The sequence below is a fragment of the Novipirellula rosea genome, assembly GCF_039541335.1.
Classification (GTDB): domain Bacteria; phylum Planctomycetota; class Planctomycetia; order Pirellulales; family Pirellulaceae; genus Novipirellula; species Novipirellula rosea.
Map to the genome: position 1 here is coordinate 59,827 of NZ_BAABGA010000005.1, position 57,671 is coordinate 117,497.

The following is a 57,671-nucleotide window of genomic DNA, read 5'->3' on the forward strand; positions in this document are numbered from 1 at the left end:
GGTATCCCCCCATCGAAAGAATCCAGGTTCTCGCATCTTTGCGATGCAGCACCGTTCCGGGAGGACCATCGAGCGAGTACACCGAATATCCATCGATTTCCTGCGGTTCGGTCGATCGGAACAATTCTGGATTCAGATCGCCAATGTCATAGTCTTTGGACAAATCGATCACCGCACCAATCTGCGGTCCGCCAGGTCCGGGAAACCCAACAACGACTTTCACATTGGTAATGTGCAGCGGATCAATGCCAACGTTTTCTTTCAATTGGGCCTGCACGATTTCGATCGGAAACATTTCCATTTCTGGATCGCTCAAGATCTCGTTGAGCGGCAACAAGACGACCGCGATCGCGTCGTCTGGGATATACTGGCTCGACCGTGTCGCCCCCTCCTCCGCTCGGCTGAAGCTGGAAACAACACCACTGCTCAGTAATATGATCAGGGGCAAGAAGATGTGACTACGAAACATGACAAACTCCGAACGCAAAGAAGATGGGGACCCCAGCAAATATGAATCGATTTGCGGCGATGATTATGACACATCCTTCCGGGGGGATGTTGCAACGTTCTGTAAATATGAATGAAGTCCCAACAGATTGCCCGAGTGTGTTTTCCCCGCACCGGGCGTCTTGGGCAAAAACCGCACGGGGCCCAATAAGATGGCTGACTTAAAAAATCCAAAAGTAATCTGGGCAAAAGGAATCTTGTTCCTTTTTCTCGGTATACTCGCGTCGGCAATGTTGATCGCAAATGCGCCGACCTTGCAGGTGGTCGTCTTACTCGGCATTTCCATCTGGGCATTTTGTCGATGCTACTATTTTGCCTTTTATGTGATCGAGCATTATGTGGATCCTGAATTCAAGTTTGCCGGGCTGATCGCGTTCGCACGGTATGTGCTGCAGCGCAGGCGTGACTAGCAAGATTCAGTGACTGTGATCATCCAGTAACCGTGATCATCCAGTGACCATAATCATTCAGTGGCCGCGAAACCCGCAATTTCGTTTTCTCGATCCCCTCCGCAATCCCTCGAAACGACAAGAACATCAGCAACATGCGATTTTGTTTCCCGCAGCGTCTCACGCAAACTCTATACACTTTTTCGATCGCGACATTGCTACTCGGACTCAGCAGTGCAATGGGAATCGAGCCGTCGCGTCCCAATATCATCTTCATCATGGCGGACGACCTGGGCTACGGCGATCTCGGTTGCTATGGCCAGCAGCTGATCGAAACGCCGAACATCGACCGTTTGGCAACCGAAGGCATCCGTTTTACGCAAGCGTATGCCGGAGGCCCTGTTTGCACGCCGTCGCGATCGGTGTTGATGACCGGGCTACACAACGGACACACCGTTGCTCGCGACAACGTGCCCCACTACCCAACGTATCTCGAAGACGGCGACACAACGCTTGCCGAGGTGCTTGCGAGTGCTGGTTATCGCTGTGGCGGCGTCGGCAAGTGGTCACTCGGCGACGCTAATAGCGTCGGTCGGGCAACGAACCAAGGTTTTGACACCTGGTTTGGTTATCTGAACCAGGATCACGCGCACTACTATTTCCCCGAATACCTTGATGACGACGAAGGTCGGTTGGAATTGCCGGGCAACATGAAATCACACCATACGTACAGTCACACTCAGTTGACCGAACGTGCACTGCGATTCATCCGCGAGTCGCACGATCGAAAGCAGCCGTTTTTTCTTTATGCCGCCTACACGCTGCCACATTTCTCGTCTCCCAAGGAAGACGTTGACGGTTTGACGGTGCCCACAACCGCTCCCTATTCCGATCGCGACTGGGAACCGAAAGCAAAGAAGTACGCGGCGATGATCCATATGCTCGATCAAGACGTCGGACGCATCACCCACTTGGTCGATCAACGGGAAATGGCGAACGAAACGCTGATAATTTTCACGAGTGATAACGGCGGGCATCGCTCGGTTGCCGAGCGGTTTGACACCAACGGCCCGCTGCGGGGCTATAAACGTGACCTGACCGAAGGAGGCATCCGTGTGCCGTTGATCGCTCGTTGGCCTGGCCAAATCCCCGCGAACCTGACCAGTGACGAAGTGATTGCGTTTCAAGACATGCTGCCGACATTCGCCGAATTGGCCGGAGCCACGGTGCCCGCAAACCTAGACGGCATCTCCGTTGTCACCGCACTGAACGGAGGCCCGCTGCAATCGGATCGCGAGTCGCTGTATTGGGACTTTGGTCACTGCCGAAGTCGCTATCACCAAGCGGTCCGCTGGAAAGATTGGAAGGGCATCCGGTCGGAGATCCGTTTGGGAGTCGCGGGGCCAATCGAGCTGTATGATTTGCGTCATGATCTTGGCGAGGAACATAACGTCGCGGCGGATCACCCCGAAGTGGTTCAGCACATCGAACAGATCATGAACACCGCAGTGACGCCGAGTAAGAAATACCCGATCGGTGAAGTCTACAAGGGCCACGCGATCTGGCAAGCTCAGACGAACAAGTAGTGTCGTGGATCGACCGGTGATTTATCGTTCGGATCGCGGAGTGATCAGCGGCGATCCGTCAGTTTTACGCCGACTTCATCACAGAGATTCGCTCGGGTGTATGTCCCAGCCGCAACTGGCTCGACACCGCCTCTTGGTTCATCGCTTCGATCTGGTCGACGCCGGCCGCGGTGATTGACAATTGACCGCTCTCTTCGCGACCAATCCAGCCTTTTTCGCGAAAATACCAAAGGTGGAACGCAACCGTTTGCGGTGGATAGGGCACCATCGTCTCCAGCGTCCCTAGACCGATCCCGGGCTTTTTAAAATCCCGTCGTCGCTGGGCATACAGGACCGACAGAAGCTTGTAACGTTCGATGCAATCGTCGGTTGCCGCGTTAGCACCTTGGACCAACTCGGTTCGCATCTGGTTCTCTTGCTGATAGGCAAGATCATAGGCGGCGCGTTGCTGAGGGTCTCGCAACGTCTCGAACGCCGTTACCAGTTTTCTGAAATACTTCTCATCGCTGCTGCCAGCGAGATCCGGATGATGTTTTTTGGCCAGGAAGCGAAAGACGCGTTCAATCGTGGCCAAGCTTGCCTTTGGACTGACTTCTAATATTTCGTAGTAGTCAACAAATTCTTTAACCGCCATTTCCCCATGCCTTGATGTATACGTGAAGGACAGTCGCCCCCCGAGCAGGATGCCGGTACTGTGTACAGAAACGTAGCTTTGAATTCGCGGTTCAAGTTCGAAATCTCTTCACATTCGCGCCCCCACCGATTAGCTATTCCTGACGTAGCGGTTGTAGCGATTGATCCCACGCCCAGTCGGGTCATCGCACTGGGAATTCGGCCACGAGACGTCCGGAATGCGGAAAAGTGATGACTCGCAGCGAAACGGCGCCGTTCCACAGCAGCTCAGGACAGCACCAGATCAGGGCAGCTGCAATTTGTCATTGGCCGGACACGATCGCCCATGAAAGGCGTTTACCAAGAGGCAATCTCGAATCGACAAACACGCTAATAGCGACGCACACGGGCGATCAATGCGGTACCGATTGCGGTTAAAACCACGTTACCGATCCAGACGCCATAGGGAGGGATCGACGCGTCTTTGGCTTGTTCGAGCCCAAAGATAAAGAGCGGATAATAGACCAACAGGATTGGCAGGAAACAAATTCCAAACGTGGTCCAATAATCGCTCGTGCGAGCAATCATCGCCAGCGGAGCTCCGACGAAGACGAAGAAGAAACAAGTAAACCCTTCGGCCCATCGACGCCATGGTTCGACATGCAACCGGGTCAAGCGTTTGCGACTGTGTTCAACTTGCGCTTCGATATGCCTGCCCATCCCGCCTGCGATCTCTTCGGGGCGTGAGGTCAAGATGGAAAAGCCGACGTGCGCGGCCAACTGACCTGCAGCCGCATGCGTCCTCGCGTCCTGTTGCAATCGTTCACTACGGATCACTGCTAATGACAACCAGCTGGGGGTTTGGTTCTCGGGAGCTTTGTCGACCATCGCCGCCGCTAACGGGATTTTGAATTCCGTCTGACCCGGCACGATGCCTTGTATCCCATTTCCCGATTCGACTTGGCTGTCAGTGACATGCAGGATCAAGTTGTAGGTTTCGCTATCAAGTTGAAGTCGCCCCTCGCGAGCGGACAACTTCATCGGCCCTTCGCTGCTGTGATTGTGAACCGTGACGGTGGGGTGGACCAACGTCTGGCCCTCGACATCACGCACATGGATCGAAAATCCGTGGTCCGAGGTATAGGAATGCTGGGCTCGCAAAACACGATAAGCAATGTCTTCGACCGACATCAGCACGACGCGATTGATCCCCGGTCGCCCCCAGGAGACCGCGAGGTCCGAGACACCGACCGCCACGGGGCTGAGCAGCGCGGCGAAGATCAACGCGGGCTGCAACAATCTCAGCGGCGAGATCCCGGAGGCCTTGACCGTGGAAACTTCGCCATCCGCCGCCATCCTGCCATAGACACAGCAAACCGAGAACAGTGCGGTCGCCGGAAAGGCGAACTGCAGCGAAATCGGCAAGATGTACGGCAACAATTGCACGATCGCCATGACGCCCAGTCCGCGGCGCAGCAGTTCCCGCCCGACACCGACCATCAAGATCATCAATGTCAATGCGATCAGCGACACTACGAAGATCTTTAAGATCTCGAACAGGATGTATCGCGTTAGTCGACTGGGAATGAGTGGAATCAAGCTTACCGGCAGCGAAATTTGCGTTGGATGACCATCGATCGGCCTTTTCGACTTGGACAATGCGTCGATTGCATGAAGACGATTGCAGTGTCGTTTAGCAAATCATCGGCGGTTGGCGGTAGACGGGATTTTTGAGAAAGCGGCACAGGAGGGGGGAAAACCACATCAGTCTTCGGGGGCGGCCTGAGTGAACCGCCCCAAATCTGTTAGCGAAGGGGCGATGGGGGGCCGCATTTGCTGGCATCCCGGTTGCCCACCGCTACCAAGTTTGGCTTGGGGGCGTCATGATGTGGCGAAGCGGCGAAGTGAATTCGTTTTGCCGTTTTGATAAACCAGTCCGCCAAACCGCATTTTATCCCAGAACAGATGGCTGCAACCTACAAAGACGCTGGCGTGGACCTCGATGTCTATGCCGAATCGATGCGGCGACTGCCCCGCTTGATGCATCGCACCTTTAGCCCTCGAGTGATCCCGAGTGACGGAGGCTTTGCCGGCCTCTTTCGTCTCGATTTTGCGGGCAAACTGTTTGCTCGCAATTACCAAGAACCAATTTTGGTCAGCGGCACGGACGGAGTCGGGACGAAGCTAAAAATTGCTCAGCAGACCGGTCGGCACAGCACGGTGGGGATCGATTTGGTCGCAATGTGCGTGAACGACCTCCTCTGCACGGGGGGGGAGCCGCTGTTTTTCCTCGATTATGTCGCGATGGGACGCGACGATCCGGCACGTTTAGAGCAAATCGTGCAAGGCATCAGCGACGGATGCGTCGAGGGCGATCTGGCGTTATTGGGGGGTGAAACCGCGATCATGCCCGATATGTACGCGACCGAGGACTACGATCTGGCCGGTTTCGCAGTCGGAGTCGTCGATCGCAAGAAATTGATCGACGGAAAACAGATCGCCGAGGGGGACGTCGTGCTCGGATTGGCGTCAACGGGACTACACAGCAACGGATTCAGCTTGGTTCGCAAAGTCATCAGCGATGCGGGACTCGATTGGGAAGCCACGCCCGACGAATTCGGCGGGCAATCGCTGGGCGATGTCTGCTTGAATCCCACTCGTATCTATACGCAAGCGATTCGCAGTATCCAATCGCATTACCGCGTGAAGCAGGTTCTGCACGGCTTGGCCCACATCACCGGCGGCGGAATTCAGGAGAATCTCGATCGAATTTTGCCCAAAAACGTCGATGCCGAGATCGATCCCACCAGCTGGCAGCCGCATCCGATTTTCCAGTGGCTGCAAAAAACGGGCAGCATTGAAACAGCGGAAATGCGGCGTATTTTCAATATGGGAATCGGCATGATCGCCGTGGTTAGCGATTTTTACGCCGGCAGCATCCAGTCGCAAATGGAAGAACTCGGGATCTCGTGCCAAACGATCGGCCAAATCGTAGGCGGCAGCGGCAAGGTCCAATATCGCGACGCATGATCGCGGTGCCTGGTGGTCGCGAGATTGAAGATCACCAGCACCCCAGCGGCTAATGCCCAACGCCAGCAACTTTGGCAATAGCCGGGCGGTTTTCGGAGCAGCGCGAGCGGCCTGGTAAAATTCGAACGCTTTACTCGCTGCAACCGGGCGGATTGCGCTGCACCGCTATCTGAAGTCGAAGACATTGCCCCACCGCCAGCACGCTGGCGGTTTCGAGCGGCAATCCGCGAGAAATCTGTTCTGTTGGCGCCCGCAATGCTTACCTGACCGGGTAAAATAGGCGAGGAAACCGACATTGCCCCAAATCGCGCGCTCTCCTAGGATCACATCACGACCCTAGCCAGACGTCTAAGGTGAAGACAGCGGTTCCCTATCGATCGCGTCTGCGCTGCGGTTTCTGCAGCGCAGCACCGTTTACGACGCTTTCGCAAGTCGAAACACGCCAAAGAAAACTTCCTCAGGAAACCACTATGGATTGCCGTTTTTCTACCGCCAACCGTACTCTGAGCGATCCCAACGCTTGGAGTGACCCTCCACTGAGCGACAACGCCTCGGACGCGTTTGCCCCGCAGAGCCCGAAACGCTCACGACCGTTATCCAAGTGGTCCCGGCCGTTACTTGCGATCCTTGTTGTCGCCTTAATTGCGGAAGTGTCTCCCGCACAAAACGAGCAAGCCACGATCGATCGACCGGCGGTAGAGCAGGCGATCGGCAATGCCACTAAGCCCAATTTGGGCCCCGCAAAACTGGCGACTCCCGGGCCGAAAGACCCGCTGGTGGCACGTTTGATCGCAACGCTAATGCCACGCAATCATGTTTCAAGCCAAAAATTAAACGACACAATTAGCCAACGCGCTTTGAATTTGTTCTTGAAGTCGTTGGACCCGATGAAGCTCTATTTCTTGCAGGGCGACATCGATCAATTCCAACGCAACGCGACCCGCATCGACGACATGGTGCAAGCGGGCGATTTGTCATTTGCCTATGAAGTCTTCGGCCGCTTCGTCCAACGTGTCGACGAACGCGTCTCGGTTGCATTGCAAATGCTGGATGGTGAATTCGACTTCACCATCGATGAACAAATCATCACCGACCCCGAGGCAACCGTTTACGCCAAAGATGCCAACGAAGCGAATGACCGTTGGCGACGTCAGATCAAATACGCACTGTTGGATTTGAAGGACGAAGGCAAAGAGGGTGCTGAAGCTCGCGATCTACTTCGCCGACGCTACCTTCGCTACGACCGACGTTGGCGAGATACCGACAGCGATGCGTTGCTGGAAATGTATCTAACCGCAGTCACGATGGCCTATGACCCGCACTCGACTTACATGTCGCCCGATTCGCTTGACGAATTTGACATGATCATGCGTCTGAGTCTTGATGGCATCGGAGCTCAATTGCGTGAAAAAGATGGCAACACAGTCGTTTCGCGTGTGATTCCCGGTGGAGCCGCTGCGAAGCATGGCAAGCTGAAAACGGATGACGTAATCGTGTCGGTCGGCCAAGACGAAGAGGGACCGATGGTCGATATCGTCGAGATGCCTTTGAATGACGTGGTGGGTTTGATCCGCGGTAAAGCAGGAACCATCGTCCGCTTGGGCGTCAAACCGGGCGGTGCGGGCGAAGTGGAAATTCACCGTATCGTTCGTGCTCGCATTGAACTGGACGAATCAGCCGCGCGTGGCAAGATCATCGAACACTCGATGCCCGATGCTCCCGGACAAACGAAAAAGATTGGCTACATCAACCTGCCTAGCTTCTACATGGACATGGAAGGCGCCAAGAATAACAAACGCGATTTCCGCAGCAGCACCCGCGACGTACTGCGAATTATCGAAGAATTCAAGTCACAGGGGATCGATGGCATCGTGCTGGACCTCAGCACCAACGGCGGCGGAAGTCTGACCGAAGCGATCAACTTGACCGGTTTGTTCATCGACCGCGGCCCTGTGGTGCAAGTCAAGAACGCCGATGGTTCGGTCCAGCAATACGACGACGATGATCGCGGCACCGCTTGGGATGGACCGCTGGTTGTTATGACCAGCAAGTTCAGTGCAAGTGCGAGCGAAATTTTTGCGGGTGCGATCAAAGATTACCGCCGCGGCATCGTGGTCGGTGACCCAACCAGCCATGGCAAGGGCACCGTGCAAACGCTGATGGATCTTGGCCAACAATTGTTCCGGAATAACCGAGCTAACTACGGCGCTTTGAAGGTCACGCTTCAACAGTTCTATCTGCCTGATGGCGAGAGCACTCAGTTGGCCGGAGTTGCTGCCGACATTGTCTTGCCCAGCATCACCGCGAAGATGGACGTGTCCGAAAGCGATTTGAAGTTCGCTCTGCCAAACGATCGCGTCAAACCCGCCAAGCACGAAAACTACAACATGGTGCCTGCGGATTTGATTGGCCAATTACGAAACGACTCGATGGGCCGGATCAGCCAAGAGAAAGAATTCACGGAACTACTGAAGCGAATCGAATTGTACGTGCAACAGAAAGAGCAAGCATCGATCTCGCTGAAAGAAGACGAGTTCATGGCTCGCCGAAAAGAACTGGATGCTCAGAAGGAAGAAGAAGAGAAAGAACTCGAGGCGGAAGTCGGAGCCCAAGAGGTCTATCGCGACTACTTCTATAACCGCGAGGTGCTGAACATCGCTCATCAATACATCGATGGGCTGAAGAAGCAAAACCTAGCGGTCGCTCGCTAATCGAGCCGCGACACGAATGAATAAGAAAGGCGGAGTGCAACACAAGCACTCCGCCTTTTTTTATGGTTCAGGGCAAAGACGAAAGTCTTGACGACTTCCGCTACGCTCATCCGGGTGTAGCGATACTCGTCAAGAGTTTCGGTTCCTCACCGCCGCTTCGCCCCGCAGACCGACGAAAGTCTTGACGACTTCCGCTACGGAAGCGGGGCACTCTCTCAAATCTTAACTGCGACACGGCATCAATCTGCCATCATCTCTTTTGCCACTTTGGTGATGGTTGTGATTTGCTCGGTGCTCAAATCACTTAGCATCGGCAACAACGGGCCCGTCTCGCAGATCCCTGCACCGGCAACGGCGTGATGTAGAACACGAATGGGGTTGATGTCGTTGCGAAGATCTTCGAGCGGTTCAAACCATTTGCGAATTGATTCGGCGGTTTCAAAATCGCCCTTGTGAATCGCGTGCATCATCTCCATCGACTTTGCGGGGGCGACGCAGACACAACCACTTGTGAATCCTGTCACACCAAAGTCGCGAAGATGGACGATCGCAGGCTGCTCACCAATGCCGCTGACGATCCGTTCGGCGGGGAACACGTCCATCACTTCTTTTAGATAGTCATCTTGAGACGGATCGTCGCGAACCACCGCGTACTTGATCCACGAGATCGCCCCGTCGCTCTCAAGCTTGCGAACCAAATCCGCATCGAGCCAACGATCAAATTTTAAATAGAGCACCAACGGCTTGCCGTAGTACTCAGCGAGCCGCCGCGTCGCGGTTGCAATCCCGTCGGGGTCCACGATATCGCGAGCCGGCAACAACATTGCGGTGGGGAAATCAAATTCGCGAAGTACCTCGATCTGATCCATCGCAAACCCGTATGCCGGGCCGATCGACGGAACGACCACGGTGTCGTCGGCGGTCTCGTCCGCCAGCATCTTCAGTAGCGATCCGTATTCCGCGAGCCGAACGTGATAGAAAACCGCGTTGCCGCCGTACAACAACGAGCGAACTCCACCCGCCTCGAGGTGCTTGATCAGCTTGGCGTTCTCGGCACGATCGATTTTCAGTGACGCATCGCGTGCCAATGGTGGAACGGCAATCACGCTTTCGCGAAGTTGAGCAGACGAAAAGGGAGCGGTATTCATGGCGGATTTAAACCCGTGGGGCGAGAGGATACGGTGGGAGGAGGGGACGGGACGGCAGGAGGCGCTGATCACACTGCAATCAAAATAGCAGCGATCCAAAAGTCAGCGAGGGAATCTTTATCTTGACTCGGTCCCTCGCTGACGCGTCGGGATGTGATTTGCCGGGGAAATTTACGCTTCGGGTTACGAACAACGCATCGCTTCAAACGACAAAACTGGAGACACTTCTTAATCGGGGATCACTTCGCCGCGAATCAGATCATCGAAAGTCTCACGACGCCGAATCAATTTCGCGGTGCCGTCTTCGATCATCACTTCTGCAGCCCGTGTCTTGCTGTTGTAGTTACTCGCCATCACGAAGCCATAAGCGCCTGCGTTTTCGAGCACCACGTAGTCGCCGACCATCGGCAGCGGCAATTTGCGACTTTCAACAAAGCCACCTTCACGCTGGGTGAAGATGTCACCGGATTCACACAGGGGACCACCGATGATCACGTCCAACTGTTCACGCGAGGCAACGTCGCCGCGAGCACCACAGACCGAGATCGGATGATAGGCGCCGTACATCACTGGACGTGCCAAGTCGTTGAAGCCTGCATCGACTAGAACAAAGACGTTGTTTCCTGCTTTCTTGACACTGCGGACTTCGGCGATCAGCGATCCACTTTCGGCACTCAAGTAGCGACCGGGTTCAATTTCCAAGTCCAATCGATGCCCAAACGCTTCGCCAAGCCGGTTTCGCGTGGCGTCCCAAAGTTGGAAATACTTGTCCAAATCGACATACGACTCATCGCTCTTGTAGGGGACGGGCAATCCGCCACCGGCACTGATCGTCTTTAACGTGCGGCCGACCGAAAGTGCGGTACGCTCCATCGCTTCGCACACTTCACTCAAATGCTCGAGGTCGGTGCCCGAACCGATGTGCATGTGCAGCCCGGTGATGGTGATCCGGCTCTGATCGGCACGCCGCAAACATTCATCAATCTGCTCGTGCCAGATCCCGTGCTTGCTCTGCTCGCCGCCGGTATTGGTTTTTTGGCTGTGACCGTGCCCGAACCCAGGATTGATTCGCAGCGTGACTTCCGCCCCAGGCCGACGCTCGCCCAGCTGGCTGATCATGTCCGGCGACCCACAATTGACGTTCAACGAATGCTCGACCACCAAATCGAGTGCTTCACGATCAAAGATATCGGCGGTGTAGACGATTTCATGTTTCGCCGGATCGGGACTAAACCCAGCGGCGATCGCACGACGAATCTCGCCCGCACTGACGGCATCCACGACCACGCCCTTGCGACGCATCCGGTCCAAAATCGCCAAATTACTACAAGCCTTCTGAGCGTACCGAATTCGGTCAAACGCCGCCAAATCCGCAATACGCTGCTGGACCACGGAAATGTCGTAGACGTATAGAGGCGTGCCAAAGGATTTTACGAGATCAGCAATCGACTGACCCGCAATCTCGGTGCGGGCCGTAGAGAAGGTGGGCACTGTAAGCATTTTGGATTAGCGAACCGCTTGAAGGAGGCAAAGGAAAAAAGTCGAGCAACAACCCAAGCAGTGTACCCGCAAATCCAAAATCGCCCAGCCAAGGTAAGCGCTACGAAGCCGCAATTTCACTAGCCGAGCTCGCAGAACACCCCGCCTCACGAAGCGAGTCGTGTTCCCTGTCGAGCGTCTACCGACGCGATCCCCCATACAAAAACCGCAACCCCCTCCGATGGATCTCCAACTGACTATTCAGACGACATTCGCCGTCGCCTTGATGCTGGGGGGGCGAAGCGGCACGGAGCACAATATCCGCCCACCGCAACGCGGCGATCCGCAGTAGCGTAGCGATTCGCGATGCGTAACAGGATCCCCAATCCACGCTCTCGACCGACCGATGACTGATCCGTATTGGCTGGTCGATCGACAACCGAAATGGCCATTCGCCATCGCGAGCCGACGGGCGAGAAACCGCCCCGAGGACACGAGACCTCAACGCAAGATTTCGGGTGGGCCCTGACGCCACCCATAGACGATGAGGCGACGCCGGATGAGATCAATCACAAGCTTGCGAGGATTTCGACAAGGGAACTATGCATTCCCTTGTGAATTCTGCGAAGGCGATTCTGGCTGGACCGATTTCGACGATGTTTCGATCGCATCCTGCACCTGCTTGCGAGGCCCTTGAGGGCCTGGGCGACGACCACGGCGACGACCTTGCTGAAGCGGGATGAAGCGACCCGCGACAGGCTGAAGCAGCTTGCTGATGCACAGCTTGTTGATGCTCAGATTCATCTCGGCACTCTCGACCTTCAAGGCATCATGCAGACTCATCGGGAGCCGAATGGTGATCATTCGCTCAGGCTCTGCCGAGTCTCCCTTGGAAGGATCTTGGCTTCGCATTGCGGCGACCATCTCCTGCAACTCGGCGAACTCGTCGCTCGTTTCAAACTGACGCATGCTTTCCGAGTCGGTGAACAGCTTTCGCACCACGCCGTCGACACCGAGCATCTCGCGATAGAAGACGACCCAGCTGCCGGTCTTGGCGAATGCTTCCTGCGCCAAACGCAAAACCTCTTTCCCCTTCAGCTCCTCAGGAACATTGACATCAAGCGGAGCAATATCCAAACGGGGGGCAATTGCATCGGTTTGTTCTGGCAATGGATCGCTAGCATATCGGAGTTGAGCGTTGGTTTCAGTTTGGGACATCTTCAGGATCTTCCTTTCCTATGGCTGTGCCAGGTCGGCACGTCGTGTGGGTGTTTGTGCCGCTATCCTCACGCCCGGTCAAACGCCACTCCCGAACCTATGCTTTCAAAACAACTTAGGCCCATTGCTAGCCCTCTGCTTAAATCGCGTGCACGCCTGCCGCAGCCAAGGCATCGGCCACGTGCACAAAAACCATGCACCACCCTTGTGTGCATTCGCCAAGTGTCCACCTCATTCGTCATGATGGCAAAGCAAAAAAACAAAACTTACAACCGCGTGATTTACAGCGTTTCTGCTGACCTGAAGAATTTATTTGTTTTACAAGCATTTCAGCTTGCCCCTCCGCGATGACGGCACACCCCGCTAAGAGACCCGCTCGCAGCGCGATCTCCGTGAGGCGCACCCGCAAAAACCCAAAAGAGGGGGAATACAGCAAAACGGCTATCCCTACGCAGCCCACTCCCTAGGTCAACCACCTAGCAGACAACGCCGAAGGAAATGCTGCGGTGGGACTCCAACGATCCTCCGTCCCCTTGGGCCGCTGCAAACCCCTCCCACAAACCGACCCTCAAACCCAAGACGGTCCATCGCGAACCACCAATTCTCGCCACCAAGATCACCGCCACCCAAGCAAGCGCGTGGCAGACGAACAGCGACAGCAAAAACCAAACGGGGGGGCATTAATCAGAATGGCGATAGGGCGTAGGAGGGCGATTTCCCAAAGCGATGCCACAACTGCGCAGCGGCTTCACAGCACCGCACAAGCGGTCTGGTTCGCCCCGAGCGACATCCTCGCCGTGCGCGGCCAGTTCGCGCCGCGAGCAACACGAAAGCGGATGCGCTGCGGGCATGCGATGGGCGGCTAGCAAAAGAGACTGGGGAACAAAAACGAGGATGACTACCGCGCCATCACGGTATCACAGGCATCGGCCAGTAGACTGACCGCACGGTCAATCTGGTCCCTCGAGGTGGTCCATCCGAGGGAGACACGAATTGTGCGACGGATCTGCGTTTCGGTCCGCCCGATTGCCTTCAGCGAGCGAGTGATTTCGTCAGGCGGCTCGGCCGACTGGGCAGTCGCGAAGACCAATTGTCGCGCCGCCTTTTGGATCAAGCCGGCGTCACAGGGCATCTCGATCGCCATCGTATTGGCGATCCGCGGCGACTCACTGGCGAGTAGAATTGGCGACTTACCAAGGGAAGATTCCAGCCCATTAAGAAATCGATCACTTAGCTCGGCGAAGTTATCTGAGACCTCGCTTTCACAGCGGCTGGCGAGATGCGCCGCGGCCCCCAAGCCGATACATGCAGGAATGTTTTCGGCTCCCGGCCGCAGCCCCATTTCGCGAGGCTCGCCGTGACAGATCGGTGACAGATGCAGTCCTCGGCGAACGTAGATCGCACCGCTGCCTTTGGGCCCATAGAACTTGTGCCCACTAATTGACACTGTGTCGGCGCGAAGCTGCGAAACCTCGACCGGCAACTTTCCAAATGCCTGGGTCGCATCGCAGTGAACCGACACCCCCCGATTGTGACAAACATCCGCCACTTCACGTACTTTTTGAAGCGTTCCCAGGACCGGATTTGCGAGCTGCAGGCAGACCAATCGGGTGTTGGATCGCAGCATCGACTCGACCCGCGCCGGGTCCACCACACCGTTTTCTTGGCACGGCACCCGTTCCACATCGACGCCGTCGGCGGAAAGCGAGAGCGCGGCCCCGAGGACCGAGTCATGCTCGAGCTCGCTGACTAAAACATGCCGACGCCCCGCCACCGTTTTGCTGCCTGATTCCAAAACCGATTGAATGGGATGAGACCGTTTTGCCGAGGGGACATCTGCGCCGGGAACTCGGGGCGTGGGCGGTGTCTTCAATTGGCCGCAGATCGCCAGATTGTTTGCCTCGGTCCCGCCGCTGGTGAACACAATTTCAAAGGGATCACAGCCGACCATTGCGGCGACCGATTCCCGCGCCTGCTCGAGTGACTCACCCACCGCCTGGGCTTGCGAGTGCTCTTGCCCAGGCAACATGAAGTGAGTAGCCCAGTACGGCTGCATTGCCTCTAGCACCGAAGGGGCGAGGGGTGTCGTTCGATTAAAATCCAGATAGATCAAGGGTCAGCACAAAACGGGAGAAGAGAGGGCCAAACGGCGGTCATACCGGAGGGCAAATTAAACCGATCCAACGCCGCAGCATCGAACATGCTGTGCCGACGCTAACGCGAACGAATAGGCAGCGGGATGCCGAAGTGACCAGCTACGCTAGCAAGAAATCTGCAAAATTCTGCTCCACCCCTTCTGCGGGGTGACAAATGATAAACCAAGTGGGATTGCATTGTAATGGACGCCGCGACATCGCCCCAGAGTAGTCCGTAGGCTCAGAAAAACCAGGGTTCACAGCGTCGGAGCCAGCGATTTGCGGGTCCCCATGAAGTCACCCCGATGAGTCCACTTTGTTTCGCCAGAAGTCGCGAAGGAGTGAAAATAATCACCTTTGATGGCTCATGCGGGTTTGCACTGAAGCAGTGAACAGGCGATAATCAATACCGTGACGGATTATCTTTCCCACATGAACACAACACCCTCTCTCTCTCGGCCTTGTCTTACGGAGCGCGAAATGAAGCGTCAGCGAATCGGATTTACGTTAGTTGAGCTATTGGTGGTCATCACGATCATCGGAATATTGATGGGACTTCTGCTTCCCGCAGTCAACGCCGCACGAGAGGCTGCACGCCGCAATCAATGCAGCACCCAGTTGAAGAACTTGGCACTCGCCGCGATTCAGCACGAAAACGCGAAGGGTGAATTGCCTGGGTATATCAACGATTTTGGCACTTTTGCTGATGGGGGTTCGGATCCGTCTGCCGAAACCGCCACTACAGTTTCGGGACACCGAAAGATCGGCACCTGGACGGTGGCCCTTTTGCCTTGGCTTGACGCTCAACCTACTTACGAGCAGTGGACCGAAGACCGCTATCCCGTGATTACCGGAGCAGCAGCACCTTATACTTGGCACGAGAAAGCTGCGCCCAACATGGCAATTGTGCAGTGCCCAAGTAATCCGAACAGCGATGACGAGCTTGGACGCAATAGCTACATCTCTAACAATGGAACCCCGCTCAAACCGTCCAGCGCGGCTTCGGGCCCCAGCTCTACGCCAGACATTTCTTTCATCACATCGCAAGACCGAGCTAACGGTGCGTTTAATTGTAAATATCTCGGCACGACAGCTACTTCAACGACCGTAAACACTGGCCCTGCAGTTCGCTTGGATGATTTCAAAGACGGCCAAGGTAACACGATTCTTGTCTCTGAAAACGTTCAAGCGAAGCCGTGGAACGTAGCTGGAGTAACGGGTGCAGTTGACCTTGTTCTCACGTCCCCCGCTACCGATATCGCCTACCCGGTCAACTCACGTTACTACCAGGGTATGGTATGGCACTACGAAGACCCGAATCCTAGTTCGACATCTCCCCCTGGAAGTGGCTGGAACAACCTGAGCACATCTGGACCAGTGACCCCCGCCGCAGTGAATTCGTTGCACAAAATCAATGGTGGTGGTGGTACGACCGGAACGGATATCTTTACGCTTCAGATGAATGCGACTAACGCCGCTGACTTGGCACGCCCCTCTTCGGCTCACGTTGACGGTGTTAACGCGGGGATGGCCGATGGTGGTACTCGGTTTATCGGCGAAAACATCGATTACCGCGTCTACCAAGCACTGTTGACCCCACGTGGCAAGAGCAGCAGCGTGCCATGGCCCGAATTCGTGCTTAGCGATGACGATTATTAATCGATAACGATATCGACGATCTGTCGTTGCCCAGCGCACGACAACAATACTAAAGCCCAGGTGACAACCCTTTGTCATCTGGGCTTTTTTCGTTTTTGCGTGGTTGGCGCGAATGCAGGCTGGATCAAGTTGCCCCAAGCGATCAACGATCGATTGACATTGCCGATTTTTCCGATGATCCAGGTTGCACCACCGTCTTGGCAATTTCCGCAATCCTTATCAGTCATTCGGCTTAGTAAATCCATACCGCCTTGCCGATCTCGTTTAGGGCAGCGATGGATAACGTTGCCCCGCCCTGCGTAAATCTCACTCTGGCATGGATCGCCGCCAACCGTTTCTCAGCGATCCCACCCACTTCCAGAGCATCGATGAACGTGACTAAGACCATCCCCAACTACTTGCGTATCCACAAAGGTCCCGCCTCGGCCGCCGCTCCTGACCTTGATCCTTCCGGCGATGCCGTCTCTCATTTCTGGCATGTCTTTGGTGACGCCACCGGCTGGCGAATCGATCAGTCGCGACGACGAATCGGGTCCGATATCGAGCTGTTACCAAGCGTCAACACCGATACCATTTCGGATCCTAGTGAATCGTCGCCGACGGTGACCAAGTCGAGCGCGTTGCGACTTGCCGAATCCGCAGCCATGCTGGCGACCCAACTCCATCACTCTCGTGAGTCACTGCGCCGGCAAGAGATGGAATTGGCAGCTCGCGCGGCAATCATTCCGGGCGCCGAGCTCCAATCCAAACTTGCCGACAACATTGAAGCAATCTTGCAAAATGCGTGCGAGGCAACAAATTGCAGCGCCGCAGCGATGTACCTACTCGACGAGGACACGCAAATCCTAAAAACCCGTGCGACATACGGATTGCCCACAAGTCGACTGGAAGATTCGCCACGTGAACTGCGCGGCAGCCGTGGTGATCTCGAAGCCATGGTGCGAGGGGTTGTTACGGCTGATAATTTCATGGCGGGCGGACTGGATACGTGGAACAGCCCAGAACCGTTTGCGGCGGGCATTTGTGCATCGATCACCGACGAAGACGTTCCGATCGGAACGCTGTGGATCTTTAGTGACGAGGTTCGCACGTTCGGCAAGCCCGAAGCCGCCGCAGGACGTCTTGCCGCGTCGCACTTGGCGGTCGAGTTGTCTCGGGCCGCGATTGATCTTCGACAAAATCCAAAACTCAACCATGATGATTCACTCCGCGATATTAGCGAGTGGCAACACCTGAGCTTGCCGATCGGCAACGACTTGGCTCCGGGATGGCGTGCCGATGGGTTGATCGAGTCGCCTCAATCGTGGGCCACCGGCTTCCACACCTGGGATGTGTTGCCCGATGGAACGTTGATGATGGCGATGGCCGATTCTCCGGACCGGACCGTTCGCGGTGCAATTCAAACCGCCGTGGCGCGAGCCGCAGTCACCGCCCACAGCAGCTATCGTCACACCGTTTCACAAATGATGCAGCGGATCAACGACACCCTCTGGCAAACCAATGCCGGCGACCAATTGATGTCAATGCTGTACCTGCACATCGACCCCGAAACGGGCGAAGGCAGCTTCGCATCGTGTGGTGATCTGATGGCGATGATCAGCAGCCGCTATGGTTACCGGCCGTTGATTGATGGCCGCAGCGAACCGCTCGGGACTCACCTGTCCGCTCGGCCCACCCTGGATTCGTTTTCGCTACTGCCAGGCGAAACATTGCTAGCGTATAGCCAAGGTTTACGGCTCGATGGTGGCACTCAAAACGTTTTGGGAGATCGTTTGCGAGGATGCTTGCAAACAGGCGATTTGAACCCGCTTGCCGCCATTCGCCGTGACTTGGTCAACCAGTCACTCGATCACGAACGTGCCGCGATCACGTTGGTTCGGTCCTAAATATGTATTCTGGGCCAAAGGCCGATACACCTAGCGCACTAGGTGTGTCGCCTACTGGCCCCGATTTTTCTAGCTCGCTAAGCCAGTCGCCCTGGATCTCGCGGGTGTTGACCGGAACCGTAGTTAACGACATCACCCGCCCGGCGAACACGGGAGGGTGGGAATCTTTATCTTGACTCGGTCCCTCGCTCACGCGTCGGGTTGTGCTTTGCCGGGGAAACGACAAACGCGCAACATCAAAAACTGATGCGTTCGGGTGGTGATCACCTGGCAAAACACGACTCAAAAATGCTTCACGGCTTGTTGATTTAGTGAGCCGCGACGCGTCAGCGGCCGGGTCCCAGGCGTTACCCGGTGCCATACGGCCAATGCCATCTAATTTGGAACTAAACCGGTGGTTTTCCTAGCGGAGTCGCGGGGCCGTTTTTGCTAACGTTTTTGACACGAGGCCGCCGGATGCTAGCACAGTCGGCTCTCCTACAACGAACACTCGGATCGATCGCAGATTCCAGAATAGGCGTTGCTTGTTTTCGAGCTAAAAAAACTCTGTGCCGATCTCCTCTTGGCGTGATGGTGTCATTCTCGCTAGGATCGGCTCCCTCTCTCGCCCCTGTTCTGATTGAACGGCCTCGAAGTACCAAGGAAGGTCTCGACGTGTCCGCAGCTGAAAAACTTCCCATCGCCACCACGTCCGTCGATACAAGCGTTTCGCTGCCTGAAACGCTGATTGAACGGTTGCGTATTTTGCGTGAGATTGTCTCGATCGAGGGGCATGCCATCCTTTCCGCCGCCAATACGCTGGGCAGCGACGCGGTCCGCGCCGCCGAAATGACGGCCCAGTGCGAAGGATCGGTGATGGTCACCGGCGTTGGAAAAGCGGGGCTGGTGGGAAAAAAATTGGTCGCCACGCTTGCTAGCACTGGCACCCCCGCTCATTTTCTGCACCCCGCCGAAGCGGTCCATGGCGATCTGGGACGGGTTCGACCGCACGACTTGGTGTGGGCGATCTCCAATTCAGGCCGGAGCGAAGAAGTGGTCCGCATCGCGCCGCATCTTCGCGAACATTCCGCTGGCTTGATCGCCATCACCGCATCGACCGACAATCCGCTCTCTGCCGCTGCGACCTGCACCGTTGCGATCGGCAAACACAACGAAGCATGTCCCAACGGTTTGGCTCCCACGTCCAGTACCGCGGTCATGATGGCAGTGGGAGACGGCATCGCGATGTTGGCCAGTCGACTGCGATCATTCACACCTCAGGATTTTGCAAAATTCCATCCGGGCGGTGCGTTGGGACGCAAATTGGCCACAGTCGACCAGATCATGCGAGGTCTTGATGCTTGCCGGATCGCCACCAGCGACATCACGGTACGCGAAGCGATGGTGCGAGCATCGAAAAATGGTCGCCGCACCGGCGCCGTGATGCTGGTCAACGAATCGAAACAACTCGTCGGCATTTTTACCGACAGCGACTTAGCACGCATTCTGGAAACACGCAACGACATTGCACTGGACGAGAGCATTGCCAACCGGATGACGGCGAATCCGACGACGGCGTCCAGCGGCATGCTGCTGCAGGATGCCTTGGCGATCATGTCACGTCGGCGGATCAGCGAGCTTCCAGTGCTGGATGCTCACCGCCGCCCGATCGGATTAATTGATATCACCGATATCGCAGGCATGTTGGGCCCGCAAGACGAACCCGCAATCTTAAGTTTCAAACAGTAACACTCCCTTTATGCCTACCAAGCTTTCTACCGACGCATCGATTGCCGAACCTATCACCTGCATCATTTCCGATGTCGATGGAGTGATGACCGACGGACGCATCGTTTATGACGACCATGGTGTCGAGACCAAACGCTTTCACGTTCGCGATGGATTAGGGATCAAGCTGTGGATGCGATCGGGATTTGCATTTGCCATCTTGTCGGCACGACAAGGGAACGCGGTCAAAAAACGCGCAGCGGAACTTGGTATCGAGCATGTTGCGCAAGGGTTTGAAAAAAAGTGGCCTGCGGCGGAATCGCTGTTTGACGCGATCGGGTGCCGTCCGGAACAAGTCTGCTATATCGGCGACGATTTGCCGGATATTGCCGTGATGAAGCGAGTCGCATTGGCGGTATCGCCCGCGGACGCGGCAACCGACGCTCGCGATGCTGCCCACTGGGTGTTGCAAAAGCAGGGGGGCGAGGGCGCTGTGCGAGAGCTGGTTGAACGATTGTTACGCGCAAAAGGAGTTTGGCAGGACCACCTCGATTTGCATTAACGCAGGTAGCCAGAAGTTTTTGGGATTGTTAGCCGTTTGGGCGCTAGCCACGGTTCAGACGTTCAACCGGGGTTAGCGCCCAAGCGGCTAACGAGATTTCACCCAACCAATTCTACCTATTTGCTTAAAACGAGGACTTTGGCGGCATGTCGTCGCGAGAGTCGTCATGACAATCGGCCCCCCCCCATTCCCCACGAACGAAACTCTTGGCGAGTTTCACTACCTAATAAACGAAGCGGTACCGCAGCGGCAAGCGCCGTCGGCAGACAAGACACAACGATGCTGCGAAAAACATATCATTACATTTCCGCCTTACTGCTGCTAAGCGTGTTAGCGTTTGTCTATCACGTCTTGGTCGTAGCGTGGCTGCGCCCTCCCGAAGTCGAACGTGTCGCACTAGCGCCGGCACGCGAGTTTAAAGTTGGCGACACGCTTGCGGATCTGTTCCCCGAGGGAGCATGGCAGCGAGAAAAATGCAAACGGCTGCAAACCGCCGATGGGATGTTGCTGTTTCAAAACTGGGAACAAAGCAGTCCGGACCAGTGGAAACTGTGGCCAATGACCGTCGTGATCGGTCGCGGCATGAAGGGTTCCAGCAGTGAATCGCCGGTCGTGATCGAAGCCAACGAAGGGGCCGAAATCAAGTTCAGCGGTTCGCTTGACGTGATGAGTGGCGGAGCGCCGCCGATCCAGCGAGGCCGCATGATGGGCGTTGTGCAAATCAGTCGCCTGAACCCCACCACCCCAAGTCAATCGCTGTCGATTCGCACTGCGAACGTGGGTATCGACAACCAAAAGATCTGGACGACCGAAGCGATCCAAATGAACCTCGGCAAAGCCAAGATGCTCGGCCGCGACTTGACCATCCATTTGGCGACCAACACATCGGCGCCCATGGCGTCGAGCGGAAAAACCGCCGTCTTGGATCGCATGGAACTGATCTACTTGGAAGAGTTTCGGATGCCGCTTGAGAACGGGGGACTATGGCCCGCGGCGACCACGACGACACCGATCCAAAACAGCGTCGCAGTCGATCCAACATCGATGTTGACGCAAAGCTCCGCCGCCACGCCCACCGCCGCAAATGGAGCAGCCGAGGATGCAGCCGCCGAAATTCAACTTCAATGTAACGGTCGGCTCGAATACGACTTTGCGATCGACCAACTGATGCTCCGCGATTCGGTATCACTGATCCATCAAATTGCTGGTGCGAAAACGGACCGATTTGATTGTGATACGATCGAATTGACGTTTCGCGACCCCAGCAACAAGTCGCTTGTTCGCTCGACGGCGCTCGATTGGCTGCACCGCATCAAAGCGACCGGTGCCCCGTTGGCCGCACGGCTGCCCAATTTAGATCTAGAAATCTATGCAGGCCAAATTGACATGCAGGCCAGCAAAGGACTCGTCCGCGCCGATGGGATCCAGGGAATCGAAGTGCACCGCGCCGGAATTCATGCACGACTTGAAAGCATCGTCTATCAATTCGATCCAACATCACCGGGAACGCTCGGAGCGATTGACGCTCGCGGTATCGGAATTGTCACGCTCGATGCACCAAACGTCCCGTTGCGACGGATTCAGTGGCGTGAGGGATTCAAAATGCAACCGCTTGGCCCGATCCGCAAAGATTCGGTCACCAGCAATGTCGGATTTTGGATCGACGGCGACGTCAAAACGGCATTGACCGATGGCGGCGAATTCCAAGCCGATTCCGTCGAAGGGGTGCTAAAACCCGACCCTCGTAAAACAGCAAAACGGGGTGGCAACGCGATGATCCCCGAGCAGTTGGCGGCGTTGGGCAACGTGCACTTGGACACCTCGTCGATCCAAGCCGACACCGATCAACTGCGATTGTTCTTTGTCGAACCCGAGCCCGCCCCCATTGGCATGATCGAAGGCAATCAGGAAGAAGCCCCCAGCTCGATCCGCCAATTGGTGAAACAACCCGAAGCGGGAACCACCACGACGGTTCCTGTCGCCCGGTCGCGTCCCTCGGTCGCGGGCAATGCGATCACGGCTAAGTTGGTGCTCAACGATGGGGGCGTACAGGCCCAAGACCTAAGCGTCGTCGGTGCAGTTCATCTAACGCATACCGTGCAACTGGGCGGCCAACCAATGCTGGCCAAATTGACGGGCGAACAACTTCGTTTGATCGACGGCGGGGGCGAAGACGTGTTGCAACTCGGCAGCGGCGTCGGTGCTCCGGCACGCTTTGAAATAGGGGACGGCTATTTTGTCGGCCCCCTGATCCAAATCCGACCCAGCGACAACATCATTTGGATCAATGAAGCGGGCGAGTTCCGTATTCCGTCACAAGCATTACCAAGCAGCTTGGCGGACGGCTTGGCAGGTGAACCAAGCGGCACCGATCCAACCACAAGGGACACTCCCAGCCGCGTTTCCCAATCCGCCGATCCTGAATCCAAGTTAACTTGGACCGAACCGCCGCTGTGTCGATGGCAGGGCGAAATGGTCTTTGACGGAAAAACGGCAACGCTCACCGATGGCGTCGAGATCACCGCTTCGCTGATCAATGGCCGTGAGCCATGGGATGTGCACGTCGCAGGTGACCGCATGGAGATCATCTTGCATGACGGCGTGCAAGTTCGCGACCTGAAAACAATGAAGACGGCAACGGTCCAGCGGATCGATTTGCTGCAAAGCGAATCACGCCCACTGATGATTTCGGCGGTGCAACGTGCCCCCGACGGGCTAACCGAATCGAAACACGTACTGCATGCCGAGAAACTGACGTTGGTCCCCTCGGGCGGCGGCAAGCTTTTTGGTACAGGCCCGGGATGGTACCGATGTTGGACACGCGGCGATCAAAGCGGGCTGAAACCTGGCGGCACCGTCAAAGCCAAGGTTGACCGTAACGTGTTAACCGGCATCCATCTGATTTTTAACGATACGATGCAAGGCGACATGTTGAACAAGTCGCTTGATTTCATGCGAGGCGTACGGGTTGGTGTTCGCGACGTCGCCAGCTGGGACGACACGTTTGACGCCCAGACGATGGACGCCTTATCCGCCGGTCAAACGACACTCGATTGCGACCATCTTCGGTTCGGAATCTCACCTGAAGCGGCGAATATGCCTTCGATCGCGGGACTGGCAACGCCGTGGGAAACCGAAGCTGCCGGCGGCGTGATTTTCCGCACCCGCAATGAGCGTGGGTTATTGGAATGTAGTGCGACGCGAGCCGCCTATTCCGCAGCCAAAGACATGTTCACGATGCATGGAGCGCCCAATCGACCGGCACTGTTCCGCCAACAACTTCCCGATGGACAACCGGGACCCGAAGGAGCGGTCAAATCGATGTCTCTGAAGCTCAAGACGATGGAGGTTGAAAACCTGCAACTCGAACGGCTCAGCATCGCGGCGCCTCCGGGAATGGCCGCCCCAAAATAGGTTGGCAGTTTGCCGCTGATCGCTCCGCAATCATGGCCTTGGATCGCTCGGGACGTGCGATATATCAAATGAAGCATTTGGTTGTAGCGGAAGTCGTCAAGACTTTCGTTTACGGCGATGACCGAAATACGGGGTTGACCGAAACTCTTGACGAGTGCCGCTACCTCAGTAATCGAATCGCAAGTCCCTGGCAAACCACGACGCTACATACCCGAATTTCTTCCCTTTCGGTGGTCGACTCGTTTTTGTTATTCCCCAAGGACGAGAACTCAATTTCTTCCTCGACCGGAAAAAACAAATGCGTCCAATTTCGAATCTATCGCTTTTCGTCGGCGTTTGTTGTAGTGCCATTTTTATCAGCGGATCGCACGCCGGACCTCCGAACTTGATGAACATGTTTCGTTCGGGCACGAATGTGGAAGCCGATGCGGAAGCCGAATACGTGCTTACCGAAGAGGATGGTCCTTGGATGATTTTGGCATCGACGTGTGTCGGCGAGGGATCCAAAGCGCGTGCTCATCGACTCGCCTTTGAAATTCGCCGTGACTTGAAACTGCCCGCCTATATCTATCGCGAAAAGTTTGATTTCACTCACGGTCCCAACACCCCCGCGTCATCCGGACGTCGTGTGCGTTACGCGAACGAGTATCAATACGAAGCATATGCCGTGTTGGTAGGCGAATACGACCGCGTCGAGAACGAGAGTATTGATCATGACCTGCAAGTATTAAAGACCGCCCGGTTGCCGATTTTCGACGATCGCAAAGAAGTAGCGAAAGAGACCAGCACCGCCACGCCTGTGACGACCGTCCGCGCGATGACACGAAAATTGCTGGAGCGAAAGAACGACAAATCGCTCGGCCCCATGGCCAATGCCTTTGTCACCCGCAACCCGATGCTGCCTGCAGAGTATTTCGATGCACCTGAGATTGATTCGTTTGTTCAGCAACTAAACGAAGACAAAGATTACAATCTGCTTACTTGCAAAGGCAAATACACCGTCGTCGTGGGAACGTTCGAAGGCTTGGGAACGATTGTCGATGGACACAAAGAAAAAGACTTTGTGCCAAGCGGCAAACGACTCGACAAAATGGCTGCTGACGCAGGCAAGATGGTCGCCGAGCTTCGCAAAAATGGTGTCGAAGCGTACCAATTCCACGACCGAACACGTTCGCTTGTGACCATCGGCAGCTTCCCAGAACTGGGCCGTTCGCTACCGGACGGCAAATTCGAATACGCTCCGGAAATTCGCCGTGTGATGGAAACCTATCGTGCCTTCAACTCTCAGAAAGCTCGCTATGTTCCCGAACGCAACGGCGTTGCGGTGCATCACGCCGCGATGATCCCATTCGATGTCAATCCGGCACCGATCGCTGTCCCACGCACCTCGAAACGCAGTCTCTACAGTGCTGCGTTAGGCCGATAATTGCACGAACGTCCAACGTCTAGCAATGTGGTTCAGCAGTAAAGCGTGATCAGCGACGTGCTTTGTGAGCCGACGGCACTGTTGATTTAGTGAGCCGTGACGCGTGAGCGGCCGGGTCCCACGCATTACCCGGTGCCTTACGGCCCGCGGCTCACCACTCATTTACATTTCGATTCAATCGACAGCCCGCTTGCGCCATCGGCTTAGTTTTGCCGCATTAAAATTTGCATGCAGCGTTTTTAAGCAATGTGAACTAGATGTACCAGCGTTGCGAGATTGCGTTGTTTTCGTCTTTGGTTTGTCGCATGGGAAACACATGGTGCTTGCCATGAATGGTTTTGCGAGTGGGCCGCAGGTCTTGGCACCCGGCGTTGGTTTCGAGTTCACGTAGCCACCGCGATTTCATCGTCCCCACGCTATCGAACAGATCGTGGCGGAACAGCGACATCACCGAATCCGCAACGCGTTGGTTCGCTCGCGGCAGTCCCGTTTGATCCGATGTCCGCTGGCGTAACATGTCGTGCATCGCGGTGTTAAACAACCAGCATGCCGTTTCACGTTGTGCCATGGTCTCGTTTTCAACACTCTCTTCGGCGTACGCGGATGCCCGCGTCGGGTCGACCGCATAAGCAATCGCGGTGTCGCTATAGGGGATCATGCGTCCGAGCAGTGCATCGGTCCAGCGCTCGATGCCTTGACGCAAACGATTTAGACGCACGGTATTACGAACCGAGCTGCCGCGTCCAAACAGCATTAAGTGATGGACTCGCGAGGAGACTTCCAGATGTGACCGGAATACGGTGTCCGTGACGGGCGAGATATCATCGATCCCTTTCTCGGCGTCCATCGCCTTGCCCAACGCAGCGACGACTCGGCAGAGGATCTCGCTAACCAAGATCTCTTCGAGCACCACGCTGTGACGATTCCACCAGGCTCGAATCGCGACCCCCTCGCCCCCTTGTTCGGCGCGACGATACCGGCTGATCACTTGGTGCCAAAGTTCGAAGCGGCCGCGTGAGTGCGTCCAGTACTTCGTCACTGCGGTGCTCATTTCGTCGCGGGGTCGAAATGCGATGGTCGAGGCGTTTTGCGAAATGATGGCAGCAAGGTCGGCGAGCAGAACGGCATGCATAAAAATCAATCCCTAGGCATCGTGAGTGAGTTGCAATGCCGGAGAATTGCATCCGCCGTGCCGGCCCGGAAACGCAGCACCCCTCGCGGATCGATAACTCGTTAGCCGATCGCAACTTACGTTCAATGGCCCGGCACGGCGAGCAGCCGGTGGCCGTGATCACCGTGGAGAATCCGCCTCGCGATGTTGCCCAGACGCAACATCGAGGTTCGGTTGGTGCCACGGGGTGATCGATCGGGTTGTCGGAGCGACTTGCCGCATAAAACCAAAAATCTCTCTAGCGTCGAAGTCCCGCCGTTGGCTAACACCGGTTTATCGCGTGCTTAGCATCTCTTCTCTCTTCCACTCGGAACTTTGCCATGCTGAAATCCTTCCTGAAACTGCTCTCTCGCACTCCACAGAAACCGGTCCCCGTCGACCCTCAATCGCCTGAAAACGTGCCGCTGTTTGCCTACCTCCAGCAACCGCCGCCGTATTCAAGTCGCACTCAGACATCCAAACCCGCGATGGTCGCCGCACACCCGGTCCCCAAAGCGAGTCACCGCGAACGACTGCTCAGCATGCGGATCGAGCACACCCAGCTTTGTTCGGAGAGTCGTGCGAATCAGTTTGCGGAATTCGGGATCGATACCGCTGGTGATCTGATATCGGCCAACCTGCGGACGCTGGCCGAGAAGTACCCCTCACCCCGCAAGGCGGTCCGTGTGCTGAAACGCTACCGTCAAGCGATTCGATTAGCGGCCCGGGTGCCCGGCATGATGCCCCGTGACGCATTACTGTTGATCAGCATCCATCGCCGCAGCGTCCGCGGATTAGCGATGGAAACGCCGATGTCGCTGTACCGCGATTTGCAGCGTTATGCGGAAAGCACCCCCGGCCGCAAACTGCTGCGGGGGCGTCGTCTCCCCAGCGTCAAGCGAATTCGCCGCTGGATCACCGCTTCGGCGAGCGAATTAGGCGTTACGGGCAATATCTACGCCGACGCCGCTTAACTAATCGGCTCGAGAGTGACTATACTGCCACCATTCCGCCGTCTGAAACGTCCGACGGCTATCGCACGTTCGTGGCAAGTTGCATGTCTGTCGCTCTGTTTATCCCCTGCTATCTCGACCAATTTTATCCCGATGTCGCCATCGCTACGCTTGAGCTGCTCGAGCGACTCGGAGTGGATGTTGTCTACCCCGATGGACAAACCTGTTGCGGGCAACCGATGGCCAACACCGGTTGCACCGCCGATTGTGCGCCGGTAGCCCGGCGGTTCGTCGAGTTATTTTGTGAATACGATTCCATCGTCTGCCCGTCGGGATCGTGCACCGCGATGGTGCGTCATCACTACGACGAGTACTTTGCCGACGACGATCCGAAATTCAATCACGTCAAAAACCGGACGTTTGAGTTGTGCGAATTCCTGCACGACGAACTGCAGATCAAAGAGCTCGACGTGCAATTTCCGCACAAGGTCTCGATCCATCAAAGTTGCCATGGACTTCGAGAACTGCGGCTCGGCGCGTGCAGTGAAAACATGACGCCTCGCGAAGACAAAGTCCGCAACGTGTTGAACCTTGTCCATGGGATCCAGTGGTGCACGCCGACACGGGTCGACGAATGTTGTGGTTTTGGCGGAACATTTGCAGTGAACGAATCCGACGTCTCTGCATCGATGGGGCGTGATCGTATCGCCGACCATGTTGCATCGGGCAGCAGCATCTTGGCATCAGCCGATATGAGTTGTTTGATGCATCTGCAAGGCATCATTCGTCGCGAATCGACTCCGATCGAAGTCATGCACGTCGCTCAGATCCTGGCAGGCCGCAATCCCAAACGAGTTGGCAACGCGTAACGAAATCTCGCATTAGAACTATGAAAACCCTTCCCATTGTCGATCATCCGACCAAGGCACGTCCGTTTGTCGCCGACACCGAACGCACCCATTGGCACGACCAAGCATTGTGGTTCGTCCGCAGCAAGCGTGACAAGCAAGCCGCATCGGTCCCCGAATGGGAATACCTCCGTTCGCTCGCCTCGCAAATCAAAACCGAAACCATCGCCAATCTCGGCGATTATTTGACCGAATTCGAACGCAACGCCACCGCACTAGGCGCGACGGTGCACTGGGCCGCCGATGCCGCCGAACACAACGCGATCGTGCTCAAAATCCTGCGTGATCACGAGACGTTACGGATTGTCAAAAGCAAATCGATGCTCACCGAGGAATGTGGTCTGAACCACTTTCTCGAAGACAACGGCATCGAAGTGGTCGACACCGACTTGGGGGAACGGATCGTTCAGCTCCGAAACGAGACGCCAAGTCACATCGTTTTGCCTGCGATCCACATCCGCAAAGAAGAAGTCGGTGACACGTTTCACGAACATCTCGGGACGGACGAGGGCGCATCGGATCCGCAGTACTTGACCGAAGCCGCTCGGCAACACCTGCGTGACAAATTTTTGGCAGGCGAAGTCGGAATCACCGGAGTCAATTTTGCGATCGCGGAAACAGGCGGCTTTGTCGTTTGCACCAACGAAGGCAATGCGGATCTCGGCGTTTCGCTACCTCGCGTGCACATCGCATGTATGGGTATCGAGAAACTCGTCCCTCGTTTCCAGGACCTCTCTGTCTTCATCCGCTTGTTGGCACGCAGTGCGACGGGGCAACCGATCACCACGTACACCTCGCATTTCCACGGACCTCGCGACCCCAACAGTGAACTGCACATCGTGCTGGTCGACAATGGCCGCAGCCGGCTGCGGAACAGCAACGAGTTTCGCGAAGCCTTGCATTGCATTCGCTGCGGTGCTTGTATGAACACGTGCCCGGTTTACCGACGCAGCGGCGGACACAGTTACAGCGCCACCGTGCCAGGACCGATCGGATCGGTGCTGTCGCCGACGCGTGATTCATCCCGTTACAAAAGTCTGCCGTATGCGTGCAGTTTGTGCGGTTCGTGCAGCGACGTTTGCCCTGTAAAAATTCCGCTGCATCATCAATTGTTGGCGTGGCGCAAGGAATTGGTTGGCGAAAACTTGTTGCCTTATTCCAAGCGGCTCAGCATGAAAGCGGCTTCGATCCTGTTCCGCAGCCCACGCTTGTTTTCGATGGCCGGTTGGGTGGGACGTAAATCGCTCAAAATCTTGCCGCACTGGGCCACCCACAATCGACTCAATACTTGGACCGTCGCTCGCGAATTGCCCGAACCTCCGCGCGAGAGCTTCCGTCATTGGTATGCAGAAAACCGGAAACGTTAACGATGTTAAAAAAGACCAAAGCCACTACCACCAGCCGCCAAGCTGTACTCGATCGATTGACGGGCAAACAGGTCACCGGGCCCGGATTGCCTACGGTTGCCATGGACCAGACAGTGCATTTTGAAGACCCCGTGGCAAAATTCATCGAGGTTTTGTCGACCGTCGGTGGCCAAGCGCACATGATCGATGACACACAGCAAATCGGCGAAATCCTGAGCGAAATCCCGGTCTACGCCAATGCAAAACGGGTCGTTTCGTTAGTGCCTGAGGCGATTTCGGGAAGTATGGACGTCGCCTCGATCGATGATCCGCATGCCTTGGCGTCGGTGGATTGGACGATCGCGAAGGGTGAATTTGCGGTTGCCGAGAATGGTGCGATTTGGGTCGAAGGGGCAACGATGCCGCACCGTGTGTTGCTATTCATCGCCCAGTACTTAGCCATCGTGGTGTCTCGCAGCGATATGGTTCATAACTTGCACGAAGGATACGCACGAATCGGGACTCCAAAATCGCCGTTTGGTGTGTTTGTCTCGGGCCCAAGTAAAACGGCCGACATCGAACAGTCGCTGGTGTTGGGCGCCCACGGTTGTCGCGCACTGCAGGTGTTTTTGACACCGTAACTTATCCACAACAACGGACTGCAACGCATTTTTGAGGGGTATCCGAAAAGGGGTCTGACCCTCTCCGGCGAGGCAAAGAACTCAACAAAAACGACTCGCATCCAAAGGGTCAGCCCCCTTTTCGGATCCCCTCTTTGAACGAACACAGCGAACACCCTTCGGAACACTCTTTCCGCTTTATCTTTGCGGAACTGCTTGCCATCGCCGTGCCGTTGATGGTTAGTGCTGGCACCTTTTCGCTGGTATTGTTCGTGGACCGCACATTGTTGCTGTGGTACGACGGCGCTTCGATGAGTGCATCGATGGCAGGTGGCAATTTCTTTTGGGTCAGCATTTGTTTGCCGATCGGGATCGCATCGATGACCGGTGCGATTATCAGCCAATACGTCGGATCGGGCGAAGAAAGCAAGATCGGTCGTTTTCTTTGGCAATCGGTTTGGTTGACGTTGTTTTCAACTCCGTTCTTTGCCTGGGTTGCCTACGCCGCCCCCGATCTGTTCCGTATGACCGAGCAGCCAAGTGAGCTGATTGCAGCGGAGACCACTTATTTGCGTTGGTTGCTGGTTGGCGGCGTTGGCGCAGTATTGGAAAACGCGCTGAGCGGATTTTTCAGCGGTACCGAGCGCACCCGCGTGATTATGTGGGTCAGCCTGTTATCGGGGCTGCTGAATGTCATCTTGGACCTGTTGTTGATTTTTGGGGCCGGGCCGATTCCGGAACTGGGGATCGCCGGCGCCGCGATCGCCAGCTCGTTAGCATTTTGGTTCAAAGCGATTTGTTTTGGGCTGCTGATTTTCTACTACGATCGAGACAATCGATACCAAGTCCGCAGCAGTATTGGTTTCAGCGGATCGCTATTGACCAAACTGCTCTTTTTTGGCTTCCCCACGGGGCTGATGTACGTCACCGAAGCGGGCGGGTTCACGGCAATCGTATTGCGGATCGGTCGACTCGGCGACATCCCACTGCGCGCGACCACGATGGCGATCAATTTCAATATGGTCGCATTCATTCCCCTGGTCGGCGTGTCGATCGCCGCATCGGTGTTGGTCGGTCGTCACTTGATTGAAAGCGGACCGGGGCGTGCGGCCAAAAGCGTTTTGGCGGCGTTATTGGTTGGCTGGGGCTATTCGTTGCTGTGGTGCATCGCTTACCTGATTTTCCCCGGCGTGATGATGCAGTTGTACGAGTTCAACACGCCCACGGCCGATTCGGCACTGGCCATTTCGCTCGCCAAAGGGCTGCTGAAATTTGTTGCGTTTTACGTCGTGATGGATGCGACGCAGTTGATCTTAGCGGGCGCATTGCGAGGTGCCGGTGACACCTGGTTCGTGCTCGGCACCGGTTTGCTGTCGTCGGTGTTGGCGTTTGCGATTGGCGTTGGCAACGAACCGAGCGAAGGCCAACTGCATTGGTGGTGGTGGATGATCACCATGTGGGTATGGTTGTTGGCCGTTTGCATGACCGCGCGATTCATCCAAGGCAAATGGAAGAAAATGCGAATGGTGTAAACGTCGAACTTAGATTTCGATCTGTTCGCGAACAAATCCAGGATCGGGATTACCTTTGCCCTTGCGATCGCACTTGAAGTACTCGGCGACGTACCGCACCGGTTGTCGTTTTTCGGGGACTTTAAATCGGTCACCTTTTTGCAGGACAGGGCGGTATTCGTCCATGCGACCAAATTGGCGAGTGCCTGCTGCTTGGCAGGGGAACCAGAAACCGTTGCCCTCGCCATCTTCGAGATAGAATTCGGGATAACAGTGGCCTGGGATCCAAACCATCCGCGCGGGCACTTTGGCGTTGCGGCACAATGCCACCACAAGGCTGGTCATTTCTTCGCAATCACCCTTGCCATCGCGAAGTGCGACCGAGGCATTTTTCAGCGGTCCTTCGACATATTCGACTTTTTCTCGCACAAAGTCATAGATCTGCTCGACGCGCTGCCAATCGTTCTCGGCTTCCTTCGCCGCTAACTCGCGCGACGCGGATCGAATGATGGAATTGCTGGCGTCAATGTTCGGGCTGTTGCCGAGATAATTGCGAAGTTCACGCGCCGGTCGCTGCGGAATAACCAAATCATCGGTTTGCGTCGGAGGCAGTATCCGCGAGCGTTCGATGTTGAACACAAATGTCATTTCCACCCTTGCCCCAGCCGGGACTTGTGGAATCTGAAGCGCGACTTGTTTCGCACTACTGGCCAGATCACGAACCTCCCAAGCACGCACGATCGGGTCGATCACTTTGCCGACCAGCGTGACCTTTTGTTCGGGCCATTCGGTGGGTACCGGGAACGTGGCAATCACATTGGTGCACATCACCGGGGTGGTTAAGACCATTCCGATCCGCCACTGTTGAGTTTGCGGGGAATCGAAAATCAACCGCGATGGGACCGCAGCCGGTTCGTCGGACGAATCGGCATCGTTTGTCTCTACCGGATCCTCTGCGAACGCGCGTGGTGAAAAAGCGAGTCCTCCCACGCTGCAAGCCGCGACTCCCTGCAGCGTTTGTCTCAACAGACTTCGACGACTCAATGGCAGGGCGTTTGGGTGGGAAAGTTTGTTATTCATATCTAATAAAAACGCTGAAAAGGGATAACCGAAACGATCGCAGAAGCACCTGGTTTTGACACCGGCACCTCTGCGATCGTCGCTCACTTTTTACTAATTATAGTCCGCTGGACGGACTCTTTCTGATTGTCATTACGATTCCGCCGTCGTGCGGGGCCCTAGTTAGCGGGCACGGCACCGGGTGGCAGGGGATCGCGGCTAATGATCCGGTCGCCTCGTGCATCGAAATCATCCGAGATGATGTTCGAGGGGTTCCCGTAGATCGTGCCATTGTCGTAGACGGAACTACCGACGATTTCCCCTTGTAGGTAGGGGTCATTCACCACATTCCCGTACTGATCTCGCGAAGATTGGTAACCGTAACTGCCGACATCACTGCCATAGCCACTGCTAACCGAATTGCAGTTGGGACATTTTGCGGCAACTTCCGAACCACATCCCAACTCAGGACCGGCATAGGTGTTGCATTCGCACCCAGCGTTGGGCGCCACAGCCAATGGCACTTGCGGCTGAGGAACAACCGGTGCGTAAGGCGCCGGAGCACACGGTGCAGCTTGAGACAACAGCCCTGGACGAGCCGGCAAAATGGACTGCGTGGTGTTACACAAACCACATCGAGCCCCACGACCAAACCAAAATTGTCTTAGTGTTCCGCATCCAGAACTGACAAGTAACAGCATCACAGATGCGACAACCGACACAAAGCGAGTATTCATTTCTTTTTCCTTCACATGCATAGCGAGCGTATTCGGAGTTCTCGATAGGAGAACCAGTTAAAAGTAGGACGCTATTTGTGATGTGCAAACGCAACATCGTTATTTTTCGGCAACAATTTGTTGCACCAAGTCAACACACCACGCTCACTCGCCCCAAAATCAATTCAAACCGAGATGCAAAACACAGCCCGATACTTTTGTTCTTGTTTGACCCTCGCATTTTTACTGGCATCCCCCTGCTCGTATGCTGCGGACGCTGTTGTCGTGGATGCCGTCGATTCCGCTTTGGTCGATTCCTCGTTGCCGATCGATGGCTCGGTTCTCAGTGAAACAGTTCTCAGTGACACAATGCTTCCTGCGGGGGCGGCCGATGCATGCCAGATCGAAGAACCGCTGGCTCAGGATCGCATTTGGTTGATCAGTACGCGCCGGATCACGAGTAATGTTTGCTGCGCCGATTTTGAACAACCTCGGTTCTCGGTGTCTCGGCTATCCGCCAATGGATGCCAAACCCCCTCGTCGATGGACGAGTATCTTGGCGAACGGTTGCCTGGCCGTCCCACCGTGGTCTATGTCCACGGATACCGATTCACGTCAAGCGAAGCGATTCGGCGAGGATTGCGAGTCCATCGCGAAATCGCCTGTCGCCGAGCGGCGGGGCCAATCGATTGGGTGATCTGGAGTTGGCCCAGTGCGAAAGAGAAATTCATCAGTCATGATATTCGCGAGAAGGCGAAGTTCACGGACACGCAAGGGCTGTATTTGGCGTGGTTACTGAAAAAACATCTTGGCTGCGGGGTGCCGTCGACGTTGATCGGTTACAGCTTTGGGGGACGTGTCGTGACCGGTTCACTGCATGCGTTGGCTGGCGGTTCACTGGGCGGACGCTCGCTGCCATGTGAACCGGTCGTCAACGCTCGCATCGATGTCGGACTGGTTGCTCCGGCAATTGAAAAAGATTGGTTGGCCCCGCAAGACTATCACTCGTTGGCGACAAGCAACATCGATCAGCTGTTGCTGCTGTATAATCAAAAAGATTCGGTGCTGAAGCGATATTGGTTAATCGATATGGTGCGAGGCACGATGGCAATCGGTTTTGGACGTCTGCAGTCATTTGCCCCGCGTGCGGACGGCAGCCGAATCTGGTTGCGTGCTCGCGAGTGTTCGACATGGATCGGACACACGCACGACGAACTGGACTACTATGAATGTCCATGTAGCGCGGGATCCGAAATGGCTCAGCTCGTCGACGACGCTTTGTTCGTTCATTGATGTGAAGAACGTGGTGATGGGTGACTTCAGCTAAAAACACGACCGAGCAATCCCCCCGCATGAACGAGTGCATTGCTTATTTCTGCGGCGAGTGGATTCCCGCACACGGATTCAATCTTTCGATCGATGACGTGGGCTTTCGCCAAGGCGTCACGGCGGTCGATCGGATGCGAACCTACGGCGGCCGCGTCTTTATGCTGCCGCAGCATTTGGATCGCTTTGACGCCACCACAAAATTCCTCGGTATCGATTCGCTGCCCGACCGAGCGGCAATGGCCGATTTGGTCAACGAACTGTTAACTCGAAACAGGGATTGGATCGCGCAGCACCACGACGTTGGAATCACGATGTTCGCGACGCCTGGCGTAATCGGATCGCCGACGCCGACGTTGGCGCTGCATCTGAACCGGCTGAACCATTCGCGGAACCAACAACGGCAAACCCAAGGCCAATCGTTGGTGATCACCGACGTCGTCCAGCCACCGGCCGCATCGTGGCCGCGGTCGATCAAAGTTCGAAGTCGGCTGCACTATTATCGTGCCGACATGTTGGCTCGATCCGCCATGCAGGACGCCTCATCGAACGCTGCGAATTCCGATGTCATTGGGGTCTTGATCGACGACGACGGCAGCGTGACCGAGACAAGCATTTCCAACGTGGCGATTGTGGAAGGGGAAACGATCGTCTCGCCCGAGGCAAACCAAGTGCTCGGTGGCATTACCCAGCAAGTGGTCGAGGAATTGGCCGCGTCGGAATCGTTGACGTGGAAAAAAGAACGTCTGTCGCCCGCCCGTTTCGCGGGCGCGGACGAGATTCTTTGCATGGGAACCGATGGCGGACTGTGGTTTGCCAATTCGGTGATCGTGGCCGGAAAAAAAATCGAATCGAAAATGACTCGCAATCCTGCGAAAATCTATCCGCTTCTGCTTGCCGGATTCCGCAAACGGACGAGCGAACCCGGCTCGTTTGTTGTATCTTAAAGGACCGCCGATTCCCCTTGCGGCCTCCCAGCGGGCGTGGACTTCGCGATCGCCACTGCGATGCGTGCAGGGGCCGCCATTTTCCGACCGAATTCCTCCGTTTCATCCTCATATCCATGAACACGCTTTCGATGACATCGTTTCTAAAATTTGGGTTTCTAAGATTCGGGTTTCCAAGATTTAGCTCGTTTGCCGTGATCGCTTTGTTGTTGATCGTCGGATGCGGCCGAAGCGACACTCAATCCGATGCCACAACGTCGGGGGCGGGTGACGGCCAAAAACTGCGTATCGCGGTGATTCCCAAAGGAACCAGCCACAAGTTTTGGAAGTCCGTTCATCTCGGAGCCAAGCGAGCGGCCGATGAAATTGGCAATGTCGAAATCATTTGGCGTGGCCCGGTGGTGGAAAGCGACACCGGCAGCCAGATCGAAGTTGTCAAGAACATGATCACGATGCAGGTCGATGGGATCGCGTTGGCCCCAAATCAAAAGGGAGGCCTTGTTGATGCCGTCGAAGAAGCGATTGGCGAGGGCATCCCGGTCGTGATTTTTGACAGTGGCTTGGACAAAGGCCCCGAGATCGTCAGCTACGTGGCGACCGACAATTTCAAAGGAGGCGAATTGGCGGCTGATCAAATGGCCAAGGCGATCGGTGAAAAAGGAAACGTCATCCTGCTGCGTTATCTAGCAGGCAGCGAAAGCACCGAGCGACGCGAAGAGGGATTTCTCGAGGGGATTAAAAAATACCCGTACATCAAAGTCGTCTCCTCCGACGAATTTGCGGGCGACAATGCGACTGGGTCCAAAGAAAAGGTCGACCAACTGCTGCAGATCCACGGCAAGGACTTGAGCGCTATTTTTGCCGTCTGTGAACCGAACGCAAACGGAGCTCTTGAATCGCTGCGAAACGCCGGATTGACCGACAAGGTCAAACTGATTGCGTTTGACCCCAGTGATGCATTGATCGAAGGGATGCGTGACGGATCCTGTGGCGGCATCGTGCTGCAAAATCCTATCGAGATGGGTTATCAATCCGTCATGTCGTTGGTCAAGAATATGCGAGGCGAAGAGGTTCCAGCATTTCAATCGACGGGCGAATACGTGGCGACACCTGAAAACATGGACGAACCAGAAATCAAAAAACTCTTGAATCCTGAAATGGTTCAGTAGATGACTGCGCCGCTGCTTGAAATCCAAGGAATCAGTAAACGCTTTGGGCCCACGATCGCGCTGAACGATGTTTCGTTGTCGGTATACGGCGGCGAAGTGTTGGCGTTGATCGGCGAAAATGGGGCGGGCAAAAGCACGCTACTAAAAACGCTCAGTGGTGCTCATCGAGCCGACGCTGGATCGATGTCGATCGACGGCAAAGCGTATTGCCCGAGCGGTCCGCACGACGCACGCACTCGCGGCGTTGCGATGATCTATCAAGAACTGAATCTCGCGCCGGACCTGAGTGTCGAAGACAATATCTTGCTGGGACATCGCGGCACCGGGGGCGGTTTGCTATTGCGGTCGTCGCAGCGCGAGAAGGTCGCCAAAATCCTCGAAACGGTCGGGTTGGCCGGATTGGATCCGAAAGCGATCGTCGGCGATCAATCGGTCGCGACGCAACAATTGCTCGAGATCGCGAGGGCTTTGGCGAGTGATGCGCGAATTATCTTGTTCGACGAACCGACCAGTTCGCTGCCGCAAAAAGACGTCGCTCGGTTGTTCGAGATCATTAACACGCTGAAGCGATCCGGTTATGGGATCGTTTACATCAGCCACTTTTTGGAAGAGGTTCGCGAGGTTGCCGATCGCTACTCGGTGCTGCGTGACGGAAACAATGTTGGCTCGGGGATGATCGCCGACATCAGCGATGATCAAATCATCTCGCTCATGGTCGGCCGCGACGTCGAGGATCTTTATCCGGTCGTTCCTCACACGATCGGCGAAGCTTGGGTCGACGTGCACGCATTGACGGGATCGCCGTATCCAAAACAGGTGAACTTGTCGCTCCGCCGCGGCGAGATTTTTGGCGTTGCTGGCTTGGTCGGCTCCGGACGCACCGAACTGCTGCGCAGCATCTTCGGGCTCGACGTCATCGATGCCGGATCGGTCTGTGTCGCAGGAAAAAAAATCAAAGAGACCATCCCGGCTCGCATGAAAGCCGGTTTCGGGATGCTTTCGGAGGATCGGAAACGAGAAGGGCTGGCCCAAGAGCTTTCCATCATCGAAAACACGACACTCGGTTCGCTCACGCCGTACACGAGGTTTGGCTTCTTGAATTTGCGTCGGCGGTCGGCGGTTGCGACGGAATTGATGAAACGTGTGGAGGTGAAGGCCGTTTCGGGGCACCAACAGGTCTCGGACCTTTCCGGCGGCAATCAGCAAAAGGTAGCAATCGCACGAATCCTGCATCAAAAGGCGGACATTCTGTTGCTTGACGAACCGACCAAAGGGATCGACGTCGGAACCAAGGCCGAGATTTATCGTATGATGGGTGAATTGGCGGCGGCAGGAAAAACGGTGGTCTTTGTCAGTTCGTATCTCCCCGAATTATTGTCCGTCTGTGACCGCATCGGAGTGATGTCGCGAGGTGAACTTCGCGAAACCCGCGACGCCAAGGATTGGACCGAAGACGAAATCATGACCGCTGCAATCAGCAGCGACGAATCACTCGAAACGACAACGGTATAGCAAACACTGCCGCTCGCCTTCCCAACCATCGTCTGAACATTTTCTGCAAATGCTAAAAAAGTTATTCCGCTCACAACTCGGGCCGCTCTTCGCACTGTTGGTCATCGTCCTCTTTTTCTCGGTGGCAGATTACGCCTTCAGCGAAGGCTATTTCTTCTCGGCTCGCAACTTTCGTGTGATCATGAGCTCGGCGTCGCTGATTGCGGTGCCGGCGTTCGGAATGACAATCATCATCATCGCCGGCGGTATCGACCTGTCCGCTGGCACGGCATTGACGCTAAGCGGCACCGTGTTAGCGCTGATCTTAAAACATTCCACGGTCGCCGCGGGTGATCCTGGGTTTGCTTGGACGATGTGCCTTGCGCTGGCCGCGACGGTATTCACCGGCGCCCTGTGCGGGTTCTTGAACGGCGGTTTGATCAGTGCGACCAAAGTCGTCCCCTTTATCGTGACGCTGGGCACGATGACGATCTTTTTGGGAGTAGGCCAAATCATCGCCAGCGAATCGACGGTCTACGCCGCTAAAGAAAACATTCCGGTTTGGCTGCGGTATCTGTGTTACACCGGATCCAACGGCGAGAATTATCTGATCTCGGGATTGCCGATTTCGACCAGCGTGATCATCGCTGCAGTGCTGGCAATCTTGGTCGATTTGTTGATGCGGTTCACGGTGTTTGGCCGTAACGTGTTTGCGATCGGGTCGAGCGAATCGACGGCTCGATTGTGTGGCATCAACGTGCCATGGACCGTCGTCGCGGTCTACACGCTTTCCGGTTTCTTCGTGGCGGTTGGCGGGCTGCTTTATTTTGCGGACGTCAAAAACGGTAACCCCAGCGACGGCAGCGGCAAAGAACTCGAAATCATCGCCGCCGTGGTGCTCGGAGGCGGCAGTCTCAGCGGTGGCCGTGGATCGATCTTTGGAACGCTGGTCGGCGCGTTGATCATCACCGTGATCCGCAGCGGTTGTTCGCAATTGTCGATCCCCAATACGTACACCCATATCATCATCGGCGGCATCATTATCGTGGCAGTGATCGTCGACCAACTGCGTCACGGATCCCCCGAGTGGTTCTTTCGGATGTTGCCGAAATCCGATGATCGGTAAAATAGAGAAAGTGTCGGCGGGTGAATATGTTTTGCGCGCCCCGAGTGGGTTGAGAGTGTGCCGTAGCTGTTGCGCGGTAGGACGCGAGGCCGCTCGGTGGCAAAATGTATAAACGATTGGATCGTGCCAAATGTCACGCGTTGGACGACTAAAAACTTGAGATGTAAGTATCGCGTACAGGCGAAAATTTACTGCCACCTCTCCCCCAACACTTCTGTTGGGGGAGAGGTCGAACGGAGCCTTCAGCGACGTTCGGGTGAGGCGGCCGACCGAGCAATTTGCGGTCAGCGTTACCGCCGTGTGCACCTGATCGACTCGCAGTTAGCGCGGTCGCCCCCTCACCCGATTGCGTTGGGGAAGAGGTGACTGAGAAAAAAGCTACAAGTAAGATCACACTCAAAATTCAATGACAACTTCTAAGATTTTGCAGTCCGACTCGCAACGCAAACGCTAAACCCAGCGATCCACTTAAAAGGCCATTCCTACTCCGTGAATCGAACCTACAAACGCATCGCTGGACTGTTGTTCTGGATCATCATGTCGGTGGTGACGGTGGTCGCGATCGCGCGGGTCGACTCGCCAACGAAAACACGCTCTGGCGATTCCAATCGCACCCCGCTTGTCCGTTTCCTCACCTCGCGTCCTACCGAGATCAGCGGGATCGATCCGTCTGGCCGATTGCGAAAGTACGATCCCGTCTTCCGGTTGGATGCGGGCGGCGACTATCGGCAGGTGGGCCACGTGGTCGATCACACCTCCGACCGCACGATTCCCACTGCGGAACCGCCTACCGTGACGATTGCTTGGTACGATTCCAAGCTTGCTGCTGACGAAGTTCAGTTTGTCCAATATCACAACCACGGACGACTCGAGGACGTTGCCAAATTGATGCTTCCCGAGCAGAAACGAGAACGCATTCGCCAGCAACTCGCCGACGCGATCCGTTTGTACGGAGACGAGTTTTCGCAAGCCTTCAAACCTTTGGTCCAACAATCGATCCAACAATCGTTGCCGGTGATCGAATCGGAACTGCAACGATCGATTAAACGTCATCGCGGTGACATCGACGCATTGGCAAAACGCTGGAACGATGATGTCGTCCGCAAACGGCTGATCCCGTTGGCACGTCAAGAGATCATGCCGATCGTCAAAAAGCATGGCAGTCCGACGGCCGAAAAGATTGGCCAGGAGGTTTGGGAACGCGCCTCGCTGTGGCGATTTGGTTGGCGTGCCGTCTATGATCGCACACCGCTACCCGAGCAAAATTTGTTAAACGAAGAATGGCAACGCTTCGTGCAAAAGGACGTTGGTCCGGTGCTCGAGAGAAACATGGACGAGATTGTCGCAGCGGTGCAAAAAATCCTGGTTGAGACAGCCGCTAATCCGGTCGTCCGAGGCGAATTAGCGGATGTTGCCAGCGACATCGCCCAAGATCCCGAAGCACAACAACTCGTCAAAGTCATCCTGAAAGAAACCTTGGTCGACAACCAACGCTTGCACCAAGTTTGGTCCGACGTTTGGCAGAGCGACGAAGCACGCCGCGCGATCGATTTAGCGTCTCGGCGAATGGAACCTGTGCTTCGACAAATTGGCGACGAACTGTTTGGCACGCAAGACGAGGGAATTGATCCCGAGTTTGCCCTGGTGCTGCGGAATCAGATTTTTGGCAAAGATCGCCGCTGGATCATCGCGTCGCCGATTCAAGACGAGCACGACGAATCGGCACCACGCGTCATTCCGGTCGCCAATCAATGGATGGCGTATCCGATCGTGTATCTCGCTGAAAAGGATGCCCAGTGAGTCTCGACGCGGAAACCGATAAGATCGCGGCGTCCGGCGACGGATTGCCGCTGCGTTTGATCGATCTGCAGATCCAGGTCGCCGATCGTGTGTTGATTCGCGACACCTCGCTGACGATTCCCGCAGGCAAAATCACCGTGATCGTGGGCGCCAGCGGAGCAGGAAAATCGGTCTTGCTGCGGACGTTGGCCGGATTGGTCGGTCGCGATCACGAGGCGATTTCGTGGCGAGGCAACATTGCGATTGGCCATGACGATGCCTCGCAAAACCGCCGCCCTCGCTTGTTAACCCGCGTCGGCATCGTGTTTCAACAATTTGCGTTGTTTGACGAATTGTCGCCGACCGCCAATGTCCAATTCGCCATCGATCATCGCAGCGATCCCGCGACACCTCCATCTCAATCGGCAAAGGCTTGGGTCGATGAACTTGGCGTCCCCGCACACACGTCGGTATCGGCGCTCAGCGGAGGCCAAAAACAGCGTTTGGCGATCGCCCGCACGCTGGCCGCTGCGCCGGATATCTTGTTGTATGACGAACCGACCAGCGGGCTTGATTCCGCAAGCGGTCGGAAAGTTGGCGAATTGATTCGGCATACTCAGACGATCCACCGCACCACCAGCATCGTGGTCACGCATGACTATCTAACGCTGCTGCCGATCGCTGACGAAGTGCTGTTGCTTGATTCCCAAACCAGCAAATTGGTGCGAATTGAAAATGACCAATGGGACCAAATCCCGGCACGGATGCAGCCGGTTGCTCTCAGCGATACCGACATCAACGAAGCGACAGCGACACTGGCGTCACGATTCGGCAATCTCGCTCGCCAACGCGTTGACGATTTCTTTACAACGACCGGTTCGGCGATTTGGACTGCGATTTGTTTGCCGTTTGAATTGCGTCCCTATTTCCCCCACTTTCGCTGGGGGATGCGGTTTGTGCTGCATTACCTGCGGCTGGTGGGCGGCCCGTCGGCCTGGTTCTATCTGATCCTGGCGGGAATGATCATCGGGTTCACCAGCACCTATTTCACATTTGAATTTTTGCCATTCCAGGCCTACACACAGCCGCTGTTGATCGACGAGTTGTTGGCTTCGATTGGTTTTGCGTTGTACCGCATCTTGGTTCCGGTGTTGGCCACCATTTTGATCGCCGCACGCTGTGGTGCCGCCGTCGCAGCCGATGTCGGTGTGAAGCGGTACGGAGGTCAAGTTGATGCATTGCAGACACTCGGAGTCAAACCGCGAACGTATTTGCTGCTGCCGATCGTGATTGCGTTTGTGATCGCGACGCCGATGTTAGAGTGGATGGCGCTGAGTGCGGCGAAGCTGATTAGCTTAGTGACGTTTCTGTCGACGCATCCCAACGAGGGCCCCTATTTCTGGCAACAGAATTTCTATCGCAATCTCGTCCCGATCGAAGGCTCGTTATTGCGAGGATGGGAGTGGGTGCTGACCAAGAATCTGATCTGCGGGTTTGGGATCGCCTGCATTGCCTACTACCAGGGTTTGGCGCCTAAGAAGTCAGCCAACGACGTCAGCGGCGCGATCACGTCGACGGTTCTGTGGACGACGCTGTATGTTTTGGTGGTGCATTTCGTGACGGCATTGATTGAATTTTAGGGACATTTCCCGACGCTTGGATTTTCGACTACAATTCCCGACATGAAAAACACACAACGCCTCGCGATTTCACTTTCGTTGACCCTGGCCACACTTGCCGTTTTCAACGGATGTGCCCCCGCCACGAAAGAGGCTGAACCGACAGCCAACACGGACGCCTCAGCAACCGAGACGTCCCCCGCGGAAGAATCGGTTGCTGCGACACCCAACAGCGAGAAACTGCCCGCGCACCAGCCGAAGTTTAGCGATGATGCTTATTGGATGGCCGCGTTGGATGGCAACATGCAAGTGATCGAGATGGCGATCAAGTCCGGCACCAAAATCGACATCAAAAACGAACGAGGCCACAACGCGTTGCATTTGGCCGCCTACAACGGTCACACCGAAGTGGTGAAGTACTTTCTGCGAAACGACTTCAAGGTCGACGAGCGGGATTCCGAAGGCAAATCGGCTTTGATTCATGCGGCGTCGGGCGACTTTCCCGAAACCGTCGAGGTGCTGATCGCCAAGGGAGCCGATGTGAATTTGAAAGATGAAACCGAAGGCTTTACCGCGCTGATGATGGCGGCGGCCGAAGGCCAGATGAAAGTCGTCGAGGTGCTATTGGAACATGGCGCGGACAAGACAATGAAGGACGTTGATGGCGATACCGCCGAAGTCTTTGCCCGCAAAAATAGCCACTTTGAAATCGCGGATTTGTTAGCGGACAAAGACAAAGAGGAAGACAAAGAGGAAACGAAGTCGGAGTAGGCTACGCCGAAAATCGTGGCGAGTTTCGCTACTCTGCCGGCTTCCCTTCTGCCTGCTTCCCTTCTGCCTGCTTCCCTTCTGCCGACTCGCCTTCTTTCTCTGCTTCCGCTTCGCTCTTCTGTAACGTCGGGTCTTCGATCGAAGCCAGTTCGACTTGCAGCGTCATCTCTTTGCCCGCTCGAGAGATTTTGACATTCTGCATCGAACCAATCGGTTTTCGCTCGATGATTTCTCGCAAGTTGCTTGGATTGAGTACTCGTTCCCCGGCGAATTCGAGAATCACGTCCATTGGTTTTAATCCCGCACGCGCTCCTGCCGATCCCGCGATCACTTGGTGGACCAAGATCCCCAGCCCCACGGGCAGATTGACCTTCTTGGCTACTTTGGTATTGAGTTCAGCCAAACTAATCCCCAAAGCGGCACGTCGAACGCGTCCATGTGCGGCAAGTTCATCGGCGATCCATTTTGCTTGATTGATCGGAATGGCAAACCCGATTCCTTGATAGCCACCATTGCGTGTGGCGATGGCCGTGTTAATTGCGATCATCTTTCCATCCAAATCGACGAGCGGACCGCCCGAGTTACCTGGATTGATTGCAGCATCGGTTTGCAACAACCGACCGCGGCGGATCCGCGGCAGTTTCCGATTTTTGGCGCTGACAATCCCCGCGCTGACGGTGGCTTCTAATTTGAAAGGGCTGCCGATCGCGAGTACCCAGTCGCCGATATCCATTTGATCCGAATCCCCCAGCGTGGCCACATCAAACGGCTTGTCACGCTCGATTCGCACAATCGCCACATCGCTGTCGGGATCCCCATGCACTTCGGCGGCTTCGATCTCCGTTTCGTCGGCTAGTTGAACGACCACTTTTTTAGCACCGGCGATGACGTGATTATTGGTAATGATCAATCCGGTTTCGCTGAGGATCACGCCTGAGCCTAAACCGGTCAACGGCACGGCGTCGCCATTGACGCTTTCGTTCTGTGGCGGCGTCGGGCCTGGACGGTCGGTTTCGTCCTCTTCATCCGTCGTTTCGACGTTTTGTCCATAGGCAAACACGGTAACGACCGACGGGGTTGCACGACGCGCGGCAACGCGAAATGCCTTGGACAACGCCCGCGGTCCCGCTTGAATTTCGCTCATCGATTCCGCGATCTCGGTCGCAGCAGAGACATCATCGGCATGCATGGGGTTCGCGAGAGATGCGAATACACAGCCAAGAAAAACGAGAGATGCAAGTCGATGTTTCATTGCGTTTCTTTTAACTTTGGTGAGGTAAAATCGGACTTGTAAGCAGGTTGCTCGCAATCTACCGATAAAGCAGCGGTTATTCAGTGAGCCGACGGCGTGAGCGGGTTGTCGGCTTGGTGAGCCGTGACGCGTGAGCGGCCGGTTCCACGCATTACCCGGTGCCTTACGGCTCACGGCTCACATCATTTTGCCCTGCTTCGACAATAAAAACGAGCGTGGCAACCCCAATGTGCGGGTGCCAAACCGTTCTCGGTTGATCGGTTGTCTTTGCCTTTGCAGACGATACGCCGATCGAAACGGAGCCGCCAGTATCACACACCCGTCGGATCGTCTATCGTCACTATAGCGGTTTGCAATCTTTTTCGTCACCAAGAAGGTTTTTGGCAATGCTACCAGCAACGATATTGGCAAAAAAACGTGACGGTCATGAGTTGACCGACGCCGAGATCCGTTTTTTGGTGGACGGATTTTGCCACGACAAGGTGGCCGATTATCAGATGGCCGCACTCGCGATGGCGATCTGTATCAACGGCATGTTGCCTGGCGAGATCAGTGCCTTGACCGGGGCCATGGTGCGTAGCGGCGACAAGCTACCGCGATGCAGTGACCGTCCACGCGTCGATAAGCACAGCACGGGCGGACTCGGTGACAAAGTTTCGCTGATCCTCGCGCCACTGCTGGCGACCTGTGACGTCGACGTGCCAATGATCAGCGGCCGCGGACTCGGTTTAACCGGAGGCACGCTGGACAAATTGGAATCCATCGAAGGTTTCAAGACTCAACTGACGATCGACGAATCGACCAAGCTGCTTCGCAAACTGGGCGTCTTTATTATCGGAGCTAATGCAAAAATCGCTCCCGCCGATCAACGTCTGTACTCGCTTCGTGATGTCACCGGCACGGTGGAATCGGTGGCCTTGATCACGGCCAGCATCCTCAGCAAAAAGCTTGCCGCACGACTGGACGCCTTGGTGATGGACGTCAAAGTCGGTTCAGGCGGATTCATGAAAACACTCGATCAAGCTCGTGAGCTGGCTCAATCGTTAATCCGTGTCGGTGCCCAATCCGATTTGCCAATCACCGCCATCCTTTCGGACATGGACCAACCGCTCGGCGCAGCGATCGGCAACGCGATCGAAGTCAACGAGGCGGTCGATGTGCTGCAAGGCATTGGCCCGCCGGAAGTCCGCGAGTTAACGCTACAGCTCGCCGCAAATTTGTTATCCGCTTCGCACGAAGGCATGTCGCGCGATGACGCGATCACGAAAGTGACAAACAACCTCGACTCGGGGATCGCGATGGAACGGTTTGAACAGATGGTGGTGGCACAAGGAGGCCGTCCCAATTTCCCACGTCCGATCGGAAGCGAGTTGATGATCGAATGTTCCGCCGATGGCTGGATTGAAAAAGTCGATTGTGAATTGCTGGGGCGAGCGGTGGTCGAACTTGGTGGCGGTCGGCGACGGAAAGAGGACCGCATCGATCCAAGTGTCGGGCTGCAAGTTCATTGCCGCGTCGGACAACGTGTCAAGCGAGGCACACCAATCATCAGCCTGCATTGTGACAAACGTCTGCATGACGAGTATCGAGGCCCGTTGCAGAACGCGGTAATCGTTTCGGATCAAAGCGTCAAAGGTGTGCCGCTGATCATCGACCAGCTGCGCTGAGCATCCGGTCCAGGGTCGACCAACCGAAGAACGAAAAACGGGAAAAGAAAAAAGGGGGCGTTCACCGAAAAGACATTACTCTCTTCGACGACCGTCCCCCATTTGATAGTTCTCGTCGCTGGACCTTGCAATGTGCGAAAGTCTAGCGAAGGAATACCTATTTAGAAGTCGTTGCCAATCACTTCTTTGCTGGCACGTGTTCCGAGCGATCCCCACAATCCATAGGGGCTTTGCTGGCCAGGAGCCGCTTTGCCACTGCCGCCCAAACGAACCATGGCTCCGCCGCCGCCTGTATTGCGACTGCTTCCCGCCTCGATCGAATCGGTGATGAACTTAACCGCTCCGTCGCCCATTAGAATGTGGCAACCCCCTTGGTGATGGCTGCTTGGCGTGGCAACCATTTCCTTGAAGTGGTTCTCGGCCGCAGGCAACGTCGTGCCGAAGGTTGCTTGAGTGGGCGCAGGCAAGTCGCCGCGACAAATCTCTTGGTTGGGTGGCAGGATCGTGGTAAATCCGGTGAACAGCGGTCCAAAGTCTGCCCAGCGATATCCACGTGCCAAACCGTTTGCAGCGGGCGGCGAAGCCCAAAAGCGAGGACGGGTTGCGGAGACCAATGGCAGACACATACTTGGATTTCCGTACAGATCGGTGCCCGCGACCTCTTGGGCCTGCGTCGAGACGCTTCCGTCCCCCAAGTCCGTCATGATTTCCCCTACGACGATCGTGTTCGCCAAACCGTCCAGAATGTCACGGAATCGAGAGGTCTGGTGGGCGACAAACGCACCGCGACATGAGGCCCGTGCTTCTTGTGCAAAATTCGAACTGGAAACTCCATTTTCATTGACGGGGCCAAACGACATCATCACGGCCGAATCACCGAGACAAGCGGCAATATTTGTCCGTCCTTTCGCTGGCAATCCCTGGCCCGGATCACTCGGACAACGGAGCGCTGGAATGTCGGTGTCCCAGGGACCATAAGTCGTGTTTGGGGTGGGCCCCATCGCATTGAACGTGCCTTGAGGGTTGCTGATCTGTTCCCACAATGCTTGTTGTTCGAAGAACGGCAACAGCCCGACAAGGAAACTCAGACGCGAGTTATTTCGCAGATTCGAGTTGTTCCAAACCTTCTGACCGCTTCCCGTCCCCGTCCCTGAACCGTGTGTTGGAATTTGGTTATAGGCAGAGTGATAGTTGTGAATCGCCAACCCAATCTGCTTGAAATTATTGCTACATGACATCCGCCGCGCGGCTTCACGAGCCGCTTGTACCGCCGGCAAAAGCAAACCGACCAGTACGCCGATAATCGCGATCACGACGAGCAGTTCCACCAACGTGAACCCTCGCTTGACTGATAACTTGTTCATAAACACCCTTTCTGTAGATAAGCCATAACACTAAAAATCTTGCGACACCAATCCGCGTCGGTTTGTTGGACCGAACGTCTTCGATATCGTCAAAGTCCCTATCACTATGCAGCATGCAAGTGACCAAGACGACTGATTTTTGCGACATCCGATTATTAAATTGCGACACACAACATCACGAAAAGGGGGACAATCCGGTTTCTAACGATTCCCGCCATTCCGGAATCCCCAGAAGGGACCGGGCGGAAACGTGATGATTCGGGCATTTAGGGGGTACGAGAACGCAGCACGCTCACCACGCAGCGGGTTGGGCGAGTAGTCGACTGCGGCCTCACTGCCAGTTTCGGGTGCTCGTTTGCGGCATTCCAACTACCGAATTGCGACACTGTGAGTTCGCGTTCCCGAATCATCCTTAAGCTCGGGCGGCATCCAGTGGATCACTTTATTGAGAGAGGGTTACCATCACGCCGCGACCACCACTTCAGTAAACAGAGAAGTTTTCAGGACTGCGAAAAACAGATCTCGCGACCCAGCCAGTCCGTCGTCGCAAGGACGCGGTGCCGTTGATCACGAACGTCGTCGAGAAAGCGGCTTTGACGAGTACTTTGATACCCCCCTGGACGTCTACGGGTTCAAACGCTTGCGAGATCGGACCAGTCAAAAGAGTTCAAGCGGCGGCCTCAGCCTGGACCACGAAAACGATAGTGTCGTCGTGATTTTTGGTAGCGTTGGACTACTGTTACTCCTCCACTAACTTCGGAGACTGCTGAAGTAGTACGTTGATTGCAGGCCGGAGGCCGATACACCCTCTGCCGGTAGCGTAAGCTGCCGGTCAGGAGAGGCAGAAAAACATAGCCCATAGGGCGACACATCTGCTGCCAGTGTGTCGGCCTCCGGCCTTACAGCGACAAGTCGCCCCTAAACCGTTGGCTCACGCCAACGGCAAGTCATGTATCGGCCTCCGGCCTATTCGATTGCTACTAAACCAGCAGCCTCCCTTGTTGGTGGAGAGGAACTGCCGTAAAGGCCGGAAGAAAAACTCGCCTCCAGTGTCCAATGACAACAGCAACCACTTAGCAGTCCAGACCAAGCCGATGCATTGATCGACTTTAGCGTCAGTCCAATTCATCACAAATTTGGACCGTGGCCAATCGTGCTTCCAATACCACCAGTTTCTTTCGCAGCGACTCGACTTCCGCTTGGACTTGCACGAGCCGATCGTGGACGGATTTGGATTCTTCGGCGGTGACGATTCCGTCGGCCTGTAGTCCAAGGAGCCGTCGATATTCTCCCCGACGCATCGACTCGATCTGCGTCGCCGTCATCCACTGCGTTCGAACGCTTTCGGTTTGCGTTCGCAATCGATCTCGATCCGCTTTGGCTTTTACTTGCAGGTCGTGGTATTGATCCAAGGCGATTCGAGCTGCCGAGCGAAGTGTATAGTCAGGGCTCTGCCAGTTCGATCTTGGCAAATCGGCGGCATTCACCAATGCAGAGAGTGCATAATCGAGTCGGTTGTCGGCGTGATCATTCTCGAGCAGCTCGGCGACCCTTTGAGACAAAAATTGTTTTGCGGCGCACGTGTCCCAATCGCCCAAGCAAGACAATGCTAGACTTGAAGTGGAAGTAGGATCGCGGTCAACCAACCGTTTTATTTTTGGCAACGCCGCATCGGGCTGGACTTCGCTGAGCGCACACGCTGCTGCGGTTGCGACTTCCACATTCGGATCATCGATATGGTCTAAAAGAACTTCCGTTGCTTGATCGTCGGCCCAGCGGAGCGAGAGCAGAATAATCAATCGCCGCTGCAACCGTGTTTCGGATTTCAAAATCTCGATCAATGGTTCGGCAAGAAATTCTCCTCCAGCACGATAGAGCGAATAGATACACACCATGCGAACCGTTGCGTTTTGCCGTTTGTCCTCCGCGATTTTCGCAATTTCGCTGCGTTGACCATTGTTTGCCAAGTGGGTCAAGATCGGAATCGCTTCGTAGGGAAACATGTCAAGCCGAATGGTATCGTCCGGTGCCGGCTTCGGTTGATTTGAATTGATGTCCGATTGGAAACCAAAGGGTTCAAGCAAGTAGGGAACCATTCCGCTGTGCAATTCATTGATCTCCAATCGGTCGTCGGATGAACTGGATGGACGAATTCGATAGTAGACGTTGTGATAAGCACGATACGCCGTGTCACGTCCTCCTCCCGAACCGTTGAAATCACTGTTTCGGCGTACTTCCTCCAGCAATCCACTCGCGATGACTCGCAATTCGTCTTCGGTCGGGGTGGTTAACGTTTGCCGTTTCGCCACCGCATCGCTCTCACGAGAACCGTCCGCCGAGGGATCCTGGGCGACAAGGATCAGGGCCGCGAACGATCCCCCCACCAGAAAAACCACGAGCAGAATGATCGATTTCATCACGGGGTTCCTTCGGCTTGCGCAATGCCGCGTGTTTGAATTACCGGTTGCTCCGACTACGAACAACGAAGCGTTTTCTTTGGCGAAACCCTTTAAAATAACGCGAAATCGCAACGCGATGGGGATTTGAATTGGCAGAAGCCACTCGATGGATCGACATCATGTTTACCGCCGACCGATAGCGTCCTCCTACGGCGTACGCGTTTTTGGAGCGAGGCGGTAACGCGGCATGTTGGGAAGGGCAGAGAACCTTTTCCTGATTCGGGTGAACAAGAAGCGATGCGAATAGAGTGCTTTGCTTGCTTTACACCCTATAACCGTCTAAAACAGTGGCAGAGTCCGAGGGTTCCAACTTGACCTTAAAGTCAAGAAAAAAGCGACACGATTCTCATCTTCTCCTTGGTCACTCGACCGACATTGCTGCTTTTCACGATTAGACACTCTTCACGATTAAACCGAGCACACCGATGGTGGATCTAAAGACCAAAGAGATTGACCGATTGATTTTGTCCGCGACCACCGCGCGTGATCAGGCGTATGCTCCCCACAGTCACTTTTACGTCGGTGCGGCATTGTTGATGAACGATGGCACCGTTGTGATCGGATGCAATGTCGAGAACGCGAGCTATTCGATGTGCTTGTGTGCCGAACGCGTCGCCGCATCCGCAGCGATCGCAGCGGGTTATCGCGAGTGGCGTGCGATTGCCATCGCCAGCGTCGGCGGCGTGGCTCCGTGTGGTGCTTGCCGCCAATTTTTGGCCGAGTTCGGATTAAATCTGCCAGTCATCACGACCGATGTGATCGATGGCAGTTATAAGGTCCGAAACCTCAAACATCTGTTCCCCGAAGCGTTTGATGGATCGAGTTTGCCGCATCACGCTTGAGGAACCGTTCGGAAATAACTTCGTCATTTCAAGATGTAACCCGAATGACATGAACTTTAGATGTAGTGGACGAGGCTACGAGTCCCAGCGACTTAGTGGCACGACGGGACTCGTAGCCTCGTCCACTACAGAGAAAACACTTCCCGCGTGATTTGTAACAAAACTGGAATCACAAAGCGATTTACGAACAGTACCTTACGTAGCGGTACGGCGCGAGCCGTCCGGTTGCAGCGAGTAAAACGGTCGATTCAATCCGCCTGCTCGCGACGAGGCCCGGCAGTCTTCCTGCCGCTCACCATCTCTTCCCGCAGCCAACGTTCGATTAGGTATAGACAGAAAGATTGGTGCGATAGAAAAAATTCTCTGATCACCACGAGAGCTTTTTCATTTTCCTGTCATCTCATTTACCTGTAACTCCCGACCGCGCAATCCTCACGCCCGCTCGCGGACAGCCGAAGAAGATTAAGGAACCGTTCGGAAATAACTTCGTCATTTCCAAGATGTAACCCGAATGACATGAACTTTAGATGTAGTGGACGAGGCTACGAGTCCCAGCGACTGAGTGGCACGACGGGACTCGTAGCCTCGTCCACTACAGAGAAAACACTTCCCGCGTGATTTGTAACGAAACGGGAATCACGAAGCTATTTCCGAACAGTACCATAGGTAGCGGTACGGCGCGAGCCGTCCGGTTGCAGCGAGTAAAACGGTCGATTCAAACCGCCCGCTCGCGACGAGGCCCGGCCGTCTTCCTGCCGCTCACCATCTCTTCCTGCAGCCAACGTTCGATAAGACAACGACAGAAAAATTGGTGCGACAGAAAAATTCTCTGATCGCCACGATAGCGTTTTCATTTTCCTGTCATCTCATTTTCCTGTAAATCTCGACCGCGCAATCCGCTCGCCCGCTCGCGGACAGCCGAAGAAGATTAAGGAACCGTTCGGAAATAACTTCGTCATTTCAAGATGTTACCCGAATGACATGAACTGTGGATGTAGTGGACGAGGCTACGAGTCCCAGCGACTTAATGGCACGACGGGACTCGTAGCCTCGTCCACTACAGAGAAAACACTTCCCGCGTGATTGGTAACAAAACGGGAATCCCGAAGCTATTTCCGAACAGTACCTTAGGTAGCGGTACAGCGCGAGCCGTCCGGTTGCAGCGAGTAAAGCGGTCGATTCAAACCGCCCGTTTGCGATGAGGCCCGGCAGTCTTCCTGCCGCTCACCATCTCTTCCCGCAGCCAACGTTCGATAAGACAACGACAGAAAAATTGGTGCGACAGAAAAATTCTCTGATCACCACGAGAGCTTTTTCATTTTCCTGTCATCTCATTTTCCTGTAAATCCCGACCGCGCAATCCTCTCGCCCGCTCGCGGACAGCCGAAGAAGATCAAGGAACCGTTCGGAAATAACTTCGTCATTTCCAAGATGTTACCCGAATGACATGAACTTTGGATGTAGTGGACGAGGCTACGAGTCCCAGCGACTGAGTGGCACTACAGGGACTCGTCGCCTCGTCCACTACAGAGAAAACACTTCCCGCGTGATTCTTAACAAAACTGGAATCACGAAGCGATTTCCGAACTGTACCTAACGGTGGCTATTGCGAACGTCCGAGGCGGCGGAAATCGGTTGCGATCGCGTCGTAGACACGGGCCAGTACGGGACGATTGTCTCGAATCGTCATGCTGCCCAGCTGGCCCGATCGAACCTCCGCACTCGTGATCGGATCCAACTTGGTGATGCTTTCCAAATAAGGTTGGGTCAATCGCATCTCGCCCGACCCATCCATCGCCGGTTCGACCGCCAAGGGACCACCGACACTGCCCGCCAACGCCGGGTGCATCAGCGTACGGTAGGCGCGGGGACGCAGCGATGCAGGTTTGGCCTTGATCGTCAAACCGCCTCGCAAACGCACTTGCGACAACGATTCGCTGCGGCTTGCCAATTGGTACGCATCGACGTCTTGTTCAGGGACGACGGCGAGAAGTTCTTTTTCTTGAGGATCCGAAACACGCAACAACTCTTGTCCTGCGGAAACAAAACGTCCGGGCAACGACTCAACATGATTGCCAACGATGTAACCCGAGCGGTTTGCGATCACGGTCAGCTGAGCAATCTGTTCGTCCATTTCGGCAATTTGGCGTCGCAATGCGTTGGCATTTTCCAGGTACGCAGCGGCCTTGGACAATTCACCTTGCCGCCGAAATTGGATCACTTGCAGCTCGGCGATTTCAAGGTCGTCGGCCTTCTTTTCGCGGCGGATCCTCAATTCGGGATCCTTCAACCGCATCAACAACACGCCCTGTTCGACGTGTTGGCCGCGGTGCACAAATAACGACTCGACAAAGGCGTCACTTGGCGATCGAGCGATCTGTTCGTCCTGGAATCGAACCACCACCGGAACTCGTCGGTCAAACGGCGAAGAGACCGTACCAAGTTGCTGAAACAGAGCGATCAGTAAACTGGCGTAAAACAACATTCGCCGACGATAGAAATTCAGCCCAAATCGTTCGCCCGGTTCCAGCATCCAAATCTTCCACACCCAACGAGCTGAAGGGATCAAAAACCACATCAACACGCCTGCGACGGCGAGCAAGATCCCCAGACCGCGTGCCCACATCGCGACCCCCAACACAAGTCCGCCCATCCAGAAGACTTGGAAAATGACACTACATGCCGCGTGGATCGAAGCAAACCAGACTCGCCATCCCGACAACAATTGACGTGTCTGAGGGATACCAAACAACAGCCACTGCAGCGCTGTGCCCAGTTGCCGACGCCCATGCATCCGAAGATTGGGGATTTCGGTCAGATCCGACAGCACATAGTAACCGTCAAGTCGCAGCAGCGGATTGGCATTGACCAATAGCGTCGCGGGGCCGGAGATCAAAAAAAATTGTGCGGTGATATGTTTTGCGTAGCCTTCGGGTAGAAACCACCATGCCCACGCCGCAACCGCGGCGACCGCCAGTTCGAAGTAGACTCCGCCCAATGCGATTTGAACTCGATAAAATCGGCGACGCAGCTTCCATGCGTCCGTGACATCGACATACGCCAGCGGTGCGAGCAGAAAGAACATGATGCCAACCTGCCCCACACGCACGCCGTGATGTTTTGCCGCGACCGCATGCCCCGCTTCGTGAATCAGTTTTGCGACAACCCAAATCAAAAACAGCACGGGCCACAGCCCCGGATCAAACATCCGCCGCAATTCAGCAGCAAATGCATCGGAGTGTCCATAGACCACACAGAGACCGCTGAAGACAAGCAACATCCAAACCGAAATCCCAATCGGTTCGAATGCGAATCCGAGAAACCGGGTCAACCAAGTCGCGATACGATCCCCGCGAAAGAGTGGAAAGCGTTGGCTGATCAACAGCGGCAAGAATCGCAGCAGCGTTGCCAACGATCCTGGTGGCGTGGGTTCAGGCGAGGGGCCGGTTGCGGCTGCGAGAGGATCGTTGGCCGCCGGCGGGTTCGTCGCCCGTTCGGTATCTTCACTGGCCGCATTATCACAGGCGGCTGCTGACGCAGCGAGCGGTGTGTCGGTCGCGGCAGCCGATCCTTGCTTGATCACCGCAACATTTGCTTTGACCAATTGTGCGATAAATTTTGCCAGATCTTCGGTCGACCACTCGATTCCTTCACTGCGCAGCGCTTCGAACAATTCGGGAACCCCGCGGACGCCGTCCAACAACGATGCGACGCGATACTCTTCGGGTCCCAGCTGAAAAAATTTCCCAGTGGCTTCATGGTGCGACACATAGGTCGTACGTCCACCGATCTCGCGAGCGACAAAGGTGACTTCGGGATCAAGGATCACGGTGGGCATTGAAGGTGAGTTGGCGTCGCTGCTCATGTTTTCGCTAAAAATGGGAGAGAGGCTTCCTGACGGACATTTGCGTTTTTTGGGGTAGCGAAACGCGTGAACGGCTTGTTGAATTAATCCAATTGCAAATCGAAATGGTGAGCCGTGGGCCGTGAGGCACCGGGTAACGCGTGGGACCCGGCCGCTGCCGCATCGCGGCTCACTAAATCAACAAGTCGCGAAGCGTTTCGGGCATCAACATTCCACGACGAAAGTCGCTGAGACTTTCGCTGCGGCAGTCACGGCACCATGTTGCCGGACGCGTCTAATACCCGACCCACCACAACACTCTTTCAACCCCAGTTCGCACCCAAGACCAGATCCAGGGGCGAAGGGGGCCATAGGTGGTTGCGTCACCTTGCATCCCCGGTCGCAATTTGCCGTTTTCATTTTCGACTTCGATGCGGCCAATAAAAACATTTTTGTCGTCACGAATCTCGGAGGACGGATACAAATCGTCCAGTTCTTGATGGATCGAGCGGCCTCCGATCGAACCAAACCGAATCCGCGCTGGCGAATGAGCACTCACAAAATCGATTTCATGCGCAGGAATCTCCACTTCGATCGCCATCCGATCCATCGGAGAAATCTCGAACATCGTCTGTCCCAATTCCAGGGGTGACCCGACATATTGGCTCAGATCGCCACTGATGATCACTCCGTCAATCGGGCTGACCACTTCAAGTCGTTGCAAGCGATCCGAGAGCAGTTCGTAAGTGCGGTTGAGCTGGCGTTCACGCAGACGTGCTTGTTGGGCATCGGCGATCCGGCCGGTCGCCAACGCCGTGTCATGTTCTTTGGACGCTTGTTGCATTTCCGCGGCAATCGATTCGCGTTCAAGCCGCAGCGGACGTCCGTCCAGAGTGACCAGCAACTGTCCCGCCTTGACCGTTTCGCCCGGTTTGACATGGTTCGCCAACAAGGTCGCTTCGAACGGCGTCGCAACCAATCGCTGCTGAATCGGTTGCACGGTCGCGGTACAGGCGACGCGGTAGTGGACGGGCCAAAACGCCAATAGCATCAACACGAGCGAGAGTGCACCGACGATCGTTAACGTGCGCCGAGTCAGATTTTGTATTGCTTTGGGAGCTGCATATTTGGGACGACTCCAAAACACGTTTGACAATGTTCGAATAATCGTTCGCAACCATTCGCCAAAGACCGACTTGTCGGCGACCGGATAGATCCACAGCAAGCAGCGCTCGTCTGAATCACTTTGTGGCATGCACAACACCATCGCTTGGTCGTGGACCAGGACCCCACATTGGACGTCGACCAACTCGGACCACTGTTTTGCAGCAGCGATACGGGGCCCGCTCTCGGGTCCGAGCCATCCGAGTCGTTGATCGTACAAACGTTTGAGCTGAGCGTTACCGAGTCCGCAACGGACGGTGGCGTCAGGAAAGCGACGCGAAATCTCTTGAGTCATAATCCGCATCGCATCAACGCGGGTACCGGCCGAAGCGATCGCGCCAATGATCTCGAACAATTTCCCGAGTTGTTCTGGCGGACTCTGGTTGGATGTCGTGCTTGAACCCGCTGTTTTTTCGCGCGACGGCTCGGTTGCAGCAGGACGCGGTTTGACCTTATTTCCAGTCAACGAGACGTGCAGCATCGCATCGGTTTTAAACGCTTCGGCTTGCGGTACAATGCTCACCTTGTTACTCCCTCGGGCGACTGCAATTTATTTTTTAGCGGCCGTTGGGAAACCGCTTGTTTGGCACTCGCCGGATCACGTTGTGAAGTTCCCAAGATGCTGAGGGTGCAGCGATCGCCCGCGCGTAGATGATGCGCTGCATTGTCGAGCTCGACTCGGACCTGTACGGTTCCACTTTCGCCGTCGATGTCCGGTGCAATTGAACTGACTTTTGTATCAATCGTCTTGCCGTTGCTTCGCAAAAAGACGCGAGCCGGTGTTCCCACGCTCAGTCGTGCAATCTCTTCGGCGGGAACATTAAAGACGCCAATCAATCGATCCATCACAAGCAGTCGAGCGATCACGGGTTCACTCGGTGAGACGTACTCACCCGGTTCGCGAAATAACTCGGCGATCACTCCGCCAACCGGAGCGACGATTTTGCGTCGCTCTAATTGCAATTGATACCGTTCTAGTTCCAAGCGACGAAGATGAGTCTGTTCTTGGGCGGCCAACAATCTCGCTTCGGCAATTTCCAAATCGGCTTCGGTACGACGCAGTTCGTCGGGTCGAGCCATATTCTTGACCGCCAATTCGCGGACCATGCCAACACGTTT

Annotated in this window: 42 protein-coding genes (2 of these 42 only partly in view); 26 read left to right on the forward strand and 16 right to left on the reverse strand. The window is 55.5% G+C overall.

Annotated elements, in window-relative coordinates:
• Positions 1-469: the 5' end (the start) of a DUF1559 domain-containing protein gene (locus ABD971_RS00405; RefSeq protein ID WP_345318371.1), read on the reverse strand. 1,139 nt of this gene lie to the left of the window's left edge; 469 of the gene's 1,608 nt are visible here — the first part of the coding sequence; the start codon lies at positions 467-469; its stop codon lies off the left edge, out of view.
• 190 nt (positions 470-659) lie between these two features.
• On the opposite strand from ABD971_RS00405, the gene ABD971_RS00410 reads away from it, so the two are divergent.
• Positions 660-917, forward strand: coding sequence for a hypothetical protein (locus ABD971_RS00410; protein ID WP_339944244.1), 258 nt, complete (start codon positions 660-662; stop codon positions 915-917).
• A gap of 134 nt (positions 918-1,051) precedes the next feature.
• Positions 1,052-2,482: an arylsulfatase gene (locus ABD971_RS00415; RefSeq protein WP_345318373.1), complete on the forward strand. Its 1,431-nt coding sequence runs from the start codon at positions 1,052-1,054 to the stop codon at positions 2,480-2,482.
• 64 nt (positions 2,483-2,546) lie between these two features.
• Here ABD971_RS00415 and ABD971_RS00420 read toward each other — a convergent pair whose 3' ends face one another.
• Together ABD971_RS00420 and ABD971_RS00425 are read right to left on the reverse strand one after the other, a co-directional pair.
• On the reverse strand, positions 2,547-3,116 hold the full coding sequence (locus tag ABD971_RS00420; protein ID WP_339944240.1) for a J domain-containing protein: 570 nt from the start codon (positions 3,114-3,116) through the stop codon (positions 2,547-2,549).
• 368 nt (positions 3,117-3,484) lie between these two features.
• Positions 3,485-4,753 (reverse strand): LptF/LptG family permease, encoded by a 1,269-nt coding sequence (locus ABD971_RS00425; protein WP_339944238.1) that lies wholly within the window; start codon positions 4,751-4,753, stop codon positions 3,485-3,487.
• A gap of 306 nt (positions 4,754-5,059) precedes the next feature.
• Between ABD971_RS00425 and purM the strand changes: the two genes are divergently transcribed.
• Both purM and ABD971_RS00435 read left to right on the forward strand, forming a co-directional pair.
• Positions 5,060-6,124, forward strand: a complete 1,065-nt coding sequence (gene purM, locus ABD971_RS00430; protein ID WP_345318376.1) for a phosphoribosylformylglycinamidine cyclo-ligase — start codon at positions 5,060-5,062, stop codon at positions 6,122-6,124.
• Between the two features lie 470 nt (positions 6,125-6,594).
• Positions 6,595-8,835 (forward strand): carboxy terminal-processing peptidase, encoded by a 2,241-nt coding sequence (locus tag ABD971_RS00435; RefSeq protein WP_345318378.1) that lies wholly within the window; start codon positions 6,595-6,597, stop codon positions 8,833-8,835.
• Between the two features lie 239 nt (positions 8,836-9,074).
• On the opposite strand, the gene ABD971_RS00440 is transcribed toward ABD971_RS00435, so the two are convergent.
• The 4 genes from ABD971_RS00440 to ABD971_RS00455 all read right to left on the reverse strand — a co-directional run bounded on the left by ABD971_RS00440 (position 9,075) and on the right by ABD971_RS00455 (position 14,793).
• A complete protein-coding gene (locus tag ABD971_RS00440; protein ID WP_345318380.1) occupies positions 9,075-9,983 on the reverse strand; it encodes a dihydrodipicolinate synthase family protein in 909 nt (302 codons plus the stop codon).
• Between the two features lie 228 nt (positions 9,984-10,211).
• Positions 10,212-11,483 (reverse strand): diaminopimelate decarboxylase, encoded by a 1,272-nt coding sequence (lysA, locus tag ABD971_RS00445; RefSeq protein WP_339944231.1) that lies wholly within the window; start codon positions 11,481-11,483, stop codon positions 10,212-10,214.
• Positions 11,484-12,062: 579 nt separating this feature from the next.
• Positions 12,063-12,680, reverse strand: a complete 618-nt coding sequence (locus ABD971_RS00450; protein WP_345318385.1) for a hypothetical protein — start codon at positions 12,678-12,680, stop codon at positions 12,063-12,065.
• 898 nt (positions 12,681-13,578) lie between these two features.
• A complete protein-coding gene (locus ABD971_RS00455) occupies positions 13,579-14,793 on the reverse strand; it encodes a cysteine desulfurase family protein (protein ID WP_345318387.1) in 1,215 nt (404 codons plus the stop codon).
• 502 nt (positions 14,794-15,295) lie between these two features.
• Here ABD971_RS00455 and ABD971_RS00460 point away from each other — a divergent pair.
• From ABD971_RS00460 to ABD971_RS00485, 6 genes are all read left to right on the forward strand, one after another.
• Positions 15,296-16,474 carry a DUF1559 family PulG-like putative transporter gene (locus ABD971_RS00460; RefSeq protein ID WP_345318389.1) on the forward strand — a complete coding sequence of 393 codons (1,179 nt, stop codon included), beginning with the start codon at positions 15,296-15,298 and terminating at the stop codon, positions 16,472-16,474.
• Positions 16,475-16,848: 374 nt separating this feature from the next.
• Positions 16,849-18,360 (forward strand): SpoIIE family protein phosphatase, encoded by a 1,512-nt coding sequence (locus tag ABD971_RS00465; RefSeq protein WP_345318391.1) that lies wholly within the window; start codon positions 16,849-16,851, stop codon positions 18,358-18,360.
• A 654-nt stretch (positions 18,361-19,014) separates the two neighbouring features.
• Positions 19,015-20,088, forward strand: a complete 1,074-nt coding sequence (locus ABD971_RS00470) for a KpsF/GutQ family sugar-phosphate isomerase (RefSeq protein WP_345318393.1) — start codon at positions 19,015-19,017, stop codon at positions 20,086-20,088.
• A gap of 10 nt (positions 20,089-20,098) precedes the next feature.
• Positions 20,099-20,629, forward strand: coding sequence for a KdsC family phosphatase (locus tag ABD971_RS00475; RefSeq protein ID WP_339944218.1), 531 nt, complete (start codon positions 20,099-20,101; stop codon positions 20,627-20,629).
• A gap of 279 nt (positions 20,630-20,908) precedes the next feature.
• The gene (locus ABD971_RS00480; RefSeq protein WP_345318396.1) at positions 20,909-24,043 is read left to right on the forward strand and encodes a hypothetical protein; all 3,135 of its coding nucleotides are present in this window, start codon (positions 20,909-20,911) and stop codon (positions 24,041-24,043) included.
• A gap of 298 nt (positions 24,044-24,341) precedes the next feature.
• Positions 24,342-25,469, forward strand: coding sequence for a hypothetical protein (locus ABD971_RS00485; protein WP_339944214.1), 1,128 nt, complete (start codon positions 24,342-24,344; stop codon positions 25,467-25,469).
• Positions 25,470-25,722: 253 nt separating this feature from the next.
• On the opposite strand, the gene ABD971_RS00490 is transcribed toward ABD971_RS00485, so the two are convergent.
• Positions 25,723-26,601 (reverse strand): hypothetical protein, encoded by an 879-nt coding sequence (locus tag ABD971_RS00490; RefSeq protein WP_345318398.1) that lies wholly within the window; start codon positions 26,599-26,601, stop codon positions 25,723-25,725.
• Positions 26,602-26,636: 35 nt separating this feature from the next.
• Here ABD971_RS00490 and ABD971_RS00495 point away from each other — a divergent pair, with 35 nt between their 5' ends.
• The 6 genes from ABD971_RS00495 (at position 26,637) to ABD971_RS00520 (ending at position 31,978) form a co-directional block, all read left to right on the forward strand.
• A complete protein-coding gene (locus ABD971_RS00495) occupies positions 26,637-26,831 on the forward strand; it encodes a hypothetical protein (RefSeq protein ID WP_345318400.1) in 195 nt (64 codons plus the stop codon).
• A 129-nt stretch (positions 26,832-26,960) separates the two neighbouring features.
• Positions 26,961-27,593: a DUF4332 domain-containing protein gene (locus ABD971_RS00500; RefSeq protein ID WP_339944210.1), complete on the forward strand. Its 633-nt coding sequence runs from the start codon at positions 26,961-26,963 to the stop codon at positions 27,591-27,593.
• An 83-nt stretch (positions 27,594-27,676) separates the two neighbouring features.
• A complete protein-coding gene (locus ABD971_RS00505; RefSeq protein ID WP_339944208.1) occupies positions 27,677-28,441 on the forward strand; it encodes a (Fe-S)-binding protein in 765 nt (254 codons plus the stop codon).
• A gap of 20 nt (positions 28,442-28,461) precedes the next feature.
• Positions 28,462-29,847 (forward strand): lactate utilization protein B, encoded by a 1,386-nt coding sequence (locus ABD971_RS00510; RefSeq protein WP_339944206.1) that lies wholly within the window; start codon positions 28,462-28,464, stop codon positions 29,845-29,847.
• A 2-nt stretch (positions 29,848-29,849) separates the two neighbouring features.
• Positions 29,850-30,467: a LutC/YkgG family protein gene (locus ABD971_RS00515; RefSeq protein WP_345318403.1), complete on the forward strand. Its 618-nt coding sequence runs from the start codon at positions 29,850-29,852 to the stop codon at positions 30,465-30,467.
• A 134-nt stretch (positions 30,468-30,601) separates the two neighbouring features.
• Positions 30,602-31,978, forward strand: a complete 1,377-nt coding sequence (locus ABD971_RS00520; RefSeq protein ID WP_345318405.1) for an MATE family efflux transporter — start codon at positions 30,602-30,604, stop codon at positions 31,976-31,978.
• Positions 31,979-31,987: 9 nt separating this feature from the next.
• Here ABD971_RS00520 and ABD971_RS00525 read toward each other — a convergent pair whose 3' ends face one another.
• Positions 31,988-33,001 (reverse strand): transglutaminase-like domain-containing protein, encoded by a 1,014-nt coding sequence (locus ABD971_RS00525; RefSeq protein WP_339944200.1) that lies wholly within the window; start codon positions 32,999-33,001, stop codon positions 31,988-31,990.
• A gap of 194 nt (positions 33,002-33,195) precedes the next feature.
• Positions 33,196-33,753: a hypothetical protein gene (locus ABD971_RS00530; RefSeq protein ID WP_339944198.1), complete on the reverse strand. Its 558-nt coding sequence runs from the start codon at positions 33,751-33,753 to the stop codon at positions 33,196-33,198.
• A 174-nt stretch (positions 33,754-33,927) separates the two neighbouring features.
• On the opposite strand from ABD971_RS00530, the gene ABD971_RS00535 reads away from it, so the two are divergent.
• From ABD971_RS00535 to ABD971_RS00570, 8 genes are all read left to right on the forward strand, one after another.
• The gene (locus ABD971_RS00535; RefSeq protein ID WP_345318409.1) at positions 33,928-35,025 is read left to right on the forward strand and encodes an alpha/beta hydrolase; all 1,098 of its coding nucleotides are present in this window, start codon (positions 33,928-33,930) and stop codon (positions 35,023-35,025) included.
• A gap of 59 nt (positions 35,026-35,084) precedes the next feature.
• Positions 35,085-36,005 (forward strand): aminotransferase class IV, encoded by a 921-nt coding sequence (locus ABD971_RS00540; RefSeq protein ID WP_345318411.1) that lies wholly within the window; start codon positions 35,085-35,087, stop codon positions 36,003-36,005.
• 116 nt (positions 36,006-36,121) lie between these two features.
• Entirely contained in the window at positions 36,122-37,174 is a 1,053-nt protein-coding gene (locus ABD971_RS00545) for an ABC transporter substrate-binding protein (protein ID WP_345318413.1), read from the forward strand.
• Positions 37,175-38,686, forward strand: a complete 1,512-nt coding sequence (locus ABD971_RS00550) for a sugar ABC transporter ATP-binding protein (RefSeq protein ID WP_345318415.1) — start codon at positions 37,175-37,177, stop codon at positions 38,684-38,686.
• A gap of 49 nt (positions 38,687-38,735) precedes the next feature.
• The gene (locus tag ABD971_RS00555; protein ID WP_339944188.1) at positions 38,736-39,791 is read left to right on the forward strand and encodes an ABC transporter permease; all 1,056 of its coding nucleotides are present in this window, start codon (positions 38,736-38,738) and stop codon (positions 39,789-39,791) included.
• 489 nt (positions 39,792-40,280) lie between these two features.
• A complete protein-coding gene (locus ABD971_RS00560; protein ID WP_345318419.1) occupies positions 40,281-41,591 on the forward strand; it encodes a hypothetical protein in 1,311 nt (436 codons plus the stop codon).
• Positions 41,588-43,210: an ABC transporter permease gene (locus ABD971_RS00565; RefSeq protein WP_345318421.1), complete on the forward strand. Its 1,623-nt coding sequence runs from the start codon at positions 41,588-41,590 to the stop codon at positions 43,208-43,210. The genes ABD971_RS00560 and ABD971_RS00565 overlap by 4 nt, the downstream gene beginning before the upstream one ends.
• A 42-nt stretch (positions 43,211-43,252) precedes the next feature.
• A complete protein-coding gene (locus tag ABD971_RS00570) occupies positions 43,253-43,960 on the forward strand; it encodes an ankyrin repeat domain-containing protein (protein ID WP_345318423.1) in 708 nt (235 codons plus the stop codon).
• A 28-nt stretch (positions 43,961-43,988) separates the two neighbouring features.
• Here ABD971_RS00570 and ABD971_RS00575 read toward each other — a convergent pair whose 3' ends face one another.
• Entirely contained in the window at positions 43,989-45,212 is a 1,224-nt protein-coding gene (locus ABD971_RS00575; RefSeq protein WP_345318425.1) for a S1C family serine protease, read from the reverse strand.
• Between the two features lie 386 nt (positions 45,213-45,598).
• On the opposite strand from ABD971_RS00575, the gene ABD971_RS00580 reads away from it, so the two are divergent.
• Positions 45,599-46,879, forward strand: coding sequence for a thymidine phosphorylase (locus ABD971_RS00580; protein WP_345318427.1), 1,281 nt, complete (start codon positions 45,599-45,601; stop codon positions 46,877-46,879).
• Between the two features lie 161 nt (positions 46,880-47,040).
• Here ABD971_RS00580 and ABD971_RS00585 read toward each other — a convergent pair whose 3' ends face one another.
• Together ABD971_RS00585 and ABD971_RS00590 are read right to left on the reverse strand one after the other, a co-directional pair.
• Positions 47,041-48,243: a DUF1559 family PulG-like putative transporter gene (locus tag ABD971_RS00585; RefSeq protein ID WP_345318428.1), complete on the reverse strand. Its 1,203-nt coding sequence runs from the start codon at positions 48,241-48,243 to the stop codon at positions 47,041-47,043.
• A gap of 1,115 nt (positions 48,244-49,358) precedes the next feature.
• Positions 49,359-50,660, reverse strand: coding sequence for a HEAT repeat domain-containing protein (locus ABD971_RS00590; RefSeq protein WP_345318430.1), 1,302 nt, complete (start codon positions 50,658-50,660; stop codon positions 49,359-49,361).
• Between the two features lie 467 nt (positions 50,661-51,127).
• Between ABD971_RS00590 and ABD971_RS00595 the strand changes: the two genes are divergently transcribed.
• On the forward strand, positions 51,128-51,544 hold the full coding sequence (locus ABD971_RS00595; RefSeq protein ID WP_339946865.1) for a cytidine deaminase: 417 nt from the start codon (positions 51,128-51,130) through the stop codon (positions 51,542-51,544).
• Between the two features lie 1,603 nt (positions 51,545-53,147).
• Here ABD971_RS00595 and ABD971_RS00600 read toward each other — a convergent pair.
• The 3 genes from ABD971_RS00600 to ABD971_RS00610 form a co-directional block, all read right to left on the reverse strand.
• Entirely contained in the window at positions 53,148-55,409 is a 2,262-nt protein-coding gene (locus ABD971_RS00600) for a site-2 protease family protein (RefSeq protein ID WP_345318435.1), read from the reverse strand.
• 274 nt (positions 55,410-55,683) lie between these two features.
• Positions 55,684-57,075 carry an efflux RND transporter periplasmic adaptor subunit gene (locus ABD971_RS00605; protein ID WP_345318437.1) on the reverse strand — a complete coding sequence of 464 codons (1,392 nt, stop codon included), beginning with the start codon at positions 57,073-57,075 and terminating at the stop codon, positions 55,684-55,686.
• Positions 57,072-57,671 carry the 3' portion of an efflux RND transporter periplasmic adaptor subunit gene (locus ABD971_RS00610; protein WP_345318439.1) on the reverse strand. Its footprint extends 393 nt past the window's final position, so only the last 600 of its 993 coding nucleotides appear in the window; its start codon lies beyond the right edge, outside the window; the stop codon is at positions 57,072-57,074. Before ABD971_RS00610 ends, ABD971_RS00605 begins: the two co-directional genes overlap by 4 nt.

Coding starts and splice junctions, on each gene's coding strand:
- ABD971_RS00410 (WP_339944244.1), top strand. CDS start 660: ATGGCTGACTTAAAAAATCCAAAAGTAATCTGGGCAAAAGGAATCTTG.
- ABD971_RS00415 (WP_345318373.1), top strand. CDS start 1,052: ATGCGATTTTGTTTCCCGCAGCGTCTCACGCAAACTCTATACACTTTT.
- ABD971_RS00420 (WP_339944240.1), bottom strand. CDS start 3,116: ATGGCGGTTAAAGAATTTGTTGACTACTACGAAATATTAGAAGTCAGT.
- purM (WP_345318376.1), top strand. CDS start 5,060: ATGGCTGCAACCTACAAAGACGCTGGCGTGGACCTCGATGTCTATGCC.
- ABD971_RS00435 (WP_345318378.1), top strand. CDS start 6,595: ATGGATTGCCGTTTTTCTACCGCCAACCGTACTCTGAGCGATCCCAAC.
- ABD971_RS00440 (WP_345318380.1), bottom strand. CDS start 9,983: ATGAATACCGCTCCCTTTTCGTCTGCTCAACTTCGCGAAAGCGTGATT.
- lysA (WP_339944231.1), bottom strand. CDS start 11,483: ATGCTTACAGTGCCCACCTTCTCTACGGCCCGCACCGAGATTGCGGGT.
- ABD971_RS00450 (WP_345318385.1), bottom strand. CDS start 12,680: ATGTCCCAAACTGAAACCAACGCTCAACTCCGATATGCTAGCGATCCA.
- ABD971_RS00460 (WP_345318389.1), top strand. CDS start 15,296: ATGAAGCGTCAGCGAATCGGATTTACGTTAGTTGAGCTATTGGTGGTC.
- ABD971_RS00475 (WP_339944218.1), top strand. CDS start 20,099: ATGCCTACCAAGCTTTCTACCGACGCATCGATTGCCGAACCTATCACC.
- ABD971_RS00480 (WP_345318396.1), top strand. CDS start 20,909: ATGCTGCGAAAAACATATCATTACATTTCCGCCTTACTGCTGCTAAGC.
- ABD971_RS00485 (WP_339944214.1), top strand. CDS start 24,342: ATGCGTCCAATTTCGAATCTATCGCTTTTCGTCGGCGTTTGTTGTAGT.
- ABD971_RS00490 (WP_345318398.1), bottom strand. CDS start 26,601: ATGCATGCCGTTCTGCTCGCCGACCTTGCTGCCATCATTTCGCAAAAC.
- ABD971_RS00495 (WP_345318400.1), top strand. CDS start 26,637: ATGCCGGAGAATTGCATCCGCCGTGCCGGCCCGGAAACGCAGCACCCC.
- ABD971_RS00500 (WP_339944210.1), top strand. CDS start 26,961: ATGCTGAAATCCTTCCTGAAACTGCTCTCTCGCACTCCACAGAAACCG.
- ABD971_RS00505 (WP_339944208.1), top strand. CDS start 27,677: ATGTCTGTCGCTCTGTTTATCCCCTGCTATCTCGACCAATTTTATCCC.
- ABD971_RS00510 (WP_339944206.1), top strand. CDS start 28,462: ATGAAAACCCTTCCCATTGTCGATCATCCGACCAAGGCACGTCCGTTT.
- ABD971_RS00515 (WP_345318403.1), top strand. CDS start 29,850: ATGTTAAAAAAGACCAAAGCCACTACCACCAGCCGCCAAGCTGTACTC.
- ABD971_RS00530 (WP_339944198.1), bottom strand. CDS start 33,753: ATGAATACTCGCTTTGTGTCGGTTGTCGCATCTGTGATGCTGTTACTT.
- ABD971_RS00535 (WP_345318409.1), top strand. CDS start 33,928: ATGCAAAACACAGCCCGATACTTTTGTTCTTGTTTGACCCTCGCATTT.
- ABD971_RS00540 (WP_345318411.1), top strand. CDS start 35,085: ATGAACGAGTGCATTGCTTATTTCTGCGGCGAGTGGATTCCCGCACAC.
- ABD971_RS00545 (WP_345318413.1), top strand. CDS start 36,122: ATGAACACGCTTTCGATGACATCGTTTCTAAAATTTGGGTTTCTAAGA.
- ABD971_RS00550 (WP_345318415.1), top strand. CDS start 37,175: ATGACTGCGCCGCTGCTTGAAATCCAAGGAATCAGTAAACGCTTTGGG.
- ABD971_RS00555 (WP_339944188.1), top strand. CDS start 38,736: ATGCTAAAAAAGTTATTCCGCTCACAACTCGGGCCGCTCTTCGCACTG.
- ABD971_RS00570 (WP_345318423.1), top strand. CDS start 43,253: ATGAAAAACACACAACGCCTCGCGATTTCACTTTCGTTGACCCTGGCC.
- ABD971_RS00575 (WP_345318425.1), bottom strand. CDS start 45,212: ATGAAACATCGACTTGCATCTCTCGTTTTTCTTGGCTGTGTATTCGCA.
- ABD971_RS00580 (WP_345318427.1), top strand. CDS start 45,599: ATGCTACCAGCAACGATATTGGCAAAAAAACGTGACGGTCATGAGTTG.
- ABD971_RS00585 (WP_345318428.1), bottom strand. CDS start 48,243: ATGAACAAGTTATCAGTCAAGCGAGGGTTCACGTTGGTGGAACTGCTC.
- ABD971_RS00590 (WP_345318430.1), bottom strand. CDS start 50,660: ATGAAATCGATCATTCTGCTCGTGGTTTTTCTGGTGGGGGGATCGTTC.
- ABD971_RS00595 (WP_339946865.1), top strand. CDS start 51,128: ATGGTGGATCTAAAGACCAAAGAGATTGACCGATTGATTTTGTCCGCG.
- ABD971_RS00600 (WP_345318435.1), bottom strand. CDS start 55,409: ATGAGCAGCGACGCCAACTCACCTTCAATGCCCACCGTGATCCTTGAT.